The organism is Streptomyces sp. NPDC048636 (assembly GCF_040650655.1).
GTDB lineage: Bacteria > Actinomycetota > Actinomycetes > Streptomycetales > Streptomycetaceae > Streptomyces.
The window spans coordinates 112739-166424 of record NZ_JBEZHR010000017.1 but is presented as its reverse complement, the minus strand read 5'-3'; the positions used below and the strand labels follow the sequence as shown (position 1 = coordinate 166424).

Here is a 53686-nt window from a genome sequence, read left to right as displayed (position 1 = left end):
CGCGCCCATTCCGAGTCCGACAGATCCCCCCGCCCCATGTCCGTGGCAACGAGCCGGACCCGAAACGGTCACATGATCCGCCGGACAGGCTCTAGCCACCGCCGGTCCCCCTCGTTTCCCGGACGCCACTCCTCCCGAGCCCACACGGTGGGGCAGGATGGTGGGCGATCGGTGAGCGGGTGGTGGGCCATGATCAGTCTGCAACGGCTTCTCGACACCGTGGGACCAGCGGTGTCGTCGGGGATGTGTGCCCCCGAGCGGCTGTCCGTCACGGTCGGCGACGCGGTGATCGCCGAACCGGACCAGGAGCTCGAGCCACGGCCGGGGGATGTGGTGCTCGGGGTGAACCTCACCGACCGTGACGCCGCGCTGCGTCTGCTGACGCTGTGTGCCCGGCGGTCGGCCGCGGCCGTGCTACTCAAGGCGCCGGTGGCGCTGGACGGGGAAGTGGCCGCGGCGGCGGAAGAGGCGGGCGTGGCGCTGCTGCGGGTGTCCGCGGAGGCGGGCTGGGCCCAGGTGCTGTCGCTGCTGCGCGCGGCGCTCGACAGCGAGGGGCTTGCCGTGTCCGCCGCGGGGCTGGGAGTGGCGGAGGCGGGGGATCTGTTCGGGGTGGCGGACGCCATCGCCCGGATCATCGACGCCCCGGTGACCATCGAGGACCGCGGCTCACGGGTGCTGGCGTACTCCACCCGTCAGGAGCGCGGCGACGAGGCGCGGGTGGCCACCATCATGGGCCGCCATGTGCCCGAGGACGTCAACGCGCACTTCCGGCGGCACGGTGTGTTCCGCAGGATCGCCCAGGACACCACACCCATCTACGTTCCGGCCGTCGTCGAGGGCACCAAGCCGCGGCTGGTGGTGCCCGTGCACGCGGGAGGCGATGTGCTGGGCTCGATCTGGGCGATCGTGCCGGGTCCGGTCGAGCCCGAGCGGGCCGCGGCGTTCGCCGACGCCGCGGACGCGGCGGCCCTGCATCTGCTGCGCCGCCGTGCGGAGGCCGACCGGCGGCGGCTGGCGCTGGCGGACATGGTGGCGCGGGTGCTGCACGGACACGAGGGGGCCGCGGACGCCGCCCGGCTGCTCGGTCTGACCAGCGGCCCCTGGCGGGTGATCGCCGTGGGAGTGCTCGGTGAGGACGCCGACGAGGCCGAGCGGCAACGGCTGACCGTACGGGAACGGCTGTGCCGCTTCCCCGGCACCCGGCTGCGCTCCCCCGCGGCGGTGGTCGGCGATGTGGTCTACGGCATCGTCCACGCCGACGCGGTGCGTTCCACCTCCGGGACGCGTGCCGACTGGCTGGGCGAACTCGCCGAGCCCACCGGGGACACGGCAGCGCCGCTGGTGGCCATGGGCGGGCTCGCCACCACCGTCCCCGGGCTGACCGACTCCCGGGAACAGGCCGATGACACCCTCGGACTGCTCACGGCGGGGCTGGTCCCCGGCGGCTCGGCCGTCCACGACGAGGTATGGGCCACGGTGGTGCTGCGCCGCACCGCACGGTCCGCCACCGCCGCCCGCACCGCGGAGATCGGGCCGCTGCGGCAGTTGCTGGAGCACGACCGCGCGCACCACACCAGCCATGTGCCGACGCTGTACACCTGGCTGGAGGAGATGGGGGACGCGAAGGCGGCCGCGGCCCGGCTGCATATCCACCCGAACACCCTCCGGCACCGGATGCGCCGGCTGCGGGAGGTGGTGGACCTGCGGCTGGACAGCGCGGAGGTGCGCGCGGCGCTGCTGCTCCAGCTCACGGCCCGGCGCTACGGCAACGACCGCGCGGCGGCCACCGGGGGCGAGCCGCGGGCCACGGAGCACGACCCCGGCTGACGGTGCGGCCACCCCCGCGCTCCCGTTGTTCCCCCGGCACTCCGCGGCGCCGTTCGACAGTGGCGTTCGCACGATGACGGAGTGCTCTCCCCGGCGCCACCATGGCTTCACCCGCGGCCCGTCCCGGGCCCGGTGGAGTCTCCACGGAAGGACGACGGTGTGGCGATCGGCAGCCCCTACGAGGTCGGCGACCGCGAGGACGGGACCCGCGAGGCCGTGCCTCTCGCACAGGCGCGGATCGACCTCGCGGCCATCAGCGCCAATGTGGCGCGGCTGCGGGAGGCCGCCGGTTCCGCGGAGACCATGGCGGTGGTGAAGGCCGACGGCTACGGCCACGGCATCGTCCCCAGCGCCCGTGCGGCGCTTGCCGGTGGCGCCACCTGGCTCGGCGCCGCACGGATCCACGAGGCACTGACCCTGCGCGCCTCGGGCATCACCAGCAGGATCCGCGTCATGGCCTGGCTGCTGGCCCCCGGTGACGACTGGGCCGCCGCCCTCGCCGCGGACATCGAGCTGTCGGCCGGGGCGATCTGGGCGGTCGAGGCGGCGGAGGAGGCGGCGCGGGTGGCGGGCCGCCCCTGTCTGCTGCATCTGAAAGCGGACACCGGTATGGGCCGCGGCGGCGCCACGTCCGCCGACTGGCCCGCGCTGCTGGAGGCCGCCGCACGCGCCGAGGCGTCCGGACACATCCGGGTCGTGGGGATCTGGTCCCATCTCGCCGACGCCGACACCCCCGGCCACCCGGCGACCGACGTGCAGGTGGAGAACTTCCGCGCCGCGGTGGACACGGCGCGCAAGGCGGGGCTGCGCCCCGAGGTGCTGCACCTGGCCAACTCGGCCGCCACGCTGCGGCTTCCGCAGACCCACTTCGACCTGGTGCGCCCGGGAATCGCGGTGTTCGGGCTGAGCCCGGTACCGGAGTCCGCCGACGCCGCCGCCCTGGGGCTGCGGCCCGCGATGACACTCTCCGCCCGGCTGGTCTCCGTCAAACGTGTCGCCGCCGGGCACGGGGTGTCCTACGGCCACCGCTACCGCACACCCCGTCGGACCACTCTCGGTGTGGTGCCCCTGGGGTACGCCGACGGGGTGCCGCGCCATGCCTCCCGTACCGGTCCGGTGCTGGCCGCGGGCGAACGGCGCACGGTGGCCGGGACGGTGTGCATGGACCAATTCGTCATCGACCTCGGTGAGGGTCCGGCGGCGGTCGGCGACGAGGTGGTGCTGTTCGGCCCCGGCGACGGCGGTGAGCCCGGGGCGGAGGACTGGGCACGGGCCGCGGACACCATCGCGTACGAGATCGTCACCCGGGTCGGCGACCGGGTGCCCCGCGTCTACACCGGCGGCTGTGGACCGGCGCCCCGCCGCCCCGGGCCCCGCACGCCGTCCGCGTCCCGGCGGGGCCGCCGGTGAACGCGGGGTCGAGCCGCCCGCGGAGCTGAGCGGCCCACCCCCGGGGCGCGCTCCTACCCGGCCGTCTGCCGCCGGGTGGCGTCGAGCGTGCCGAGCAGTCCCAACGCCTGGGCACTGGGGCTGCCGGGTTCGGCGTGGTAGATGACCAGTTGCTGACCGGGCGCGTCACGGACGTCGAAGGACTGGTAGCTGAGGGTCAGCGGGCCGACCTCGGGGTGGTGGAGGTGTTTGGCCTCGTGTGTCTTGCCGCGCACCGCGTGGGAGTTCCACAGGGCGGTGAACTCGGCGCTGTGCCGGGTGAGGGTCTCGACGAGGGCGGTCAGCCGCGGGCCGTCGGCGGGATAGCCCTCCGCCACGCGCAGATTGGCCACCGTGGCCTGCGCGGTCCAGTCCCAGCGGGTGAAGAAGTGGGGGGCCGCGGGGTCGAGGAAGGTCATCCGGGCCAGGTTGTCCGCGGACTGGAAGGGCGAGTACAGCGCCTCGGCGAGGGCGTTGGCGACGAGGATGTCCAGGGTGCGGTTGACGACGAACGCGGGGGTGTGGGCGTAGCCGTCCAGCAGCCCCCGCAGCCCGGGGCTGACGGTGTCCGGCGCCGGGACGTGGCGGTCGTCGGGCGCGGTGCCGGTCAGCCGGTACAGATGCGCGCGGGCGTCGCTGTCCAGGTGCAGGGCGCGGCTGAGGGCGTCGAGGACCTGCGGTGAGGGGTGGCGTTCCCGCCCCTGTTCCAGCCGGGTGTAGTAGTCGGCGTTGACCCCGGCGAGGACGGCCACCTCCTCACGCCGCAGACCGGGAACCCTGCGGACGCCGTGGTACGCCATGCCGACGTCCTGTGGGCGCAGTCCCGCTCGGCGGGCGCGCAGGAAATCTCCGAGTGCGTTGTCGGGCATGCCCCCAAGGCTAGGCCGCCGGGCCGGGGCGCTGCCTGGGTGCGCCACACCCGGGCAGCGCACCTCCTGGTTGACCTGCGGCGATCTCCTCAGACTCGATCACGGGGCGGACCCGCCCCCCCACGATCGAGAGGATGGACAGCGATGACGACGGACACCACAAAGGTCGTTCTGGTCACGGGTGCGAGCAGTGGCATCGGGGAGGCGACGGCCCGCCGGCTGGTCGCCGACGGCCACCGGGTCTTCCTGGGGGCGCGGCGCACCGACCGGCTGGCCGCGCTGGTGGACGGATTGGCGGACGGCGGTGACCGGGCGGCGTTCCGGCGGCTTGATGTCACGGACGCCGCGGACGTACGGGGGTTCGTGGCCGCCGCGCGGGAGCGGTTCGGGCGGGTGGATGTGATGGTGAACAACGCCGGGGTGATGCCGCTCTCGCCGCTGGCGGAGCTGAAGGTCGACGAGTGGGACCGCATGATCGATGTGAATGTGCGGGGTGTGCTGCACGGGATCGCGGCGGCCCTGCCGGTGATGCGCGAACAGGGCGGCGGTCACCTCGTCAACATCGCGTCGGTGGGTGCGTACGAGGTGGTGCCCACCGCCGCGGTGTACTGCGCGACGAAGTTCGCGGTGCGCGCCCTGTCGGAGGGGCTGCGCCAGGAGTCGGCGGGGGATATCCGGGTGACCGTGGTGTCCCCGGGGGTGACCGAGTCGGAGCTCGCGGAATCCATCTCCGATCCTCGGGCCCGTGAGGAGATGAAGACCTACCGCTCGGTGGCCATCCCCGCGTCGGCCATCGCGGACGCCATCGCCTTCGCGGTGAACAGCCCGGCCGAGGTGGACATCAATGAGCTCGTGGTGCGTCCGGCCGCGAGCGCCCAGTGAGCGGTGCCACCGCCGCGGCGCCCCTCGATGAGGGGGCGCCGTACCCGCGCGGACCCCTTGGTAGCCACCCCCGGTCGAACTCCACTTGATTTCCGGTCAGATCGGAAATCTGCTGCACAATGCCAGGGGTCTTGTTGTGAGCGCCGCCGTCCATCTCCCGGTGGGATCGGGGTGGTTCGGGCTGCCTCGCCCTTCAGCCAGGGGGCTCCATGTGTGTCACGGATCCGATGACCTGCCACGACGGCGGGGACGACGGCTACGGAGAAAGTCCCGAAGAGGGTCCCGACGACTGCCCGGACAACGGATGCGCGGAGGGCTTCGGCTCCCCTCGCCCGCGCTCGGCGCGCGGGATCACGCGGAGCGCGCCGTGTGCCGGATCGCGTTCACCAGTCCGCCGACCAGGTTCGCCCGCTCGGCCATGGCGTCGACCACCAGATACTCATGGTCGGCATGGGCGCCACCGCCGACCGCTCCCAGGCCGTCGAGCGTCGGCACTCCGAGCGCGGCCGTGAAGTTGCCGTCGCTTCCGCCGCCGACGGCCATGCCCTCGATACCGGGAAGCAACCGCTTCGCCACGGCGAAGAGTTCGGCCGAGGCCGACTCGGGCATCGGGGGCCGCCCGACGCCCCCCTGAACCGTGATCTCGGCACCGTCGAGATGGGGCGCCAGTGCGGCGAACGCGGACTCCACCCGTTCCTTCTCCTCGGCCGTCTCGACCCGGACGTCGACGATGATGGTCGCCGCCGCGGGAACCACGTTGTCCAGGGTGCCCGCGGCGGCGACGGTCGGGGTGACCGTGGTCCCGATGTCGGGTCGGCCGAGCTCCGCGATGTCCAGTACCTGGTGTGCCGCTTCGATCAGGGCATTGACCCCGGCCGCGGGTTCGAGCCCCGCGTGCGAGGCCCGGCCCGCGACGGAGACCTCGAAGGTGCCACAGCCCTTGCGGCCGGTCTTCAGACCTCCGCCGTCGGCGGCGCCCTCCAGTACGAGTACGGCGCCACAGGCCAGGGCCCGTTCCTCGATGAGGGCGCGGGAGGAGCGGGAGCCGACCTCCTCGTCGGCGCTCACCAGGATCTCCACACCCGACCGGTCGTCGAGCGCCGCCAGGCCGTGGATGGCCTGGACGACACCGCCGAGCATGTCGAAGACCCCGGGGCCGGTGGCGTGCCCGTCCTCGACCGTGAACGGCCTGCGCTCCAGGGTGCCGAGCGGGAAGACGGTGTCGTGGTGGCCGAGGATCAGTACCTTCGGATCGCCACCGGCCGACCAGTGGACATGCGGTCCGCCTTCGGTCTCCACCAGTGCGGCCCGTCCGCCGAGACGGCCTTCGAGGAGAGTGGCGACCGTGGTGGCCGATGCCTTCAGGGCAGCGAGGTCGCGCGACGGGGACTCGACTTCGACAAGTGTCCTGAGGTCCTCGATCATCGCGTCCACACTCAACGGGACGGCCTTGTGCGTCGTCATACCGTGAGCGTAGCTGGCTTGTACGTACGCGCCCGCCGGGCCGCCCGGCATCCCTCGGGGCACACCCGGCGGCGCCGAACCGCCGTGCCACAATGCTCTGATGCAGACCTGGCCGCAGCGCGACATACCGGAACGGCCGTGCACTCTCGTCGTCTGCCGGGGCTGTTGCTGCGGCAGTGTGGCCAAGCACCCCCGTACCGACCACCAGGGTCAGTTGGACCGGCTGCGGGCGGCGGTCGACGCGGCACCGGAGCGGGTGGCGGTGCGGACGACCGACTGTCTGGGGCCGTGCGGTCAGGCCAATGTGGTGGTGGTCCAGCCGTCGCCCTCCGGACGCCGCGGCGGTGGACGGCCGACCTGGGTCGGCTGGGCCCTGGACGAGGAGAGCACCGACGATCTGCTCGCCTGGGCGGCCGCGGGCGGACCGGGTGTGGCCGAGCCACCGGCCACGCTGGAGCTCCAGTTCATCCCGCCTCCCGGCGAGGCGCGGGCGAGAGCGCGGGCGGCCGGGGCCGACGGCTGAGCGTCGGCCCCGGCCGGTGTGCGCCTCGGCGGGCGTGTGCCGGTGCCCTACAGCGGCCGGATGCCGTCCGGGCCGGGGCCGGGGTCAGCGGGCGGTGGCGAAGTCCTGGGTCCAGTAGTGGCCGGGCTGGGCGTGGCCGACGCCGATCTCCTTGAAGTCGCAGTTCAGGATGTTGGCCCTGTGGCCGGAGCTGTTCATCCAGCCCTCCATCACGCTCTCCGGCGAGCTGTAGCCGTAGGCCACGTTCTCGCCGTAGGCGCTCCAGGAGTATCCGGCCCGCTCGATGCGGTCGTCGGGGGACGAACCGTCGGAGCCAGTGTGCGACATGTCGTTGTGCTTCGCCATGTCCTCGCTGTGGGCCTGGGCGGCCTTGGTCAGCTTGGTGTCGACGTTCACCGACTTGCAGCCGACCTTGGCGCGCTCCTTGTTGACCAGCGCGACGATCTGGTCCTGGAGGCTGGAGGAGCCGGAGTCCTTGGTGGCGGTGGTCGACGCGGGAGCCGCGGAGGAGGACGGCGCGGCGGCCTTGGTGGTGGCGGCCTTGGTGGTGGCCTTGGCCGGGGCGGTGCGGGTGGGGGTGGCGGACGAGGGCGCCGCGGTGGAGGCGGGGGCGGACTTGGTGTGCCGCGGTGAGGCCGACCACGACGCGCTCGGAGTGCGCTCGGACCGGTCGCCGCGGTGCTCGCCCCGGTGGTCGCCCTTGTCCGAGTCGGTGTGCGGACGGTGGCCGGTGGTCGTGGTCCACTCACCCCGGGCCTCGGAGCCCTTGTCGTCCTGCCCGCCCAGACAGGCCATGGCAACGGAAGGCACACCCACGGCGGCGACGGCCACGGCCGCGACGGTTATCTTCCGGCGGTGCGACTTCTTGCTGCGGTGCTTGCTCATACATGACCTCACTCGGTGATCGCGGCACGCCCTCTCCCCCTGGTCCGGCGGGTTCGGCACGATGTCTCGCACGAGCCGCCGGGGCGCCTTGCGGGCCGCCATTCTTAGAGCCGCCGAAGGCACGGGGCAACAAGTGTTCGGTCCTATACGGCTTCGTAGTGGCACACGTGGCTTGCGCTGTCCCGCGATGCGTGCTGGTCCGGCTTCACAGATTCACCACAGGGCTGTCACACCGTCAGAACACCTGGCCTCTAGGCGAGTGCGCACCACGCCCCATCCGCCCGGATGGCATGGCGGACCGGAGCACACATGTCCACCAGAGCGGAAAAAACCTCTTATGTCGGCTAGGAGGTATCGCCCGCCACGTACCTTTTGAGCCGTGGGATCGATGTGACAGATCTCATGGTGTGGCGAGGTGTTCCACGGCTCGGCGGTCCGTGGCGCGGGCCTCGCACCACACCGGTCACCTGTCGGGAGGTGTTCACACCGGGCCGGGTGAATGGCCACCGCGAATTTGCCCCGGCCCAGGGGCGGTGTGCCAGAGTGGACGGCCGCCTCCCCCCGACCCACCCCCGTGCCTTCCCTCCTCCGTGGCTCCTCAGCCGTCCTTCCTTGTCCTTCCTCATGTCTTCGTGTGAGTAGCGATGCAGGCAACGACTGTTCTCCCCCGCCCCGCGGACCTGTTCGAGCAGGGCCTGGAACAGCGGCCGGGCTCCGCCCTGCTGCGTTTCGGCGCCGCGCGACAACGCCCGGCCGACCGGATCAGCTGGTCCGGCGACGGCGCCGCGGCCTGGCTGGACGACACCCGCGGCCATGTCTGGAGCGTCGGTGAACCGGTGGCCGCCGCCGCCCTCGTACTGCGCGCGGCGCAGGGCCATCCCGACCGGGTGCGCGAGTTCACCGGGCCACGGGGCACCGACACCCTGGTCGCCCGCCATCTGCCGATGGCCGATGTGGTCGAGTGGGTCTTCCGCTGGACGCAGGACGAGCCACCGGTGCAGCGTGGCGAGGAGCGGGTGGTCGAGCTCGGCGAGCGCCACCACGACGAGCTGCTGGCGTTCCTCAACGAGCACAGCCCGGCCCACTCCACCGGCCCCGGCTCCGCCGGTGTCAGCCTGTGGGCGGGGATCCGGGACGACGACGGGCGGCTGGTGGCGTGCGGCGCCCTGAGCAGTCTGCGGGACAGTGGAGCGCCGCTGATGGCATCCGTGGCCACCGACGCGCAGATGCGCGGCCAGGGGCTGGGCGCGGCACTGACCTCATGGCTGACCCGCTACGCGGTGCGCCGCCACGGGTACTGCACCCTGTGGCAGCTGGCCGACAACGCGCCCGCGGCCCGGCTGTACGACCGTCTCGGCTACCGCGACGAGGACCCCTGCGTGGCCGCGCGGATCCCGATGGGCTGAGGCCACCACGGAGCTGCGGAATCCCGTCCGACCGGGCATGGTGGAGGTCGATCGCCGGTACCGGCACGCGCCGTACCGGCGGGATCCGGACCGGAATCAGGGTGAGGTGGCGTGCGTGGCGGACAGTGGTGGCGGGGCCGGGGCGGTGCCCGTACGGCGGCGGGACGGCACACCCGGCGAGGCGCTGGTGTGGGAGCCGAGTGAGCGCTGGGTGCGGGGCACCAAGGACGGGATCACGGTGGTGGACAGCCGCCGTCCGCTCCTGGTGTGGGAGCCGGGGCGCCCGGTCCCGCTGTACGCGTTTCCGCGCGCGGACGTCCGGATGGACCTGCTGCGCGAGACCGCGCCGCCCGCCGCCCCACGGTATGCCGGGGTGACCCACTTCGACCTGGACACCGGCGAGGGGGCCGTGCCGGACGCGGCGTGGACGTATCCCGGTGAGGAGTTGGCCGGGTACCTCTCGTTCGCCTGGTTCGGACGGGAGGTGCTCGACCACTGGTACGAAGAGGAGGAGGAGATCTTCGTCCACCCCCGCGACCCCCACAAGCGCGTGGACGCGCTGCCGAGCACCCGTCATGTGCGGGTCTCGATCGAGGGGACGGTGGTGGCGGACTCGCACTCCCCGGTGCTGCTCTTCGAGACCCATCTGCCCGTCCGCTACTACCTCCCGCGCGAGGACGTCCGGCTGGATCTGCTCACCCCGGCCGAGCTGACCACCCGCTGCCCGTACAAGGGGGTGGCCACCGCGTACTGGTCCTGGGCGGGCGGTGGCGAGGTGCCCCCCGGCATCGCCTGGAGCTATCCCGCCCCGCTCCCGGCCGTGGACATCATCAGGGACCGGGTGGCGTTCTACAACGAGGCGGTCGACATCACGGTCGACGGTGAACGCCAGGAGCGCCCGGTCACCGGGTTCCTCACTCCTCCGAAGCGGTGAGCGGCGTCCCCTCCCCCGGCCCGGGCCCAGCCACCCCGAGCGCGCCCAGACCCGCCGGCAGCGGGCCGGTGTGCACCACACCCAGCCGCTGGGTGGCCCGGGTGAGCGCCACGTAGAGATCGCTCGTCCCGAACTCCGCCGGTTCGGCCACGATCACGGTGTCGAACTCCAGCCCCTTCGCCTGCCGCGGGTCGAGCAGGACCACCGGACGGGTCAGATCCGGGGTGCGTCCTGCGGAGGCGTCCGGGAGCGCGGCCACCAGGGCGTCGAGACGGTCGCGCGGCGCGATCACCGCGATCCGGCCCTCCTCCCGGGTCTCCCGCGCCACGGCCTCGGCCACCGCCCCGGGCAGATCGGCGGTGTGCCGGGCCCACGGGCGCACCCTGGTGGCGCGGACGGAGCTCGGCGGTGCGAAATCGGGGTCCGCGGACCGGGCTACCTCCGCCGCGATGGCCATGATCTCGGCCGGGGTGCGGTAGTTGACGGCGAGCCGGGTGTGCTCGAAGCGGTCCTCGACATACGGGGCGAGGATCTCCGACCAGGAGCCGCAGCCACCGGGCTCCGCGGTCTGCGCGGGGTCGCCCACCAGCGTCATCGAACGGGTCGGGCTGCGCCGCATCAGCAGCCGCCACGCCATCGCGGACAGCTCCTGCGCCTCGTCCACGATGATGTGGCCGAAGGCCCAGGTGCGGTCGGCGGCGGCGCGCTCGGCGGCGCTGCGGTGGTCGGCCTCCTCGTTCCGCTCCGCGAGCCGCTCGGCGTCGATCAGGTCATGGGCGGCGAGCACCTCCGCGTCCTCGTCCTCACGGTCCTCGAACTCCTGGGTGCGGGAGCCGTAGGAGAGGTCGAGCACACCCTGTGCGTAGGCGATGCGCTCCTGTCGTTCGCCCTCGGCCGCGGCGCGGGCGGCCGAGTCGTCCACGCCGAGCAGTTCGGCGGCCTCGTCGAGCAGCGGGACATCGGCGGCGGTCCAGTCGCCGCCGGTGCGGCGGATCGCCTCGGCGTCGGCCTCGGGGAGGTGGACCGGATCGCCGAGGAAGTCCGCGACGAGCCGCTCCGGGGTGAGCCGGGGCCACAGCTCCTCGATGGCGGCGTGCACCTCGGGGTTGGTGGCGATGGCCTTGCCGAGCTGGGCGATGTCGTCGGGGCCCAGCAGGTTCGGGCCGCCGAAGGGGTCGGCGCCGATCCGGTCGGTCAACTGGTCGGTCAGGTCGTCGATGACGGAGAAGGCGTAGTGCGGGCGGGCGAGGTTGTGCGGCAGCCGTGTCTCGCGGGCCCGGTGGCGCGCGTCGGACGCGATGTCCGCGTCGAGCACCAGCTCACCGTCCTCATGGGGGATGACGATGGCCGGATCGGGCAGGGCCTGCTTGTCCCGTACGAACCGGGCCAGCGCGTCGGCCATCGTGGCGCGCCCCTTGACCTCGGCGGCGGCCGGGGTGTCGAGGCCGGTGGCGGTCACCCCGGGGAACAGCTCGCCGAGCGTGGCGAGCATGACACCGGTCTCGCCGAGTGAGGGCAGCACCTCCCCGATGTAGCCGAGGAAGGCCGGGTTGGGGCCGACGATCAGCACCGCGCGGCGGGCCAGCAACTCCCGCTGCGCGTAGAGCAGATACGCGGCGCGGTGCAGGGCGACGGCGGTCTTCCCGGTGCCGGGGCCACCCTCGACGACCAGGACACCGGTGCGCGGGGCGCGGATGATCCGGTCCTGTTCGGCCTGGATGGTCTGCACGATGTCATGCATCCGGCCGGTACGGGCGGTGTCCAGGGCGGCGAGCAGTACGGCATCGGCGTCACTGCCCTCATGGCCGGTCCGTCTGCTGTCGGACAGATCCAGGATCTCGTCATGGAGGGCGGTGATCCGCCGGCCTTCGGTGGTGATGTGCCGTCTGCGCCGCAGCCCCATGGGGGTGTGTCCGGTGGCGAGGTAGAACGGGCGCGCCACATCGGCCCGCCAGTCGACGATCAGCGGGGTGCGCTCGGCGTCGTCGCGCCGCATGCCGATGCGCCCGATGTGGTGGTCACGGCCGTCGCGGAACATCAGCCGTCCGAAGCACAGCCCCCGCTCCCCCGCGTCGAACGCGGCGAGCAGACCGGACCGCTCGGCGACCAGCACATCCCGCTCCAGCCGTCCCTGGAAGGTGCTGCCGCCCATGGTCAGGGCCTCCGAAACGGATTTCTCCGCTTCGTCCCTCAACTCGGCGAGGCGTCCGTGGAGCACATCAAGAAACTCTTGTTCACGGCGCATTTCCTCATTTGACAATTCGACTCCCGCCGGGTAATATCCGTGACATCGGGCCTTACCATGCTGTGAATTCACCCAGACATGGAAACCCCCAATATACGCAGAGAAACACCCCGGTCGTCAAGGCGACCGGGGTGTTTCTCTTTACCTCCGCGCTTTCACCCGGGTATGTCGTCCGGCGGGCTCAGAGCTTCGGCCCTGCCGCCATCGCCGCCGCGCGACGGCGGCCCGCCCGGCTGATCAGCACCGCACAGACAATCATCAGCAGCCCCGCTCCGGCGGCACCGAGACCGATGGTCACCAAATCCGTCTCCAACGGCGGATGGTCGGTTTTCGATGTGCCGTCCGGCTCCGCGAAGAATTCCTTGCCCTTGTGCTTCACCGGAGCCGTTCCGTCGGCGGGCGGCTTCGCGGCGGACCGCACCGCCGCGGCGGCGTTGATCGGCCCATATCCGACCAGGGCGTTGCGTCCGCCGGGCGGATGGGTGGCGGTCTTGGTGAGCACCGCCCGCACCTGTGCCGGTGTCAGCTTGTTGTTGTGGGAGAGCATCAGGGCCACCACACCGGAGGTCAGCGCCGCGGCGGGCGAGGTGCCACTGCTGGTGGCCCAGCCACCGGTGTGCTTCGCGCTCACGATCTCCACACCCGGCGCCGCCACCGTGTTGTAGGTCCGTACGGTGGAGAAATCGGCGCGGCTGCCGCCCTTCTGGAGCGCGGCGACGGCGACCACACCCGGATAACCGGCGGGGTAGGAGGCTTCGTTGAAGGCGTCCCCCTCGTTGCCCGCGGAGGCGATCACCGGAATGCCCTTCTGCGCGGCCCGGGCCAGGGCGTTGACCTCGGTCTCGTCATAGCGGTCGCCCCACATCTCACCGCCGAGCGACATCGAGATCACATCGGCGCCGTGGTCGACCGCGTAGTCGATACCCTGCCCGACCGGGCTGGGACCCGACGGCCCCTCGTCGAAGTCGTGGTCATGCTTGTCGTCGAGCACCCGGACGGCGAGGATGTCCGCCTTCGGGGCGACCTTGAGCACATCCGAGGCCATCGCCGTACCGTGCCGACCCCAGCGCGGATCGCCGGCCGTGAGGCCGTCCCGGTAGAAGTCGGGGCCCGTGGTCACCTTGCCACGGAGCGCCGGGTGGTTCTCCATCACCCCGCTGTCCAGGACCGCGACCTTGATACCCTCGCCCTGGGCGATCCGCTGTGCCTCGGGCAGGCCGAGTGCCTGGGACTCCCAGCTGACCGGGGTGGGAACGGGAGCGGCCGACGCGGACGTGGCGGGCAACGTGGCCAGCAGCGTCCCGAGTACGGCCGCGGTCATCGCCGTAGCGATGCGCCGGACACTCATGTGGTCTCCTCCATCACCAGTGCACTGAGGTGCTCATCGATCGCGTCCGCCAGGTTGTCGGCGGCGCCGCTCCACGGAGCGCGGTCCTGCTTCGCGTCGATGCTGGAACCGCCCCACTTGCCGGGCAGCGGACCCGCCTTGCGGCCGTCGACCGCTCCGGCGGAGGCCACGACGGCGTAGGGAATGCTCAGTTCGGTGACCGACCTGCCCGCAGAACCGTTACTGCGGCTATCGCTCCAGCGGGCCGCGAGGGTGCCCGGCACCGCGTACGCCTTCACACCAGGCGAGGGATCGCGCTTCTCCTTCTCGCCGTCGAAGAACGTGCTCATCGCCGTCTTCGCGGCGTCGCCCTTGGGGAGGACGACAACGGCGGCGGTGGCCACGGTGTTGCCGGTCGGGTCGACATAGGTGGCGCGCAGTACCGCCTTGCAACCCAGCTTCTCGGCCTCGGTCGCGGTCCCGCCCCGCAACCCCTCGTCACAGCCGGTCTCTTCGGAGACGCCGATCCGGTGCCACTGGGCCCGGGTGCGGTCGGTGGACTTCGACTGGGCGTCCTCGCGGAGCGCGAGGGTCTCCGGGAGGAGCTTGTCCACCGGCTCGTTGCGCCACATCGCCGGACCGTACTCGGAGCGGTTGGAGGTGGTCTGGCTGTGGTTGGAGTAGGCGTGGACGGTCAGCGCCCCGCCGCCCAGCAGGGCCATCGCCCCGACGATGCCGAGGCCGACGGTGAGACAGGTGCGCCCGCCGCTCCTCTGGGCGGCCGGGGGCCGAGGAGGAACGGGCATACCACCGGGCGGCATTCCGGGTGCCCAGCCCTGCGGAGTGGCGGGCGGCTGGCCCGGCTGCCCCATCGGGCCCGGCTGGCCCATCGGGCCCGGCTGGCCCATCGGGCCCGGCTGGCCCATCGGGCCCGGCTGGCCGGGTGGGCCCTGCCAGCCCTGCGGTGCGTGGGACGGTGGCGGTGGTGGTGGCATGGGGGGTGGCGCGCCACCCTGCCCCTGGCCCTGCGGCCAAGCCCCCTGCGGTTGCTGACCATACGGCGGTTGCTGACCATACGGCCCGGCGTTGCCCGGATTCCCGGGTGGCCCAGGGTAGGACATGGCTCCCCTCCTCGGTGTCGGCGTCCAATGAGCGGGCGCAGAACAGCGGGAAGACAGCACGCCTCCAGCACACACGCCCCCGCACGTGCGAAGGAGACACTATCGACCGCCCCGGACGACGGGTCACGGGCCCCCTCCCCCGGCGACCGCGACACCCGGTCATCCGCCGCCGGGCCGCCCGTCGTCCGCCGGTGTCGAGGGCGGAATGGTCGGCGGACGGCCGGGGTCGGGGATCCGGTCGGTGAAGCCACCGGGCACCGAACGGCCTTGCTGCGCACGGAAGCGGACCGGGGCCGTACCCACCCGGCGGGCGAACAGCCGGCTGAAGTAGGCGGGATCGTCGTAGCCGACCCTGCGGGCGATGGCGGCCACCGGGAGTTCGGTGCCGACGAGGAGTTCCTTGGCGCGGCCCAGCCGGATCCCCAGGAGATAGTCCTTGGGGCTGCACCCCGCGCCACGCCGTACCGCCGTGCGCAGTTCGGCCGGGGTCATACCGTGCCGGGCGGCGTGTTCGGCCACCGACAGCGGCTGGAAGGCGTCACGGGCCAGCGCCTGGAGCACCGGATGGCCATCGGCGCCGGTGTCGGCGCGGACGCGGCGCAGGGCGACGAGGAGTTCATGGACCGCGGCCGCGGTCTCGACCTCCAGGAACGGATTGCCCTGCCGGGCGGCGCGGACGATCCGGCCGATGGCCGTACGGGCGGTGGCGGTGTCGGTGAGCGCGACCACGGGATCGTCCGGGTCGACATAGCCCAGTTCGGTGTAGGCGGCGGTGGCCGGTCCGGTGAAGTCCACGAACGCCTCGTCCCATCCGGTGTCCGGGTCCGGGGCGTAGTGGTGGGTGACACCGGGGGTGAGCCAGAGCAGCGCGGGCGCGGTGACGGTACGGCGGCGGCCGTCCGCACCGCGGAACCAGCCGCGGCCCGCGCTGATGACCACCGCCACATGGTGGTCGAGCGCCCGCGGACCGACGACGGGCAGGGCGCCGTGCTGGAGGCCGACGCCCAGACACACCAGACCGAGCCGGTGATGGGCCGGGCTGGGCGTGAAGTACCGCATCCAGGTGTGATACATCCGCGCTCCTCTCCTGCCGGTGGCGGTCAGCTGCGTCCAATCAATCGCCGATCTTTGTCCATGGACCGCCCGCCCGCCAGGGGGAAAGGGTGACCCGGTCGGAGCGGATGGACGAGAGCGGACGCAGGAGAGGCGGGCGGGGCTGTGCCGGAGTTCGTGGTCGGGGCCGAGGATTTCGAGCTGGACGGGCGGCCGGTCCGGCTGCTGTCGGGAGCGTTGCACTACTTCCGGGTGGCCGAGGGCCACTGGGAACACCGGCTGGCCATGGTGCGCGCGATGGGGCTGAACTGTGTGGAGACCTATGTGCCGTGGAATCTGCACGAGCCCTCGCCGGGCCGGTTCGAGGACGTGGCGGCGCTCGGGCGGTTCCTGGACGCGGTACGGGCGGCCGGACTGTGGGCGATCGTACGTCCGGGGCCGTACATCTGCGCGGAGTGGGAGAACGGCGGACTGCCGCACTGGCTGACCGGACTGGTGGACCGCCGGGTGCGCACCGCGGATCCGGAGTACCTGGCGGCGGTGGAGGGGTGGTTCGAGCGGCTGCTGGCCGAGGTCGTGCCACGCCAGATCACGGCCCCGGCAGCGTCGGGCTCCGCGTCCGGGAGCGGCGGCGGTCCGGTGCTCATGGTGCAGGTGGAGAACGAGTACGGCTCCTACGGTTCGGACCGGGGCTATCTGCTGCGGCTGGCCCGGATGCTGCGCCAACTGGGCGTGACCGTACCGCTGTTCACCTCCGACGGCCCGGAGGACCATATGCTCACCGGCGGGTCCGTGCCGGGCGTGCTGGCGACGGTCAACTTCGGGTCCGGGGCGCGGGACGCGTTCGCCGCGTTGCGCCGCCACCGGCCGTCGGGGCCACTGATGTGCATGGAGTTCTGGTGCGGCTGGTTCGGTCACTGGGGAGTGGAGAGCCCGCCGCGGGACCCGGCCGACGCCGCAGCCGCGCTGCGCGAGATTCTGGAGTGCGGTGGCTCGGTCAACGTCTACATGGCGCACGGCGGGACGAACACCGGTGGCTGGGCAGGCGCGAACCGCGCCGGAGCGGACCACCTCGGTGCGCTGCTGCCGGTGGTGACCTCCTACGACTACGACGCCCCGGTGGATGAACGGGGGCAGCCCACCGAGAAGTTCTGGCGGTTCCGGGAGGTGCTGGCGGAATACGCGGACGAACCGCTCCCGGAGCTGCCGCCCCCGCCCCCCGTTCTCACCCGGCCGGTGCGGATCGCCCTGTCACAGTGGGCGCCGCTGAGCGATGTGATCGGGACGCTGGGCGACGAGGAGGTGATCGCGCCGATGCCACCGACCTTCGAGGAGCTGGATGTGGACCGGGGTGTGGTCCGCTACCGCCTCGATGTGCCCGGGCCACGCGGCCCGTATCCGTTGCGGGTGACCGGGCTCCGGGACCGCGCGGTGTGCACGGTGGACGGACGGCGGCGAGGTGTGCTGGACGAGACGGACGCCGTCGTCGAGGGGGTGACCGGCCCGGCCGCGGTGGAGCTGTGGGTGGAGTCGCTGGGCCGGGTCGGCTACGGGCCGCGGCTGGCCGAGCCGAAGGGCATCACCGGCGGGGTGCTGCACGAGCGCCAGTATGTGCACGGGGTGCGGGCGCGGGCGCTGCGGCTCACCGCGGTGGCGGATGTGGACGCGGTGGCCCGGGTGCCCTTCCGGGAGCCCGGGGAGGAGGCGCCGGAGGGTCCGGACGGCTGGGGTGAGGGGCTGTACCGGGGGCACTTCACGGTGTCCGCCGTGGGGGACGCCACCCTCGGCCTTCCGGGCTGGACACGCGGTTTCGTCTGGATCAACGGCCACTGCCTGGGCCGCTACTGGTCGGTGGGGCCGCAGCGGACCCTCTACGTCCCCGGCCCACTGCTGCGGGCCGGGGACAACACGGTATTGGTGCTGGAGCTGGAGGGAGCCGGGGAGCGGGAGGTGTGGCTGCGCTGATGGCCACCGGACCGGTCACCGCCGCCTTCTCCGCGCGGCCCCGCCTCGGTTCGGACCGGCCCCGCCACGGTTCAGTCCAGCTCCTCCACGGTGAAGGAGTCGAGGGTGAACTCGGCGGTGCCACTGTCACCGGTCTTCCGCAGCCCCACCCACATCTCACCCTCCGCGGGCGCGGTGACGGTGTAGCTGTGGGTGGCCCGCCCGCTGGCGGCGGGCAGCGGGGCGCGCTCCAGCTCCCGCGCCCCGGGCTCGTCCACGGCCGTGATCCACGCGTACTGTCCGGCCGCCTCGTTGGCGTAGGTCAGGCTCACCCGGTAGCGCCGTCCGGGACGGAAGCGGGCGGTGTGCGGCACCGTGCGGTAGACCAGACCCTGGTTCTCACCACGTGACTTGAGCGACTGGCCGCCCTCGAGCACATCGTCGATGACCTTGCCGTTCCATCCGGCCTGGGTGAACGGGGCGTGCCGCTGGGCGATATGGGTCCGGGGGTCGGTCACACCGCCCGCGTCACCCTTCACGAACGGGCCCCAGCCCTGTGGCACCCGCTCGAAGTCCTCGTACACCAGGGTGCCGGACTTCTCGGTGGGCCGGGCCCGCACCACACGCAGCCGGTCGAAGCGGACCCGGGCCCGGCCCGCGGCCACGGCGAGGGTGAGGGTGACCGGTCCGCCGCCGTCGGGGACGGTGAAGTAGGTGAACATCCGCTGGAAACGGGTGCCGTGCTTACGGTCGGCTGCCATGTGGTTGGCGGCCGTCGAGGTCTCGGTCCAGTTCTCCGCGGTGACCCCGTCGGCGGTGCGCACCCGCAGCGCGGCCCGCCGCCGGTCACCCGGCTTCGCGCCCACTTCCACCTGTACGGAGGCCACATAGCCACCAGGGGCGAGCCGACCGAGCCGCTGGCCGACGGTGGCGGCCGCGCCCTCGCCGATGACCAGTTCGTAATCGCCCAGCTCGCTGCGTTCGACGGTGGCCGGGCCGGTGGTCCGCCAGCCGCGCAGCGAACCGGAGTGGAAACCGGGGTCGTACAGCGGGGTGCCCTCGCCCCAGCCGGGTGCCGCCTGGGCACGGGCCCGGGAGCGCAGCACCACGTAGGGGACACCGGGGTCGGCGCTAATGCTGACGCTGCCGCCGCGCACCGGCAGGGTGACGGGCTCGGCGCGCCCCTGGTCGGTCAGGCGGTACAGCACCACCGAGCGCTGCCCCGACCAGCCGCGCGGCAGCCGCCAACGGGTGCTGCCGCCCTCCGGGTTGTAGTGGTAGAGCTTGGCGGGGTCGGTGGCCTCGCGGGGTTCCCACGGCAGCAGATAGCCGCCACCGTCGTAGACCAGCCGTCCGTCGGTGGTGATGCGGCGGACACCCCCGGTGTCGCTGACCGAGGTACGGCCGGGCCCCTCGAAGGTGATCTCGTGGTCGCCCCAGGTGCGGATGGGGTACGCCTGGAGGTACTTGGCGGGCAGGCTGTGTGTCCAGATGAGCTGGTAGAAGGCGGTCCAGTCGGTTTTGCCCGTCCAGCCCTCGAAGTTGCCCATCCGGGGAATGCCGAGCAGGGTGGGCCACTTGTCGGCGAAGACGTCCTTCTGGTGGTTGCGGACGAAGCGGATGAGCCGGGAGTTGATACCGCGCGAGCCGTCCGGGCCGTAGTCGGTCTCCGTGGCCCAGTGCGACCACAGCGAGGAGCGCTCCAGGCCGTGGCCCCATTCGGTGGTGACGTGCCAGCCCTGGTCGCGCAGGGCCCGCTGGAGCCGGTCGGAGTTCCAGCCGGATTCGCGGAAGACGTCGATATAGAGGGCGCTGAGGGCGGGGTCGGTGTCGTTCCGCAGGTCCTGGAAGCGCCGGATGATGTCGCCGGAGACCAGATCGCGGCGGGCGTCGATGCGGTAGGACTGGTCGAGCCAGTCCCACTGCTTGTCGTCCTTGTCGACGAGCGTCTCGGAGAAGGCGTGCGCCACCGGATAGGACTCGGTGGCGTTGACGTGCACCGCGAAGTCGCTGTGCCAGCGGCGTCCGGCGCGCAGCAGGGTGTTGAGGTCGGACAGGCCCCCGGCGCGGGTGTTGTAGTTGCCCGCGTAGTCGGGGTGGGCGGAGTCATGGCCTTCCGACTGATAGCCCTTGAGCAGGGTGTACTGCCGCAGCCCGTCGGTGGCCAGCGCGATGCGCTTGACGTTGTCGAGGGTGTCGAGGAAGGGGTTGGTGGCCTGGCTGGCGAAGTTGAACGGGATATGCGGGACGACCCGCAGATGCTGTTCGTCGGCGCCGAGCGGGTTGACCATGATGTCGCGGAAGGCGATGGCGGCGTCCTGCCAGTCGACCACACCGTCGCCGTTGCGGTCCCGGGTGAGCACCACGGTGGCCCAGGGCAGTGGCTCGGTGGCGCCGTCGGCGGCGGTGTCGGCCCGGTGGGTCCACTCACCGCAGGTGAGCCTGGCGGTGAGCTGACCGTCCTCGCGCACGGTCTGCCGCCGCAGCCTGCCGTTCTCCCAGGTGGTGCCGGTGGCCGAAGTGGGCTTGTCCCATACGGTGTTGGTCTCGATGGCGGCGGCCAGCCGGTCGGTGCTGACGACGGCGTAGGCACAGCCGATCGGTTCGGCGTCGGTGGGGGTGTCGGTGGCGGGGCGGACGAAGGTGTCGCCGCTCTTCGCCTTGTCCAGGTCGATCCGGGCGGCCAGCAGCGTGGCACCCGGCTGGTCGGCGCGGACACTGAGGAACGCCAGCGCGGGGATGCGCAGGGTGCCCACGCGCAGCGCGTCGGAGTCCGTGATCCGGATGACCCGCCAGTCGACCTGCCATCCGCTGACCCGGATCCGGATGTCGACCTCGGCGTCCGGTCCTGAGGTGTCCGCACCGAAGGCGAGGGTGTAGGTGATGTGGTCCGCGCCGCTGGTGACGGCGGTGGTGCGGGGGGTGCGTTCGGTGCCGTCGATGAGCACCGAACGCACCGGCTCCCGCTGTCCGTGCAGTACCGCGCCGGTGTCGCGGTCGGTGTACGCGATGACGCGCGGGAAGTCCGCGTCCACCCGCACCTCGAGCCGCTGTGACCGCAGGGTGCGCTCGGTGGCGCGGGCGGGTGCGGTGTCACGGGCGTACGCGGTACCACCGCCCGCGCCGATGGCCGTTCCGATTCCGGCCAGGGTGGTGGTGACCACGACCGCTCTGCGGCCGGGACGCCCCTCCTCAGGCCGCCTCTCCTCTGTGTGAGTCAACGCGCCGGCTCCTCCGCCTCGCTGGTGGGAACAGTGCTCCACCCTGCGACCGCGGCCGGGCGGCCGCCCATGGACAAGTGCGCCCGGGTGTTGGACTAACGGGCCGGGACCGCGGCACCGGTCACCACAGACGGTCGATCTCCCCCGGGTACAGCTCGATCCGCGCGGAGCGGAAGTCGGCGCGGTGGCGCCGGGCGGCGGCGGAGAAGAAGTCCGCCATCGTGACCTTGTCGAAGGGGGGCCGGTCGCTCGGGAAGGGGGCCTCGGGTGTGCCTCCGACGAGCACCGTGCCGGGCAGCGGCTGCCATCCCGCGCCCGTGTAGAAGTCCCGCAGGTGCCGGTCACAGGTGAACACACCCAGGTCGAGTCCGGAGCCGGCCATGGCCCGGCGCGCGGCGGCGACCAGGCGCGCGCCATGGCCGAGGCCGCGTACCGCCCGCCGGGTGACCACGGTGCTCAGTCCCCCGGCCCGGTAGGAGCGGCCCGCGTGGGTGAGGGTCTTGGTGAGGATGTCCAGGGCGGCCAGCACGGTGCCGTCCGTGGGGTCGGCGGCTCCATCGTCCACGAGCAGCATCGACGTCGGCCGCAGCGCGGGGTCGTGGGTGGCCCGGGGTCCGCCCTCGGCCCCGGGGTCCGCCGGGGGCCACGCCTCCTGCTGGAGCTCCCACACCTGGGCGCGGAGCGGGGCCGGTGTCCCGGCTTCGGGGAAGGACAGGATCCGCATCCGCCGATTGTCGCCCATGGTGGTGGAGAGCCTTCCGCCCATGGTGGTTGGCCCATGGTGGTTAAGAGCCTTCTAAGAGCACGTTCTGCCAGGGTGGGGACTGACCTGTGCCCATCCGAAAGGCCCCGCGATGTCCGCTGCCGCGTCCTCCCCCTCCGGCCGGGGAAAGCCCACCGATCCCCGGACGGCGGCCGTGCTGGTCGTGGACGACGACCCGGAGGTGCGCGCCGCCCTCGTGGACGGGCTGGCCGTGGAGGGGTACCGGGTGCGGGTGGCCGGGGACGGTCTGGCGGCGCTCAGCGCGGTCGCCGCGGAGCCACCGGACGCCATCGTGCTGGACCTGGCCATGCCGGTCATGGACGGGCTGGCGGTGTGCCGCCGGCTGCGCGGGCTCGGCGACCGTACGCCCGTCCTGGTGCTCACCGCCCGGGACGGGATCAGCGAGCGGGTGGCGGGGCTGGACGCGGGGGCCGACGACTACCTGGTCAAGCCGTTCGCGCTGGATGAGCTGCTGGCCCGGCTGCGGGCGCTGCTGCGCCGTACCGCGCCCGCCGGGGCCCTCGACGAGGAGGTGTCCGGGGCGCTGTCCTTCGCCGATCTGACCGTCGATCCGCGGAGCCGCACCGGAGTGCGGGACGGTCGGCGGATGGAGTTCACCCGCACCGAGTGCGCGCTGCTGGAGGTGTTTCTGCGCCATCCGGGCCAGGTGCTGCCACGGGAGCTGATCCAGGAGCTGGTGTGGGGCACCGAGTTCGCCTCGGACTCCAACTCGCTGGCGGTGTACATCGGCTATCTGCGTCGCAAACTGGAGGCCGACGGCGCCCCGCGGCTGGTCCACACGGTGCACGGCACCGGCTACGAACTGGCCGAGCGATGAGCGCCGCCCGCCGGACCGGCGGCCGTCTGACCGGCCCTCTGCCGCTGCGCACCAGGATGGCGCTGATCACCTCGGCCGCGGTGGCACTGGTCACGGTCGGGGTGTGCGCGGCGGCGTATGTGGTCATCCGCTACGAGCTGGTGCGTCAGCTCGACCTCCAGCTCACCCAGCAGGCCACCCTGCTGGTCCAGGAGCGGCGGGACGAGGGCACCGGGACGCTGTACGGCGAGTGCCGCTGGCTGGCCGCCCCGGCCTGTGCGCAGGTGGTCACGCCGAAGACCGGCACACCGGGGCACCCGGGCGGCCGGGATCTGGTCATCCCGGTGACCGGAGCCACCCGCCAGGTGGCCGCGGGCTCCCGTGGCGCGTACTACAGCGAGGTCACCGTGCACGGTCATGGGATGCGGACGCTGACCACCCCGCTGCGCGGCGAGCGCGCGCTCCAGCTCGCCGTGCGCTCCGACACCGTGGCGCAGGGCGAACGCCAGGCCGCGCGGCTGCTCGTGGCCATCGGCGCGGCGGGGGCGCTGCTCGCCGCCGGGCTCGGCTATCTCGCCTCCCGCCGCGCGCTGGCGCCGGTCACCCGGCTCACCGCCACCGCCGAACGCATCGCCGCCACGCGCGACCCGGCCCATCGCATCGAGCTGCCGCCGGAGGAGGGGCGCCGCGGGGACGAGATCTCCCGGCTGGCCGGGAGCTTCAACACCATGCTCGGCGAACTCGAGGAGTCGGTGGCCGCCCAGCGCCGACTGGTGGCCGACGCCTCCCATGAGCTGCGCACCCCGCTGACCGCGCTGCGCACCAACGCCGAGCTGCTGGCCCGTGCCGACCGGCTCTCCCCCGCCCAGCGGGAGCGGGCCGCGACGGCGCTCGGCGGCCAGCTGCGCGAGGTCACCGGCCTGGTCAACGATCTGATCGAGCTCGCGCGGGACGAGGAGCCGCAGGCGCTGGTGGAGCCGGTACGGCTGGACCGGCTGGCCGCGCGGTGTGTGGCGGAGGCGCGCTCGCACTGGCCGCGCACCACCTTCAGCACGGAGCTGGCCGCCACCACCGTGGAGGGGGTGCCCGCGCGGCTGGCCCGGCTGCTGACCAATCTGCTGGACAACGCCGCCAAGTTCAGCCCGTCCGGCGCCGAGGTGGAGGTCCGGCTCACCCCCGGTGACCACGGCATCGACCTCACCGTACGCGACCACGGCCCCGGTATCGCCGCCGAGGATCTGCCGTACGTCTTCGACCGCTTCTACCGCTCCCGGCAGGCACGCGCGCTGCCCGGTTCGGGGCTGGGGCTGGCCATGGCCCGGCAGATCGCCCGGGCCCACGGCGCCGCGCTCACCGCGGAGGCGGCCGACGGCGGCGGTGCGCTCTTCCGGCTGCGCGTGCCGCGCCACCGGTCCGGGCCCACGGGTCCGGAGGAGTGAGAACAGCCCCCCGGAGCCATTCCCGTAAGGCTTCAAGGTCTCAAGGTTCCAAGGCTTCGGAGAAGCGTTCAGATCGGCCTTCTTAGAAGCCCTCTTATATCCGCTCGTTATCAACGTCTCATGAAACGCAAACACTTCACCCGGCCGCGGGTGATCGCCGCGGTATCGCTGGCGGGCGCGGTGTCCTGTCTCGCCCTCGCCTCGACCACCCTCGCCTCCACCACCCACGCCGGGAAGCAGGAGGCGCCACGGCCGGTCGTGGTCGGTGGCCATCGTGTGGAGGTCCCGCTGCGGGGCGGCACCGCCACCGTCGACACCACCTCTCTGCGGGTCACCGCCCGTACCGGCCAGGGGACCGTGGAGCTGTCCGCGCCCGCGGCCACCGCTCCCGGAAAGCCCGGCTCCGTGACCACCTCGCCGGGCACCGCCCGCTGGAGCTATCCGGACACCGGGCTGGACGTCACCGCCCGCGCCGGTGACAACGGCCGTCTGGTGCTGTCGGTCACGGCCACCGGCAGGGCCGACAAGAAGGCCGCCCGCACCCTGTCGTGGCCGGTCACCGGCACCGACCGGCGCGCCTCCGCCGTACAGCTGCCGCGCGGGGAGGGGCTGTCGCTGCCGGTTGCCGACCGCTTCTGGAACTCCTCCCGGGCCGAGCTGGTCGACACCGACATGGACATGGAGTCGTCCCTGTCGATGCCGCTGTGGGGCTACACCCTCGGCAACCGGCAGGGGGTGAGCTATCTCGTGCCCAGCGATATCGGCACCACGCTGCGCGTCACCTCCGACGGGGGCAGACTGCGCACCGCCGCCACCCACCGGTTCTCCCGCCCCGATGACACCATGCGGTACACCGTCGCCTTCTCCCTCACCGACGGCTCTCCGGTGGCCTCCGCCCGTGACTACCGCGCCTGGCTCGGCGAGCACGGACAGCTGAAGAGCCTGCGGCAGAAGATCCGGGAGACCCCGGCCACGCGGAAGCTGCTCGGTGCCTTCCACGCCTACCTGTGGGGCGATGCGCGCAAGGCCCCCTTCATGGGCAAGCTGCGCGGCCTCGGGGTGGACCGGATGTGGCTCGGCTACGACGCCGACGACCGGCCCATGGACGCCGCCGCCACCGCGGCCGCGAAGAAGGCGGGCTATCTCGTCGGCCCGTACGACTCGTTCGCCAACGGCCAGGACCCGGCCACCTCCGACGCGCCGACATCCACCTGGCCGGGCACGGTGTACCCGGACTTCTGTGTGCGGGACGCCGACGGCAAGCCCGTCCCCGGCTTCCACGACCGCGGCTGCTACCTCAGCTCCGAGGCGTTCGAGAAGGCCGAGCCGCGCCACCACTACCTCGCCGAGCGCACCCGCGAGATGACCAAGGCGGGCGCCGACAGCTACTTCCTCGACGTGGACGCGGCCGGTGAGCTGTTCCGCGACCACAGCACCGGCCACCCCATGACCAAGGCGGAGGACCGCGCCAACCGGCTGGCCCGGATGAAGCGGCTGTCCGACCGGGGCCTCGTCCTCGGCTCGGAGTCCGCCGGGGCCTGGTCCAACCGGGTGCTCGCCTTCGACCACGGCTCGGGCACCCCGGTGACGGACGGCCTGTGGAAGGCGCAGCGTGACAAGGAGAGCTGGGGCGGCTACGCCCCCGCCGACGCACCGGCCATCTTCTTCAAGCCAGCGGAGCTGCCCGCCGATGTGGCGAAGGCGATGTACGACCCGGTGTACCGGATACCGCTGTACGAGACCGCGCTGCACGACTCCCTGGTGAACACCGAGCGCTGGGAGCTGTCGTACGACAAGCTGCCGCGGCAGAAGACCGACCGCGCGCTGCTCGCCATGCTCTACAACACCCCGCTGAACTTCGTGCTCACCGGTGACTCGCTGGAGAAGAACGGCGGCGAACTGGTCACGCTCCAGAAGTACTTCGCCCCGCTGCACAAGGCGGCCGGTACCGAGCCGCTCACCGATTTCCGTGCGCTGACCGCCGATCGCACCGTCCAGCGCACCGTTTTCGGCCACGGCACCCTCACCGTCACCGCCAACTTCGGCAGTACCCCCCACAAGGGTCTGCCCGGTGGCTGTGTGGACGCCAAGCTCCGGGACGACAGCGCGCCCCGGCGGCTGTGCCCGGCCACCGGGTCCAACGGGTCGTAGGACAGGCCCGCGCCGGGATCACCGGCGGTAGAGCGTGATCGAGTGGCCGACCTCCTCGACCGGTGTGCTGCCGTCGAGGAGGTCGGCCAGCCGTCCGCGAGCCAGGGCGGCCGAGGAGTCCGACACCGCGAGCACCCCGTGCACCCGCCCCGGGTCCACCGTGCGCGGGTCGGACGCCTCGATGCCGTACGCGGACGGCAGCCCGGCGCCCTTGTAGACGAGCCAGACCCGCTCCCCCGGATAGCGCGTCCGGAGCCGGTCGGCCAGTCGCCCCAGGTCCTGTCCCCAGTCGACATTGGAGTCGTGCAGATAGTGGTGGGTCCGCGCCGGTCCGCCGAACACCTCGTTGGCGTACGGCAGATAGAAGGGGTACGTCCGCAGTGAGCTCACCCCGACCCAGGCCACCAGCGCCGCCGTGACGGCGTGCCGCCGACGCCCTCGCACGGCCACCACACAGCCCGCCGCCACGCCCAGGAACATCGGCAGGAAGACCGCGTAGCGTACGCCGAAGTCGCGGGCCCCGTCCATGGCCGCGAGCAGCAGCACGGCCGAGGGCAGGAGGAGGTAGGGCGCGGCGGGGCGGAGGCGGCGCACCGCCACCAGCGTCATGGCACCGGCCGCCCACAGCAGCAGCATGCCGAGCGGTGTCTTCACCAGCAGCGCCACGGGCAGGTAGTACCAGAGCGAGCCGAAGTAATGGCGGCCGAAGAGGAAGCCGTGGTAGCGCTGGTACTCGAAGCCGAACTGGATGCGCATCCCGTCCCGGAACGGCTCGGGGAACGGCATCCACTCGACGGCGAGTTCGCGCAGCCCCCGGAGGTCCGGCACCTGTGGCGGGGTGGTCCAGCGCAGCCGGGGATCCACGGCGAGATAGCTCGCCCACACCACGGCCAGCGCCACGAGCGCCACCCCGGCCGCCGCCGCGGCACCACGCACCAGCAGCCGTACCGTCCCGCGGACATCGAGCGGTCCGGGGTTCCCGGCCCGGCGGGCGCACCAGAACGAGACCATGGCCAGCGGCAGCAGCACGGGCACCGCGGCCAGCGCGCTCATCTTGGTGGCCACCGCCGCGCCGAGCGCCACCCCGGCCAGCGGAAGGTGGCGGAGCGGTCGTCGTCGGGCCCGCCACAGCAGCCAGACCGAGGTCAGCAGGAAGCCCGCCATGGGGACGTCGAGGGTGGCCAGGGAGCCATGGGCGATGACATCGGGCGAGAACGCGTACAGCGCGAGCGCCGTCAACGCGCCCGCGCGGCCCACGAGATCGCGGGTGAACGCCAGCACGACAAGACCGAAGAGCAGCGTCAGCGCGATCACCGGCAGCCGCGCCCAGAGCATCAGCCGCCAGGGGTCGTTGCCGGACTCGTACAGCAGATGCCGCCCCAACGCCGTCTGGTCACCGGAGAAGCCGGGGTCGAGACGGACATCGGTGAACAGTGTCCCGGCCCCGATGACCAGTTTGCCCAGCGGCGGGTGTTCGGGGTTGTACCGCAGGCTGTGCTCATGGACATTGACCACACCGGTGCCCACGTACACCGGCTCGTCGATGGTCGGGGTCTGCTGCACGGCCGTGGTCACCATCGCCACCGCCATCTGGACCAGCAGCGCCACCACGGCGAGCGCGAACAGCGGCCTCCGATGCCGTCCGAGGGTCCGCAGCACGGCCCGTGGCCGGAACCGGTCCGGCAGCCGGTGCCGGTCCGGTCGCCGTCCGGTGGCGGCCCGGGTCGTACCGTCGATGACACCTGCCCTCCGCATAGCGACAGACGCTAACGCGCCACCCCGCCCGGCCATGGCCCGCCATCAGAAACTGATCAGGAGTTGCGCACTTCGGAGCAGTGGCGGTGCTGATCGGCGGGACGGGACAACAGCGCCCGGTGGTGACAGTGGGCGCCGGGGTTGGTTCAATGCCGCAAGCGCTTTCCATCCGAATCCATACGAGCGTTGGAGCGTATCCCGTGCCTCTCTCCCGTCGTGATCTGCTGTCCCTGGCCCCCGCCGTGTCCCTGGCGGCACTCGCCCGGCCACCGCGCGCACGGGCGGCGGGACATCCCGGGGCCTCGGCCACCGAGGCGGCCGCCGACCACACCACGCTGATCGGCAACATGGTCGCCGTCCTCGCCGGCACCCCCGGCTCCAACGCCCGGCCCGAAGTCGCCGCCAAGCTCACGGCCATCGCCACCACCGCCCGCTCCCGGCTCACCGCGATGGACGGCGCCGGGGAGGGCGAGCTCTTCGAGGGGCTTCCGCTGGGCACCAGCGACCCCCATCTGATGACCTCGTACCAGTATCTCTACGAGATCGCCCTCGCCACCCGGGTCCCGGGCGGCCCGCCGTCCGCGCTCCAGGGCGATCCGGCCGTCCAGCGCCGGGTCATCGACGGTCTGGTGTGGCTTCATGAGCACTACTACGGCGACCAGTCGAAGGGCTACTACGGCAACTGGTTCACCTGGGAGATCGGTATCTCCTCCCACGTCAGCAGGATCCTTGCGCTGCTCCGCGACGAGGTCGCGGCCCACCGTCCGGACCTCGCCGCCACCTATGTCGCCTCGATGGACGCCTATCTGCGCAACGGCCGGGACGGTGACGTCGATCTGGACTCCCGTTTCCACACCGGCGCCAACCTCGCGGACATCACCACCAACCGGATGCTCCAGGGAGCGGTGCTGGGGGACGACGCCCGGGTGAGCAAGGCGGTCGCCGACCAGCTGACGGTGCTGGCCACGATCGACCCCTACCGGTTGCGGCACGGTGTCACCGACGGCTTCTACGCGGACGGTTCCTTCCTCCAGCACGCCTCGGTGGCCTACACCGGCTCCTACGGAAAAGGGCTGCTCACCCGAGTGGTGCAGACCGTCAAGATGCTGGACGGCACCGGCTATGTGAGCGGTGAAGACCTCGTGCGCACCGCGCACCGCTGGGTCGTGGACGGCTTCTCCCCGCTGATCTTCGAAGGCTGGATGATGGAGATCGTCAAGGGGCGCGGGGTGTCCCGCACCACCACCGGGTACACCGATGTCACCCAGGTCGTCGAGGCCGTCGTCGATCTGTCCGGCCACACCACCGGCGCGGACACCACGGCGCTCAAGGGCTATGTGGCGTTCGTCCGCGAGAAGGCCAACGCACCACTCGATCCGTCGGCGTTCGTCTCGCCGGTGAGCATCGCCCGCTACGCCGATATCCTCGCCGATCCGTCGGCCCCGCCGAAGGACCTCACACCGGCCGCACACCACATCGCCTTCAACGCCATGGACAAGACGGTCCACCGGCGCCCCGGCTACGCCTTCGCCCTGGCCCGGAGCTCGACCAGGATCAGCAAGTACGAGTACATGAGCGGCGAGAACCTGATGCCGTGGTTCCAGGGCGACGGTGCCCACTACCTCTATCTCTCCGGCCAGGACCAGACACAGGCGTTCGGCGTCGACTACTTCACCACGGTCTCGCCCTACCGCCTCGCGGGTGTCACCGCCCCGGTGGAGACCCGGCGCACCGTCCCCGAGCTGTACGGCACCCAGTGGTACGACAACCCCGAGCGCGGGTTCACCGCCTCGTCCGAAGCGCAGAACACCTATGTGTACTTCCCGTGCGGCACCGAGGCGTTCTCCGGTGGCGCCGCCCTCGGCGCGTACGGTACGGCCGGTCTTGTGCAGTCGGACGACGTGGCGTACGCGGCGAAGCGGGACGGCGAGCTGCCGGACGACTTCGCCGTGTACCGGAACGCGGACGCCACCAAGTCGTGGTTCATGTTCGACGACGAGATCGTCGTCCTCGCCGCCGGGGTGGGCGACTCCGCCGGGCGCGCGGTGACCACGACCGTCGACACCCGGATCGCCCCTCCCTCGGACACCGTCACCGTCACCGGGCAGCTCCGCGACGGCACTCCGTGGTCGGGCACCGGCACGGTGCCACTGGCCTGGCTGCGCTACGCCAACACCACCCGGTCCGCCGCCGTGGGCTATGTCTTCCTGGACGCGCCACGGCCCACCGTCACCCTCGACACCATCACCCGCAGCCGCCGGGCGGTGCGGCTGTCCAATCCGGACACCGCGGCGACCGCGCGGGTCTTCTCGGTCTCGGTGGAGCAGCGGGCCGGTGTGCCGCATCGCTCGATGGCCTATGCCCTGGTACCGCACGGCTCGGCGGAGCGGCTGCGGGCGTACGCGGACGGGCCGCTGTCGGTCCTGGTGAACACCACTCGCGCACAGGCCGTCCGCCACCGGGGGCTGGGGATCGTCGCCCTCAACGCGTTCACCCGGGGCACCCACCGCGCCGGGCTGCTGTCGGTCGACGGCCCGGGGTCGGTGCTCCTGCGCACGGCGCACGGCGGCGCACCGCACCACGGGGCGGTGTCACTGGCCGTGGCGGATCCGACCACCCTGCGGGACACGGTCTCGGTGCTGGTCCGGGGCCGCGGAATGCGGGCGGTCACGGCGGACGAGGGGGTCCGGGTCTCCCGGGTGCGCGGCGGCACCCGGATCGACGTCGCCACCCGGCACGCCTACGGACGCAGCTTCACCGCGGAGCTGCGCTGATCCCACCGGCCCGGCCACCCGGCCGACCGCGTGGCGGTGGCGGACGGCCGCACCGTGCTTGAGTATGTCCGGCTCCGGGACCACGCTGGAGGGTATGGACACGCGGGGCGCCCCTCCCAGCGGTGAGGCCGGACGGCCCGGCGCGGCCCCGGGCGGCCCACTGATGATGATCGACGCCGAGGGCGCCGTGGTGGCCTGGAGCGAGGCCGCCACCCGGCTGCTCGGCCATGGCCCGGCGCAGGTCGTCGGGGGTCCCGTGGCCGAGCTGCTGGACGCGGATCCGCCATGGCGGGCCGACCGCCCGCAGTGGCGGGGTGAGCTCGCGTTCCGCCACCGCGACGGCCATCGGGTGACGGTCCGGGTCCGGGCGCACCCGCTGGCGGGCGGCGATCACACACCGTTGTGGCTGCTGACGGTGGAGCCCCCGGCCGGGGAGGCGCCCCTCCCGGGCGGCGAGGCCCTGTCGGAGTGGCTGCTGACCAGCTCCCCGGTCGCCCTGGCCGTCTATGACAGCGATCTCCGGTTCGTCCGGCAGAACCCGGCGATGGAGCACATCGTCGGCGTCGGGGACGAGCACCGGCGCGGGCACGGCCTCTCGGCCGCGGTGACCGGGCCCGGCAGCGTCGAGTGGGAGGCGCGGATGCGGCGGGCGCTGGAGACCGGGCGGGCCGAGGAGGGCCATCTGTTGCAGGGGCGCACCCGGGCGGATCCGGAGCACGACCACTTCTTCGCCGTCTCCGCCACCCCGCTCCGCGACCGGGAGGGCCGGATCGTGGGGTTGTGCGCCACCTCGCGCGATGTCACCGAGCAGCATCGCGGCCGGGAGCGGCTGGCCCTGCTGAACGAGGCGAGCACCCGGATCGGCAGCACCCTCGATGTGGTGCGCACCGGGCAGGAGCTGGCCGAGCTGGCCGTCCCCGGCCTCGCCGACTTCGTGGGCGTCAACCTGCTGGAGTCGCTGCTGAGGGGTGAGGAGCCGCCGCCGGGACCGGTCACCGGGGCGGTGCTGCGGCGGGTGGCGAACGAGTCCGTGCTCGAGGGCGCGCCGGAGGCGGTGAGCGAGGTGGGCGAGGTGGCGTTCTACTCGGAGCACTCGCCACACGCGCGGGTGCTGGCGACGGGCAACTCGGAGCTGCACCGGGTGATGGACCGGGAGCTGCGCTCGTGGGCGACGCGGGAGGATCCCGAGCGGTTCGCCAAGGCCCGGCGGTACGGGTTCCATTCCTGGCTGGTGGTCCCGGTGATCGCACGCGGTACCACCCTGGGCGTGGTGGACTTCATCCGGTCCCGGACGCCCGAGCCGTTCGAAGCCGAGGATCTCTCCCTGGCCGAGGAGCTGGTGGCGCGCGCCGCGGTCTGTCTGGACAACGCCCGCCGCTACACCCATGAACGCGCCGCGGCGCTGGCGTTGCAGCGCAGTCTGCTGCCGCAGCAGCTGCCCGAGCAGTCCGCGGCCGAGGTGGCCAGCCGCTACCGTCCGGCGGCCGCCCGGTCGGGGGTCGGCGGCGACTGGTTCGATGTGATTCCGCTGTCCGGGGCGCGGGTGGCCCTGGTGGTCGGCGATGTGGTCGGCCACGGTCTCCAGGCCTCCGCCACGATGGGCCGGTTGCGTACCGCGCTGCGCACCCTCGCCGAAGTCGACCTGGCGCCGGAGGAGTTGCTCACCCAGCTGGACGACCTGGTGGCGCGACGGGACGACGCCCCGGAGCTGGAGTCGGACGAGCCCGAACCGGGTGACTTCGGCGCCACCTGCCTCTACGCCGTGTACGACCCGGTGTCCGGCCGGTGCAGTTTCGCCCGCGCCGGCCATCCGGCCCCCGCGGTGGTCCGGCCGGGCGGTCCGGCGGACTTCCTCGAACTGCCCGCGGGGCCTCCGCTGGGGCTCGGCGGGCTGCCGTTCGAGGCGCTGGACGTGGAGCTGCCGGAGGGCACCCTGCTCGCGTTCTACACCGACGGGCTGGTGCGCGACCGCGGCACGGACGCCGGGCTGGACTCCCTGCGGCAGGCCCTGACGCTCCCCGCCGAGGGGCTGGACGCGCTCTGCGACCGGGTCGTCGGGACCCTGCTCCCCGTCCGTCACGGCGATGACGCGGCACTGCTGCTGGCCCGGTTGCGGCGGCTGGACGCGGACCGGGTGGCGGCCTGGGACGTGCCCGCGGACCCCGCCGCGGTGGCCGAGGTACGGGCGGACGCGGTGCGCTGGCTGACGGAGCGGGGCCTGGAGGAGACGGCGGTCGTCACCGAACTGGTCGTCAGCGAGCTGGTCACCAACGCCGTTCGGTACGGCGCCGCACCCATCCGGCTCCGTCTCATCCTCGACCGGGTGCTGATCTGTGAGGTGTCCGACGGCACCAGCACCGCCCCGCACGCCCGCCGGGCCCGGGTGCTCGACGAGGGCGGCCGGGGCCTGCTGCTGGTCGCGCAGCTCACCCAGCGCTGGGGCACCCGGCACACCGCGAACGGCAAGGTCATCTGGTGCGAACAGGCCCTTCCGGCGCACTGATCGCGGAGAATCGTTTAGATTGTGCGCAGTGCGGGGGCGCAACAGCTGTATCAGCGACGGTTTTTGAGAAGGGCGCGGGCGTGACCGACTACGAGGCAACCTACGACTCCGCCGCACGGGTCTCCGGCCGGATCGACACCACCAAACCGCATACCGCCAGGATCTGGAACTACTGGCTGGGCGGCAAGGACTACTACGTCGTCGACCAGCAGGCGGGCGATCAGATCCGCCGACTGCACCCCGGGATCGGGGACTACGCCCTGGCCGACCGGGCGTTCCTGGGCCGTGCGGTGCGCTATCTGACCGCCGAGCGGGGGATCCGCCAGTTCCTGGACATCGGGACGGGGTTGCCCACCGCGGACAACACCCACGAGGTCGCGCAGCGGATCGCGCCCGAGTCCCGGGTCGTCTACGTCGACAACGACCCGCTGGTGCTCGCCCATGCGCGCACCCTGCTGACCAGCACGCCCGAGGGGATCACCGCCTATCTCGACGCGGATCTGCGGGACATCGACACCATCCTCGAACACGCCCGGAAGACCCTGGACTTCACCAAGCCCATCGCTCTGATGCTGCTCGGTGTGGTGATCTTCGTCGGTGATGACGAGGACCCGTACGGCATCGTCCGCCGCCTGGTGGACGCCCTGCCCTCCGGCAGCCATCTGGTGCTGTCCCACACCATTTCCAGCCCCTCGATGCCGGATGTGGACGAGGCGGTCGCGTTCTGGAACGAGAACGGGATCCCCAAGCTGACCCAGCGCTCCCCGGACCGGGTCGCCCGGTTCTTCGACGGTACGGAGCTGCTGGAACCGGGCGTGGTCTCGTGTTCGCGGTGGCGTCTCGAGGACACCTCCGGGGCGGAGCCCGACGAGGTGGCGATGTTCGGCGGGGTCGGCCGGAAGCCGTGAGGCGCCGGACGACGGGCGGTGCGGCTACAGGTCGTCGCAGAGGCTCCGGGCCTTGTCGAGGTCCTTCCTCACCGCCGCGGTGAACTCGAACTCCCGCAAATGGCGGTCCTGTGAGCGGCGGATGGCCTCGGCGAGCGGCTTGTAGCGCGTATCGCCCGCGGCGGCCGAGGCGGCGAGGGTGCCCGCGGCGGCATAGCGGTTGAGGGCGATGACGCCGTCCTCGCCCTTGGCGCCGTACTTCGCCGGGTCGAATCCGTCGAGCGCCCCGCAGGCGGCGTGGGCGTCGCCCGTCGGCCCGGATCCGGGGGTGTCACCGTCGTCGCCGCCGAGCGCCCAGGCGGCGCCCACTCCCCCGGCACCCAGCAGTAGCCCCACCGCGAGCGCGGCGACCAGCGGTCCGGCGGGGCGGTGGGACGGTGGCGCGGACGGTGTGGCGGCGGTCGGTGGGGTGGGTGCCGAGTCCGGTGGCTGTGGCTGCATGGCGCACAACATAGCGGCAACTCCGAACGGTCGGGCAGGCGCCCCGCCCCCGGACGGTCCGGGGGCCGGGGCGGCGCTCAGGGACCGAGTTCCACGGCGATGGCGCCCCGCAGCAGATCGCGGGCGCGCTCCAGGGTGAGGGAACCGCTGAGCCACCGCTTGCTGACTCCCTCGACCAGTGCGGTGAGGCGGTCGGCGGCGTCCTCGGCGGACACTTCGGGCGGGACGGTGCCCTGCCGTTGACCGCGGTGGATGAGGTCGCTCGCGTAGTCCGTCCACCGGTCGGTGGTGGTGCGCAACTGCTGACGCAGCTCGGGCTGGAAGACGGCCGTGGCACGCAATTCGCCCCAGGCGGTGCTGTTCTCGATGACGAACGGTTCGTCCTGGAGCTCGAGCAGCAGCATCTCCTCGAGATGGCCGCGGGGGTCGGTCTCCGGGTCGGCGGCGGGGTCGGTATAGCGCTCGGCCCGGGTGTTGATGAACTCCAGGGTGCTGGCCAGCAGTCCCGCACGGTCCCGGAAGTGGTAATAGATCAGCGAGGTCGACACTCCGGCCTCCTCGGCCAGCTCCTCGACCCGCAGCCCCCGGATCCCGCGCTGGGCGATCGATCGGGCGGCGGCTTCCAGGATGGCGGTACGGCGGCCGGACATGGTCGCTCCCCTTCGTCTCCGGTCTGTTCCGGTGCCCATGTTACCTTCGATTCCTGACTGAAATTTCAGTCAGGAATCTCGAAAGATTCGACCGGAACGCGGAGGCACACCATGAGGGGATCCCAGCGGCGGACCGTATTGCGGAGCGGAGCCGCGGCGGTGCTGACCGGCGCCGCGTCAGCCGCCTGCTCACCCGGGCCGGGCGAGCCCGCCACGACCGAGGGACGTGAGGACATGTCCGCGCGGGAGGCCGCACGGCAGGCCGCGCGCACACCGGCCGGGCGCCGGATGCCGGCCGAGACCGTACGGCACCGCCGCACCTATATGGCGTGGCCGTCGCTGGACTCGGTCTGGGAGGACATGGCCGAGGACGTCCAGCGCGATATCGCCGGGATCGCCCGGGCCGTCGCCGACTTCGAGCCCGTGACCCTGCTCGCCGCCCCGGAGGAGGCGAAGGCGGCGCGCCGGGCGTGCGGGGCGGGCGTGGAGGTGATCCCGGTGCCCGTCGACGATCTGTGGATACGGGACAGCGGGCCCACGTTCGTCCTCGGCCGGGACGGGCTGACGGGGATCGACCTCCGGTTCAACGGCTGGGGCGGCAAACAGCGGCATCGGCGGGACGCCCGGGTCGCCCGCGCCGTCACCACCCACGCCCGGGGCACCCGCCTCGACGCCCGGCTGACCGGAGAGGGCGGCGCGCTGGAGGTGGATGGCCACGGCACCCTGATGGCCACCGAGAGCTCCCTGGTCAACGACAACCGCAACCCCGGTGTGAGCAGGGACCGGATCGAGGCACGGCTCAAGGAACTGCTGGGGGTCGGCAAGGTCATCTGGTTCAAGGGGGTGAAGGGGAAGGACATCACCGACTGCCATGTCGACGCCCTCGCCCGGTTCGCCGGGGACGGGGTGGTGCTGCTCAGCCGTCCGCGCGCGGACGGCGGGCCGACCGTGTGGAGCCGGGTGTACCACCAGGCCCGGAGCGTGCTGGAGGAGTCCACCGATGCCCTCGGCCGCCGGCTGAAAGTGGTCGACCTGCCCGAGCCCGACCGGGCCGTCATCGGCCGCCGCGGCGCGGACTTCCTCGGCTGCTACGCCAACTACTTCATCGTCAACGGCGGGGTGATCGTGCCCCGGTTCGGCGACCGCAGGGCCGACCGCGAGGCGGTCGCGATCATCGGCGATCTCCATCCGGAGCGGAAGGTGGTGCAGGTGGAGATCCCGGCGGTGGCCGAGGGCGGTGGCGGTATCCACTGCGCCACCCAGCAGCAGCCCGACGTCTGACCGTATGCCAGCCGCCCTTTCCCCGGCCCGCGGTGTGCCGTTCCGGACAACCCCCGGACGACACTGAACGGCTCGTGGAGCACGCTCGTACTGTCGTGTCGTGGACGAGTGCGTGACGCCCGGCCCCGCGCCCGGCTGGGCGTCGCGCGGACTGCTGACCCTGGTGAGGGCGATGGCACCGCATCCGGCCGCGGTGGTGGACCGGCGCTGGGACCTGCTGGCGTGGAACGAGGCCTACGCGGCGCTGTTCACCGACCCCGCATGGCTCCTGCCCGAGCAGCGCAATCTGCTGTGGCTGCTGTTCCGCTGGCCTCCGTCCCGTGTCCTGATGGCCGACTGGGAGGGAGAGGCCCGCGCACTGCTGGCCCAGTTCCAGGACCGGGCGGCGGGCAGTCCGGGGGATCCCAGGATCGTGGCCCTGGTCGGAGAGTTGATGGCCGATCCGCACGCGGCGCGGTGGTACGGGCGGCCGGTGGTGACCGCTCCGCCGCCCCCGCTGCGCCGCTTCCACCACCCGGTCGCCGGTGAGCTGCGGCTGCGGCCGGTGACGCTGGCGGTGGTCGACGAGCCCGGCCACCGCCTCCTGGCCCATGTGCCCGACGATCCGGTGTCCCAGGAGGCGCTGCGGCAGCTGTGTCCCACCGCGCAGGGCTGAGCGCGGCCTCAGCGCATCTGCCGCCGCACCAGCTCATAGAGCTTGCCGTCCGGGATCGCCATCAGCTCGGCCGGGGCGCCCTGTTCGACGATCCGCCCGTCCTCCATCACCAGCACCCGGTCGGCGTCCATGACGGTCGACAGCCGGTGCGCGATGACCAGGCGGCTGGCGTGGAGGCGGCGGGTGCTGTCGATGACCACCCGCTGGGTCGCGTTGTCCAGGGCGCTGGTGGCCTCGTCGAAGAAGAGGACGCGCGGACGGCGGATCAGAGCCTGGGCGATCATCAGCCGCTGCCGCTGGCCACCGGAGATGGCGCCGCTGCCGGAGATCATGGTGTGCAGACCCATCGGCATCCGGCGGATGTCCTCGGCCAGACCGGCCAGTTCGGCGGCGGCCATGGCCTCCTCGGGGGTGTACGGCTCGGCGCCGCGGATGCAGTCGAGCACGGTGCCGTTGAGGGGCTGGCCGTTCTGAAGGACCACCCCGCACTGGCGGCGTACGGCGGCCTGGTCGAGGGCTGCCAGGTCCTGGCCGTCGTAGAGCACACTGCCGGACACCGGCCGTTCGAAACCGATGAGCAGCCGCAGCAGTGTGGACTTGCCACAGCCGCTGGGGCCGACCACGGCCACGAACTCCCCGGGCCGGATCTCCAGCGAGACATCGTCGAGGACCAGCGGGCCGTCGTCGGCGTACCGGAAGGTGAGGTTGCGGGCGCGCAGATCGCCGGTGAGCACCCCGGGCTGGGCACTGCCGCCGCGAACCTCCGGCGGTTCGTCCAGGATCGGTTTGACCTGCTCGAACATCGGCAGTACCGCCACCACCGAGACCAGCGCGTTGGTGAGCTGGGTGACCGAGGTGAGCAGCATGGTGACGGAGGTGTTGAAGGTCAGGAACGCCCCCGCCGACATGCTCCCCCGTGCCGGACCGGCCAGCAGCATGAACACGATGAGCGAGCACAGCGGCAGGTAGACCGCGTCGAGCACCTGGGTGAGATTCTTGATCCGCCCGGTGCGCTGATGGAGTTCACGGGAGTGGGCGAAGCCCCGGGCCCAGGCCGCGTAGGCGAAGTTCTCGGCCGCGGCCACCCGCAGTTTGGGCAGCCCGCGCAGGGTCTGGAACGCCTGGTTGTTGAGCTTGTTCTCGCTCTCCACCAGCCGTCGCTGCCAGCGCACCTGCCATAGGCCCATCCCGAGGAAGACCGCGGAGATGACCAGCAGCATGGCCAGCACGGCGAGCGCCAGCTTCGCGCTGAAGTACAGCAGCAGCGCGAGGTTCATCGCACCGACGGTGCCCGCCTGGAGGACCACCGGCGCGATACCGGACAGCACCCGGCGCATGGTGCTGATGCCCATCGCCGCGCTGGCCAGTTCACCGGTGGAGCGTTCGGCGAAGAACCGGGTCGGCAGCCGCAGCAGCCGGTCCCAGACCGCGGGCTGGAGGGTGCTCTCCAGACGTCCCTCCAGCCGCAGCAGGGTCAGGTTCTGGAGCAGCATGAAGGCGGCCGAGACGACGCTCGCCACCATCAGGGCCAGCGAGATCTGGACGATGGGGCTCTTCTCGGCGCGGGGGACGAAACCGCCGAGCACCTGTCCGGTGGCCACCGGCACCAGGGCCCCCAGCGCCACCGTCACCAGTCCGCCGACCACGAGGTTGCGCAGATCGGGCGCCACCCCGCGGGCGCTGAACCGCGCCAGCCGCCACGCCGTCATCGGGCGGTCGGGCAGCGGGCGGTAGAACATCACGGCACGCGATTCGAATTCGTCGGCGTTGCCCTCGCCGATCCGCAGCCGCAGCCCGGAGGCGGGGTTGACCGCCTCGTAACGGCCGCGCCGCCACAGCAGTGCCACCGGGGCGCCGGACAGCGCGCGGTAGCCCACCAGCGGTCCGGCGTCCTCGCGCCACCAGTCGCCCTCCAGCCGGATGGCGCGGGTGCGGATCCGGGAGGCGACCGCGATGCGCTCCACCGGGCTGGTGCGGTCCCCGTCGGCGGCGGCGCCCCGGGGCGGATCGGCCAGGGTGATCCCGGCGGCCTCGGCCACCGTGCGGCACACCGCGTGGACGGTGTCGTCGGCGGTGTCCTCCGCCGTCCGCGACGAGCCCTGCCGGGGGTTCCCGATGGAGGCGATCAGCGCCTGGTCCGCACGCGAGCGGACCGCCTCACCGGCCCGGATCCCGGCCGCCGTGCGATCGGCGTGGGTGCGCTCCAGGGCGTCGATCCAGCGGTCCACGGCGGTGCCCAGCCGGTACTGCTGATTGACCATCCGCTGCCACAGCGCACCGTCGATCAGCAGGTCACCGGCGGCCTGGGTGCTGTACTCGGCGCCGTAGCGGACACTTCCGGGGGGCACCGGGAGCCAGAGCAGGTCCTCGTCGGCCGCCTCGCCCTCGCCCGCGGGGCCGCCACCGTCCAGCGGGGCCTGGAACAGTACGCCCAGACTGCGGCTGACCCCGAGCGCGACGGCGTGTTCCAGCGGGGTGGCCGGGACATCGCCGTACGGTTCGTCGGCCCAGCCGGTGGCGTACCCGTCGTAACTCTCGGGCCGGTACAGCTCGCGCAGCGGGATCCGGCGCACCGCGCAGTCCTGTGAGGGCCTGCCGACCAGGGTGTGGCGCGGGCCCTCGACCGGGCCGGGGAGCGCCGCGCCCGGCTCGAGGCGCCCGAGGAAGTGCCAGTGTCCCTCCTCGGCGGCGTCGACCGCGAAGAGGTCCAACGCACCGCCGGTGACGAGCCAGAGCACCTGCGGGCCTTCCAGCGGGAGGCTGCGCAGTCCGGTGCGGTCGACGGGGGTGCCGAGCGCGCCCAGCGCCTGGATCACCGCGTCGCCGCCGTCCGCGGCCACGGCGGCGGCCGGGTGAACGGAGGTCATCTCAGTGCTCCTTCATCAGCTGCGCGTACGGTCCCCCGGCCGCGGCGAGGTCCTCGTGGCGGCCGCGTTCCACCACCGTGCCCTGGTTCAGGACGAGGATCTCGTCGCTGTCGCGCACGGTGCTGAGCCGGTGGGCGATCACCACACACGCGCAGCCCCGGCGGCGCAGGTTGTCCATGACGGCCCGTTCGGTCCGCGCGTCCAGCGCACTGGTGACCTCGTCCAGCACCAGCACGCTGGGGCGGCGGACCAGGGCGCGGGCGATCTCCAGCCGCTGCCGCTGTCCGCCGGAGAAGTTGCGGCCGTCCTGCTCCACCCGGCCGTGGATGCCTTCGGGGCGGCGGGCGATGACGTCGTCGTAGAGCGCGGCGTCCTTCAGGGCCGCCACCACCGCCTCGTCCGGGATGGAGGGGTCCCACAGCGCCACATTGTCCCGCACGGTTCCCTCGAAGAGGAACACGTCCTGGTCGACGAAGGACACCGAGGCGGCGAGCGCGCCGCGCGGGATCTCCTCCAGCCGCTGTCCGTCGACCCGGATGGCCCCCTCCCACGGGCTGTAGAGGCCGGAGACGAGCCGGGACACGGTGGACTTGCCGCTGCCGGAGCCGCCGACCAGTGCCACCTGCCGACCGGGGCCGACCGAGAGCGAGATGCCGCGCAGCAGCGGTTCGTCCAGCGGGTTGTAGCCGAAGGTGACGTTCTCCAGCGTCACATGGCCGGTGAGCCTGCGGGTGTCGGGCTCCGGCTGGTCGCGGGTGTAGAGGGTGTCCAGCGGGAAGTTCTCCACGTCCTTCAGCCGGGCCACGTCCGCGGAGAAGTCCTGGATCCGCCCGGCCACACCGTTGAGCCGGGTGATGGGCGCGGTGAAACGGGCCACCAGTGCCTGGAAGGCCACCAGCAGTCCGACCGACACATGGCCCTCGACGGCGCGCAGTCCGCCGATCCACAGGATGAGCGCGCTGTTGAGGGTGGCGAGGGTGGGCGCCACCACGGCCAGGGCCGCGCTGGGCACCCCCAGCCGCTGCTGTTCCTCGAGGGTGATGGCGTGCTGGCCCGCCCAGCGGCGGAAGTATCCGTTCTCGCCGCCGGTGGCCTTCATCGTCTCGATGAGCTGGAGCCCGGTGTACGAGGTGGTGGTCAGCCGGGCGGTGTCGGCGCGCAGCTTCTGGGTCCGGGTGGCGCGCAGCCGGATCACCACACGCATGGCGACCACGTTGAGCAGCGCCAGCCCTACGCCTACCAGGGTGAGCTGGGGGTCGTAGGTCCACAGCAGCAGCGCGTAGAGCACCACCACGACACCGTCGACCGCGGCGGCGGCCAGGTCACGGGCGAGGGTTTCCGCCACCGTGTCGTTGGAGCGCAGCCGTTGGACGAGGTCGGCCGGACTGCGCTGGGCGAAGAACGTGACGGGCAGCCGCAGCAGATGGCGCAGGAATCGGGCGCTGCTGAGGGTGGAGGAGATGATCCGGCCGCGCAGCAGATTGGCCTGCTGCACTCCGGTGAGCACGGCGGTCAGCAGCACCGCCACGGCCATCGAGGCGAACAGCGGCCCCAGACTGGACGTCTCCCCGCCGATCAGGAAGGTGTCGATGAAGGTGCGGCTGAGCGCCGGGACCGCGGCGCCCACCACCACCAGCAGCAGACTGGCCAGCAGGGAGGCCAGCAGGGTGCCCGTGGTGCCCCGCATCCGGGCGGGCAGGGCGCCCAGCACCCCGGGGCGGCGTCCGCCGCGGCGGAAGGACTCCTCGGGTTCGAGGACCAGGACCACTCCGGTGAAGCTGGTGTCGAACTCCTCGGCGGGGATGAACCGGCGCCCCTTGTCGGGGTCGTTGATGTACACCCCGCGCTTGCCGAACCGGCGCCCCGGGCCGTCGTAGACGACGTAGTGGTTGAACTCCCAGAACAGGATCGCCGGTGCCCGCACCTCGGCCAGGCTCTCCGGCTCCATCTGCATGCCCTTGGCGCTCATCCCGTAACTGCGCGCCGCTCGCAGCAGATTGCTCGCCCGCGAGCCGTCCCGGGAGACTCCGCAGGCGATCCGCAGCTCCTCCAGCGGCACATGGCGTCCGTAGTGTCCGAGCACCATGGCGAGCGAGGCGGCGCCGCACTCCAGCGCCTCCATCTGGAGCACGGTCGGGGTGCGCACGGTGCGGCGGCGGGGCCGCTTGGGCCCGGCCGCGCGCCGCGGGGCGCGGCGCCGTCCCCGGGTGGGCTCGGGGCGCCGGCGCCCACTGCTTCCGGCGGGCGCCGGGCGGGGCGGTCCGCCGTCGTGGGTGGTGGTCACGGGAGCAGCCATTCGATCGGGTGCCGGTCGGCGAGGTGGACCGTACCGGTGGCCAGGGTCATGGAGTCGGGGGTGAACGGCGGTCCCTCCGGGGAGGACCAGCGGTAGCCGGAGCGGGTGGCGGCGGAGCGGTCGAGCCGGACCAGCACCGCCACCGGCGGGCCGTGCCGGGAGAACTCCTCGCCGAGCTGCTCGCTGCCGAGCTGGGAGCCGATCTGCTGGCGGGACCGGGCGGTGCGGCCGACCGCCCGGACGTGGCCGCGCAGACTGCCGTAGGTCTGGCTGGGCACCGACTGCACACCGAGGTCGACGGGGGCGCCGACCGGGACCGACGCGGCCCGTCCTGCGGGTACGTAGAGGGTGGCGGTCAGCGGGTCGCCGGAGTGGCGGACCCGTTCGATGGAGGCGACGTCGGCGCCGGTGGTGAGGACGGAGCCGATGGAGACGACCAGGGTGGTGAGCCGTCCCGCGGCGAGGCTGCGGACGACGCTGCTGCCGCGCGGGGTGCGGATCTTCAGCAGTGGCGCGCCCGCGCGCAGCGTGCCGCCCTCCTTGGCGAGTACGGCGGTGACCTGCCCGGCCACCGGGCTCTGGAGGACGTAACTGCCCTGGCCATGGCTGAGGATGCCGGGGGCGGCCAGGGTGCTGGACACCGTGCCGGTCACGGACCAGACGGCGGCCGCGGCCATGACGACGAGTGTGACCGCCAGGGCGAGCCACCCTTGCGGGCGGGCGTAGCGCACCGGCAGATCGATGTCCTCTGCCGACTGCGCTTTGGAAAGGGCCTGCTGGCGGAACTGCACGAGAGTCTTTCCTCAACCGCGGGAACGGATGGAGTGCGCGGCTTCGCCTGGTGGCGCCGCGGCGGTCCGGCGGGAGGGCACCCATGGACCGCCGAATGCCCCGGACCAGGCGGGCCCGGGGCAGGAGGCCGGTCGTACGGCGGGGCCGTACGACCGGTGGTGCCACGCTCGGCGGCACCGCGAGGCGAGGTGAGATCGCCTCAGAGGTGAGATCGCCTCAGGGGATGAGGGTCGACTCAGAGGGCACCGACGGTGCCGACGATGCCGGAGGAGTTCAGGCCGGTGAGACCGTCCACCGTGCCGGTGGTGGTGCCCACGACGCCCGTGACCGGGGCGGTGACGGCGTCGACGGTGCCGAGGGTGTCGGTGACCGTCGCACCCAGCCCGCCGGCCACGTTGTCCAGCTCAGCGTCGGAGATCTCCTGGGTCGCGACCTTGGGTGCGTTGTTCATTATTGCGTCTCCCTTGGATAAATATCTCGAATGAGCTTTCAGCGGCCCGCGGTTGCCGAATGACTCGGCGCCCGCAGAACAATCACAGGATTCCGGGGACCGGGATCCTGAGAACGCCTCAGCGCGAAAGGATGTAACCACGCCTACTCGGTGGGCTGCGAATCAGACATCACGCGGAACCGCGCATTCCGTCACGTTCCGATCACCGGGTGGACACAATTGGCCACGCGATGCGCGGCGCTCCTTCACACCACCGTCACGCCTATCCCGCGCACTCGCGCCGACCTCCCCGGACAACCCCGCGATCACGGGCGAAGCCCCCATCCGCGACATCGATCCGACGCCCGATCCGGGTGGTGCGCACGGCGTCTGTGGAATAGGTGTGCCGATCGCTTGAAGACTGGACGACCCGTACACGCATTCCCCATCCGGGCCCCAAGGGGAAGGCGACATGTGTGACGGCGTGCCGATAACACGGCCGAATTCCCCCCATCCCGCTGATCGGTGTGCGTTATGACAACTGCACCATCGGGTGGCTGCCGCGTCGAAAGGCCGGGAATTTCCACGGAATGGACATTGGGCGCATGAGTACGACAGAGGCCATGACTTCGGGCGGGGCGCGAGGACGCGCCCCGCCACGGGTCGGCCCGTCCTCAGTTCACCGTCGAAGTGTTGTCCGCAAGGGAGTTGACCACATCCACGGCGGTCAGCGGACGCACCGCCGAGGCTTCCAGCCCGGCCGGGTGGAGCGCGTACACCGGGCAGCCCCCGGGCAGCGGGAGGTCCCCGCGGACCAGGAACGCCGCCCCGATCCGGGAGGGATCCCGCTCGGTGCCGTCCGACGGGTCGTGGTCCGGTGTGCCGATACGTCCCCGCGAAGGCCAGTGTGTCCTCGCCGTCACGACGGCGCTACACGGTGATCGATCCGTCGGAGTGGCGCAGCAGCACGGTGGTGGCCCTCGCGGCGGCCTGCCGGCCGGCGAGTTCACCGGGACCGACCCGGGCGCCGGAGGCGAACAGCCCGGGTGAGGCTCCTGCCGAGCACGGCCAGCAGCTTGACGTGCCGGTGGACGGCGTGGCGGGTGCCGGATACGGGGTGCCGGATACGCTCTGGACCACATCGAGCCAGGGCATGGTGCGCCCGGGGGTGTCCAGGACCAGCGGTACCGAACTCCGGGCGGTGGACGTCAGGTCGAAGCGCCGGGGTGCGAGGCCGGGAACGGGGACCCGGGACGGGCCTGTCGGTGCCCGCCGTCACCATGGTGCGTATGGCCACTCACGAGAACACCGCGCCCGACGCCCTGCACACACTGGCCCGCACCCATCTGCCCCCGGACATGGCCGACCGCTGGACGGGGCTGCTGCGCCCGGCCGCCCACCTCCGGGCGGCCGGTCCGGGCGACCCCGTGGTCGGTCAGCTCGGCGGTCTGCCCCGGCTGCCCGAGTCCATCGAATGGCCCGTCTGGGAAGGCTATGGCCCGCTGTCGTTCGTGGCCGTGGTCGACTGCGCCGCGCTGCCCGTGGACGAGTTGGACATCCCCCTGCGCCCGGAAGGCCGGCTGGCCTTCTTCTCTTTCGAGGACGAGGAGGGCGAGGCCGTGGTGGACACCTGCGATCCGGACACCTGGGCGGGTGCGCGGCTGCTGCATCTGCCGTCCGAGGCCGCCGACTTGCCCGAGCGGCCCGCGCCCGAAGGGCTCACCCCGTACCGGGCCGTGCCACTGACCGCCAAGGTGGCGCCGAGCGCGCCGGACTCCGAATCGCTCGTGCTGAACGCCGAGTTCGGGCTCGGCGCGCTGTCCGTCAAGGAGCTCTTCGCCCATCCGGTGCGGTGTGCCACATTCATGGAGGCGCTGTGGGACCACCAGGGCACCGTCGCGCACCAGATCGGTGGGCACGCCCAGAACGTGCAGGGCCCCGTGGAGGTCTGGGCCGCCAAGGCCGTCCTGGGCGACGAGGTCGACTGGGAGGATCCGCGGATCGAGGAGGAGGCGGCGCGATGGGTGCTGCTGGCCCAGTTCGACTCCGACGAGGACACCGGGATGATGTGGGCCGACGGCGGTGTCCTGTACTGGCTGATCCGGCCCGAGGACCTCGCCGCGGGCCGTTTCGAGGCGGCGATGTTCACCTGGCAGTCCGGTTGACCCTCCGCCGGGCCGACCGGTGGCGGGCCCGCTGTCGTGCGCCCTCGGCGGGGTGCCACGGGGCGAAGCGTTACGCTGGGGCCGCCTTACCGGACACGGGGTGCCCCTGCGGGGGCTGAGATCACACCCGTCGAACCTGAACCAGTTAGCACTGGCGGAGGGATGTCATCGATGTCATTGCCACATGCGCCCGGCGGCCCGGCCACCACCGGCCCGGCTTCCGTACACGACGGCCGGATGCCCACCGCACCCGGCGATCTGCGGGTCGAGGCCCATGGCATCGCGCCCGTACCCGAGGGCCACCGCTACGGCGGGCCGGGGCGGCTGTTCACCGTGTGGTTCGCCCCGAACCTGACCATGACCGGTGTGTTCACCGGCACCATCGGCATCGCCTTGGGCCTCGACTTCGCCACCGCGCTGACCGCCGTGGTCCTGGGCACCCTGCTGGGCGCCGTACCCACCGCGTATCTCGGCACCTGGGGCAGTCTCACCGGGGCCGGACAGCTGCCACTGGCGCGGCTGGCCTTCGGCCGGGCCGTCGCGGTGCCCGGTGTCCTCCAGTGGCTTTCCTCGGTCGCCTGGGACGCGCTCATCGGGCTCTTCGGCGGGGACGCGCTGGCCCGGCTGTGCGGCTGGCCGTTCTGGCTGGGGGTGCTGGTGATGATGGCCGCCCAGGGAGCGCTCGGAGTGCTGGGCTACGAGGCCATCCACCGGATGCAGACGGTGATGACGTTCGTGCTCGCCGCCGCGTTCCTCGCACTGGCCGTGAAACTGACCGACGGCACACACCCGACCGCCACCGGCGCGGCCCACGGCGCCGACCGTGCCGGTGCCTTCATCCTGACCAGCACGATCGCGCTGAGTCTCGCGCTGTCGTGGGCGCCGTACGCCAGTGACTTCAGCCGCTATCTGCCGCGCGCGACGTCACGGGTGCGGATGTTCTGGTGCACCCTTCTCGGGGTCACCCTCTCCTTCGTGGCGGTGCAGGCGCTCGGCCTGTGGGGCGCCTCGGTGCTCACCGACCAGACGGCCCGGGGCGTGGACGAGGCGCTGGGCGGTGGCACACCGGGCGCACTCGGGCTGCTGGCCGTGGCACTGGCCGCGCTGTGCAGCAACGCCATGAACGACTACAGCGGCTCACTGGCCCTCCAGACCGTCGGGGTGCGGATTCCGCGTCCGCTGGCGGCCGCCCTGGCCGCCGTACTCGGCTTCCCGCTGGTGCTGTGGATGCACGCCGCGGACACCACCGCCCGATTCCAGAACGTGCTGCTGTTCGTCGGCTACTGGATCCCCGGTTTCGTCGCCGTCGTGGCCGTCGACTGGTTCGCCCGGGCCCGGGCCCGCGAGGGCGCCCCCGTCGACCTGGCCACCGAGAGCGCCCGGCCGCAGCCCTGGTGGCCCGCGCTGCTGGCGTTCGCGGCCGCCTTCGCCGCGGCGGTACCGTTCATGGACACCACCCTGTACACGGGTCCGGTGGCGGAGGCGCTGCACGGCGCCGATCTCGCCTATTACACGGCCTTCCTCGCGGCACTCCTGGTCTACGCACCGATCAGACTGCGCCGCCACGCGCCCGCCCGGGCACCGCGCCGCACCGGCCCGGTGCCGGAGTGAGGCCCGGCGCCGCCCCTGTCCTCCGCCGCCGTCCCGACCCCGTTCCGGAGCGTTCCGCCATGGCCCCTTCCGACCTCCCCGAGCACACCGCCTTCGCCGCGCACGCCCTCGCCCGGGTGCGGGACACCACCCCGCTGGTGCAGTGTCTGACCAACGCGGTCGTCACCGGCTTCACCGCCAACGCGCTGCTGGCCCTGGGCGCCTCCCCCGCGATGGTGGACATCCCCGAGGAGGCCGGGCCGTTCGCCGGGATCGCCTCGGGTGTACTGGTCAACCTGGGCACCCCGCACGCCGAGCAGCGCACCGCCATGGCCGAGGCGGCGCGGGCGGCCGCGGCGGCCGGAACGCCATGGGTGCTGGACCCGGTGGCGGTCGGCGCGCTACCGGTGCGCACCGGGTTGGCGCGGCGGCTGCTGGAGCTGCGGCCCACCGTGATCCGCGGCAACGCCTCGGAGATCATCGCCCTGGCGGACGGCGGCGACGGCGGCCGCGGGGTGGACTCCGCGCACGAGGTGGCGGCGGCGCGGCAGGCCGCGGAGGCGCTGGCGCGCACCACCGGCGGGGTGGTCGCGGTGTCGGGTCCGGTGGACGTGGTCACCGACGGCACCCGCCACGTCCGGATCGGCAACGGGGACGCGCTGCTGACCCGGGTCACCGGCGGCGGCTGTGCGCTGGGCGCGGTGATGGCGGCGTTCGCGGCGGTGGACGAGGACCGGTTCGCCACCACGGTGGCGGCCGTGGCCGCGTACACCGTGGCAGCCGAGCGCGCGGCGCGGGAGGCATCGGGCCCGGGGAGTTTCGCGGTGGCGTTCCTGGACGCCCTCGCCGCGCTGGAGCCGTCGGAGCTCGCGCGGCGGGCGGCGATCTCATGAGCGACGGCCCGATGTCGTCACGCGGGGCACGGCCGGTGGATCTGTCGGTGTATCTGGTCACCGACACCGCCCAGTGCGCCGCCCGCGGCCGGAGCGTGGCCGAGACCGTGGCCCGTGCGGTGGCCGGTGGGGTCACCGCGGTGCAGGTACGGGAGAAGACCGCGGACGGCGGGGACTTCCTGCGCACGGTGCTGGAGGTGGCCGCGGTCCTTCCCGAGTCGGTGGCGCTGATCGTCAACGACCGGGTGGATGTGTTTCTGGCCGCGCGGTCCGCCGGAGCGCGGGTGACCGGTGTCCATGTGGGGCAGTCGGATCTGCCCGCCGCCGCCGTACGGGAGTTGATCGGCGAGGGGCCGGTGCTCGGGCTCAGCGCGGCCACGCCCGAGGGGTTGCGGGCGGCGGCGGAGAGCACCGCACGCGTCGACCATGTGGGCATCGGCGCCCTGCACACGACCCGTACCAAGGCGGACTCGCCACCCGCCCTCGGCCACGACGGCTTCGCCCGGCTCGTCGCGCTCACTCCGCTTCCCGCCGTCGCCATCGGCGGTGTCACCCCCGCCGATCTGCCGCGGCTGCGGGCGGCCGGTGCGGTGGGCGCGGCCGTGGTCTCAGGGGTGTGCGCGGCCGAGGACCCCCGTTCGGCCGCGGCGGCCTACGCCCGTGCGTGGGCGCGACGCGGACAGACATGAGCGGGCGCCTCTCCTGACGCCCCGGATCTGCCCCCCGGAGCGCCGGACAGTGCGCCCGCCGGAGGTCTCGGGGCTGCCGCCGCCGTGTCGCCCACGGCGTGCACGGCGGCCGCCACCCGCCGGAACCCGGAGCACCGCCCGTACCGCCCAGCAGCGGGCACCGCACCACGCCATGAGCAGTCGGAGTCATGAGGTGCCGGTGCGTGTCAGAGCAGGCCGACGATGCGTGGTGGCGCGAAGAGATGGCGTGCCCGGTGCTCGAGGACCAGCACCTCCGGCAGCTGCCGCCGCAGGTCCGACATGCACTTCTCGCATGCCTCGTCGGCCTCGGGGAGGAATTCCTCGTGCTCGACGGCGATATGCCGGGCCAGCCGGATCTGCGTCGTCACCACGCTGTCGCTCGGATCGCAGTCCACCCCCGGCCCGAATTCCTCCAGCGCCGCCTCCACGACCTCGGGGGCCAGCTTCATCGCCTTGTACAGCTCGACGCATTCCCCGCAGCCCCACATCCAGGAGGGAGGGAGCGGCCATTCGTCGTCGGGGTGCTCGTTCCCGGCATCCATGCGGCTCACAGTAGCGACATTCGGGAGGCGCCGAGGGCATAACGGCCAGATCCGTCTGTTCCATCGGGAATCAGCCGATGGTGCCCCCGCGGATCCGGTCCGCCATGAGCGAACCCGGGTGTGTGGCACGGGAGATGAAGGGACGTCAGGGCACGGCCGGCGAGCTCGACGCGGTATCTGACAGGATGACCGGGTGGGAGGCGTGGACAACACCGGTCGTCCGTCCGACGGTTTCGACGTGGCCACCGGCGACGGAGGGATCCCGGACGACAGCGGCCGGGAAGCGGCGGTACGCATCGCCTTCGAGGGGCTGTTGCAGATCCGGCGGTTGATGAACACCGGGGCCACCGACCCCGCGGCGGTACCCGCCGCCTGGGAGGCGCACCAGCCGGTGCGCGCCGTGTCGCTCGCGCTCGAGGCCGCCGGTGTCCGCCCGTCGGCGGTGGACACCGAGGGACACCGCCTCGCCACCGGCTACTGCGTGAGCGCGGCGGACCGCCCCGGGGTGGTACGGGTGGAGTGGCTGGGCCCCTCGGGCAGCGGTGCCGGGTACGCCGCCCAGGAGGCGCTGCGGGAGTGTGCCGCGGTCCTGGGGCGGCTGGGCTGGGAGGCGCTGGAGTACCGGGGGCCGAGGGGCCGCCGTTTCCTCGAGGTCGAGGTCGCGCGCTGACCAGCGCGGTCCGGGGAGGTGCCCCACCGTGGTTTGCGTGGCCACGGCCGCGGTCGCACGCTGGACACATGGCCGAGCGTCCGCCCGTCCCCGTACCCGTAAGCGACCCAGTCCGCGTTCCCGTGCCCGTCCTTCCGGTCGCCCCGCGCGGTGGGCGGCCCGTGCCGGGGAGCCGTCCATGACCACACCACGAGATCTGCTGATCGTCGCCATGGATACGGTGTCCGGGCACAGCGTCGACCGTGGCGATCTCTCGCTCGCGCTGGCGGGCGCCGAGGCCATCGACCTCCTGGGCGCCCGGGCCATCGGGCTGGACGGCGAACGCATCGTGCCGGGCCCGCCGCTGCCCCTGGCCGACCGGATGCTGGACCGGGCCGCCTCGGCCCTCACCCGGGAGCCGCCGTACGAGCCCGTCGGCGAGTGGCTGTGGCGCCGGGGCCGCGGACTGCCGGGGGCCTATCTGGACACCCTGGAGGCGGACGGGGAGGCGGTCCGGGAGCGGCACCGCCGGTGGATGGTCTTCCACACCAGTGAGCTGGCGCTCGTCGACTCCTCCGCGCGCCGCCGCGCGACCCACCGGCTGCGCTCGGACGAGCCCGTCCTCGCCACGCTCGCGACGGCGATCGGCATCCACGACCCGAGCACACCGGACTCACCCGCCGTGACCCGGGTGGACGACGTGGCGACGGCCACGGTGCTCACCGCGGTGGACGACGCGCTGGGCGAACTGGCGGTGGAACGGCAGCGCCGGGCCGAGCGGCGCGACGCCGCCACCGCCGACAATGTGCGACGCGGCTACTGACGCGCTCCCTGGGGACACCCCGGGCACTACGGGAGCACCGCCGGGACCCCACGGGGACACCGGTGGGACACGCCGGGGACACCACCGGGACATGCCGGACACCCCTGGATGACACCCTCACCGTCGTTGTGGTCCAGACCTACAGCGTGCCAGGGGGCGCACTCCAACACGCGTGCGCCGTAAGCCTCTTCAGAAGTCTTTTTCACCACCGATCCCTCTGCTAACTTCCCCAGGCCAGGCCCGGGATACGGCACATCGGGGAATCGGGCCGGCAAGGACGAGGGAGTCGGAACGTGTCCCAGCTCGACGCTTGTGAACCACTCGGCGCTTATGAACCATCGGTGCGCCTCACCGGCAGTTCCCGGTCCGACGCCGACCTCATACGGCTGATCGCCGGCAGCCGCCCGCTCGAGGACATCTCCGACGGGCTCGAGGACGAGCCCTCCCCCGCGCTCATGGCGGCAGCCGCCGAGGAGTTCCGGCGCCGCCACCTCGTGGCCGTCCGGTCCTATGCCCGCATCTGCTGCCGCGACGGCCTTGTCGCCGAGGAACTCGCCGACGAGGTCTTCGAACAGGCCCACCACACCGTCCGGACCTCGCGGGAGCCGCGCGAGGCATGGCGCCACCACCTGCTGATCCTCGGCTACCGCACGGCCGCCGCCTGGGCCGCCACCCGTCGGCGCACCGATGTGGCCCCGGACTTCGCCGCCTGGCTGGACACCGCCCTCGCGGGATTAAGCGATCCGGCACCCACCGCACGGCTGCTGGAGAACCGGTCGCTGATGCTGCGTGGCTTCCGCAACCTCCCGGGGCGCACCCAGGCCGTCCTGTGGCACACGGTCGTCGACGAGGACACCGGCGCGGAGACGGCGCTGCTGCTGGGGGTGGATCCGGAGCGGCTGCCCTCGCTGCGCAAGCGCGCGCTGCGGTCCTACCGTGACGCGTACTTCTGGGCGTACGCGGCCCAGGCGGCCGAGGACGACTGCGGGCGGTTCTGCGGGCTGCTGGACGCCGCGGCACGCCGCGCCGGGGTACATCAGAGCGGTGACCTCGAAGGGCATCTGGCCGACTGCTCGCAGTGTTCCCGGGTGCTGAACGTGCTGGTGGGGCTGGGTGAGCGGCCGGCGCAGGTGCTCGCCGAGGGGCTGCTGCCCTGGGGTGGGCTCGCCTATCTCGCCGACCATGCCGCCACCGCCACCGCCTCCGGCGGGCGCACCACCGCGAAAGGGCGTGCCGGAGCGGATGGCCCACCGCGCCGCGCGGCCACCGTGCGGGTCGCCGAGGGCTCCGGAGCCGGTGGCGACGTGGTGGCCGCCACGCCCCTGACCGGCCCGAACCCCCCGGACGGCCGGACCGGCCCGGGCTCCCCGGGCGGGCCCGGTGGTGCGATATCGGCCTGGCGGCTCCCCCTCGCGAAGACCCTGACCGCCACCCTGGCCGCCTCCGCCGTGGCGGCCACGGTCACCCTCCTGCTGGTGTCCCCCGACGGCACCACGGACTCCGGGGCGCGGCAGGACGTCCCCGTGTCGCTCGCCCCACCCGCCACCGGAGAGGTGTCCCCCTCCCGGCCCGCGCCGGACACCACCCCGACGTCCGGGCCGTCCCACACCTCGGGCGCGCGCCGGACGACCCCTCCGGCGTCCCACGCACGGCACACCACCTCCCCCGCACGGCCCGCGCCGGACCACGTCCCGGCCACCTCGTTCATCCCGGCGGACGCCTTCGACGCGGCGTCCCTGGGCGACGCGAAGGTCCGCCCCGCCACGGGTGACACCGGCGCCGGGGTTGCCAACGGCCGCCAGGTGGCTACGTTGGCCGACGGCGCGTACCTGCGCTACGACAACGTGGACTTCGGGGACGGATCGACCCAGTGCCAGGTCCGGATCGCCTCCGCCGCCCCGGCCGGGGTGAGCGGACTGGTCGCCATCCACCTCGACACCCCCTCCGGCTCCCCCGTCGGCGCCGCCGCCGTGACCAACACCGGTGGCAAGACCGCATGGCGCACGGTTCCGGCGAACATCAGCCGCACCACCGGGGTGCACACCGTCTACCTCCGGTTTTCCTCCGATACCACCGGCCGTCCACCCTTCGTCGGGCTGCACTGGGTCACCTTCCCGGTGCGCTAGCCGTCCCGGCGGCCGTGCCGTACGGCACGGTACGGCGCCGGACGGGCATGCTGGAACCATGCCCCTTCGGCCGCTGACGTCCCTCCGTCGTTCCTGGCAGCCGGGCCATACGACGGTGGTGCTGCCGCTCGGGCTGATCGCCGCGGTGTTCGTGGTGGACATCCTGTCGCCGTCACATATCCACCTCGGTCCGCTGCTGGTCGCGGCGCCCGCGATCACGGTGGCGTTCGCCGGTGCCCGGCTGACCGCCCTGATCGGGGCGCTCGCGGTGGCCGCCCAGGTGGCGATCGGGGTGGGGCGGGGGGTGATGGCCTCCGCCAACATCCAGGCGCAGATCGGTGCGCTCCTGGTGGTCTCCACCCTGCTCGTGGGGTTCTGCCTGGTGCGGGACCGGCGGGAGCGGAAACTGCACAAGATGACCTCGGTGGCCGAGGCGGCCCAGCATGTCCTGCTGCGACCGCTGCCCTCGCGCAGCGGACCGCTGGAAATCGCCCATCT

Annotated in this window: 42 protein-coding genes and 1 riboswitch (1 of these 43 only partly in view); of the genes, 23 read left to right on the top strand and 19 right to left on the bottom strand. The window is 72.7% G+C overall.

All coding sequences use genetic code 11. From position 1 onward, the window contains the following. The first annotated feature begins 189 nt into the window (after positions 1-189). On the top strand, positions 190-1827 hold the full coding sequence (locus AB0C66_RS32085; protein ID WP_362446628.1) for a helix-turn-helix domain-containing protein: 1638 nt from the start codon (positions 190-192) through the stop codon (positions 1825-1827). Between the two features lie 165 nt (positions 1828-1992). Further along, positions 1993-3237 (top strand): alanine racemase, encoded by a 1245-nt coding sequence (gene alr, locus AB0C66_RS32080; RefSeq protein ID WP_362446655.1) that lies wholly within the window; start codon positions 1993-1995, stop codon positions 3235-3237. 53 nt (positions 3238-3290) lie between these two features. On the opposite strand, the gene AB0C66_RS32075 is transcribed toward alr, so the two are convergent. Next, positions 3291-4124 (bottom strand): helix-turn-helix transcriptional regulator, encoded by an 834-nt coding sequence (locus AB0C66_RS32075; protein ID WP_362446625.1) that lies wholly within the window; start codon positions 4122-4124, stop codon positions 3291-3293. Between the two features lie 144 nt (positions 4125-4268). Here AB0C66_RS32075 and AB0C66_RS32070 point away from each other — a divergent pair, with 144 nt between their 5' ends. Continuing rightward, a complete protein-coding gene (locus AB0C66_RS32070; RefSeq protein WP_362446622.1) occupies positions 4269-5006 on the top strand; it encodes an SDR family oxidoreductase in 738 nt (245 codons plus the stop codon). Between the two features lie 351 nt (positions 5007-5357). On the opposite strand, the gene AB0C66_RS32065 is transcribed toward AB0C66_RS32070, so the two are convergent. Next, entirely contained in the window at positions 5358-6470 is a 1113-nt protein-coding gene (locus AB0C66_RS32065; protein WP_362446619.1) for a M20 family metallopeptidase, read from the bottom strand. A 100-nt stretch (positions 6471-6570) separates the two neighbouring features. On the opposite strand from AB0C66_RS32065, the gene AB0C66_RS32060 reads away from it, so the two are divergent. Continuing rightward, positions 6571-6993, top strand: coding sequence for a (2Fe-2S) ferredoxin domain-containing protein (locus AB0C66_RS32060; protein WP_362446616.1), 423 nt, complete (start codon positions 6571-6573; stop codon positions 6991-6993). A gap of 84 nt (positions 6994-7077) precedes the next feature. Here AB0C66_RS32060 and AB0C66_RS32055 read toward each other — a convergent pair whose 3' ends face one another. Continuing rightward, positions 7078-7878, bottom strand: coding sequence for a CAP domain-containing protein (locus AB0C66_RS32055; RefSeq protein WP_362446613.1), 801 nt, complete (start codon positions 7876-7878; stop codon positions 7078-7080). A 644-nt stretch (positions 7879-8522) separates the two neighbouring features. On the opposite strand from AB0C66_RS32055, the gene AB0C66_RS32050 reads away from it, so the two are divergent. After that, positions 8523-9284 carry a GNAT family N-acetyltransferase gene (locus tag AB0C66_RS32050; RefSeq protein WP_362446610.1) on the top strand — a complete coding sequence of 254 codons (762 nt, stop codon included), beginning with the start codon at positions 8523-8525 and terminating at the stop codon, positions 9282-9284. Positions 9285-9429: 145 nt separating this feature from the next. After that, positions 9430-10218 (top strand): DUF427 domain-containing protein, encoded by a 789-nt coding sequence (locus AB0C66_RS32045; protein ID WP_362446652.1) that lies wholly within the window; start codon positions 9430-9432, stop codon positions 10216-10218. Here the strand turns inward: AB0C66_RS32045 and AB0C66_RS32040 are convergent. The 4 genes from AB0C66_RS32040 to AB0C66_RS32025 form a co-directional block, all read right to left on the bottom strand. Continuing rightward, entirely contained in the window at positions 10199-12463 is a 2265-nt protein-coding gene (locus AB0C66_RS32040) for an ATP-binding domain-containing protein (RefSeq protein ID WP_362446607.1), read from the bottom strand. The genes AB0C66_RS32045 and AB0C66_RS32040 overlap by 20 nt on opposite strands. A gap of 181 nt (positions 12464-12644) precedes the next feature. After that, positions 12645-13811 carry a S8 family serine peptidase gene (locus AB0C66_RS32035; RefSeq protein WP_362446604.1) on the bottom strand — a complete coding sequence of 389 codons (1167 nt, stop codon included), beginning with the start codon at positions 13809-13811 and terminating at the stop codon, positions 12645-12647. Beyond that, positions 13808-14596, bottom strand: coding sequence for a hypothetical protein (locus AB0C66_RS32030; protein ID WP_362446601.1), 789 nt, complete (start codon positions 14594-14596; stop codon positions 13808-13810). The genes AB0C66_RS32035 and AB0C66_RS32030 overlap by 4 nt, the downstream gene beginning before the upstream one ends. Before the next feature lie 474 nt (positions 14597-15070). Continuing rightward, positions 15071-15985 carry an AraC family transcriptional regulator gene (locus tag AB0C66_RS32025; RefSeq protein WP_362446598.1) on the bottom strand — a complete coding sequence of 305 codons (915 nt, stop codon included), beginning with the start codon at positions 15983-15985 and terminating at the stop codon, positions 15071-15073. A gap of 144 nt (positions 15986-16129) precedes the next feature. Between AB0C66_RS32025 and AB0C66_RS32020 the strand changes: the two genes are divergently transcribed. After that, positions 16130-17929 carry a beta-galactosidase gene (locus tag AB0C66_RS32020; RefSeq protein ID WP_362446596.1) on the top strand — a complete coding sequence of 600 codons (1800 nt, stop codon included), beginning with the start codon at positions 16130-16132 and terminating at the stop codon, positions 17927-17929. 71 nt (positions 17930-18000) lie between these two features. Here the strand turns inward: AB0C66_RS32020 and AB0C66_RS32015 are convergent, their stop codons facing one another. Then, a complete protein-coding gene (locus AB0C66_RS32015) occupies positions 18001-21129 on the bottom strand; it encodes an endo-alpha-N-acetylgalactosaminidase family protein (RefSeq protein WP_362446593.1) in 3129 nt (1042 codons plus the stop codon). Positions 21130-21250: 121 nt separating this feature from the next. After that, complete coding sequence (locus tag AB0C66_RS32010) at positions 21251-21895, bottom strand: GNAT family N-acetyltransferase (protein WP_362446590.1); 645 nt, start codon at positions 21893-21895, stop codon at positions 21251-21253. Between the two features lie 88 nt (positions 21896-21983). Here AB0C66_RS32010 and AB0C66_RS32005 point away from each other — a divergent pair, with 88 nt between their 5' ends. From AB0C66_RS32005 to AB0C66_RS31995, 3 genes are all read left to right on the top strand, one after another. Beyond that, positions 21984-22730, top strand: a complete 747-nt coding sequence (locus AB0C66_RS32005; protein WP_362446587.1) for a response regulator transcription factor — start codon at positions 21984-21986, stop codon at positions 22728-22730. Then, entirely contained in the window at positions 22727-24148 is a 1422-nt protein-coding gene (locus AB0C66_RS32000) for a HAMP domain-containing sensor histidine kinase (protein ID WP_362446584.1), read from the top strand. Before AB0C66_RS32005 ends, AB0C66_RS32000 begins: the two co-directional genes overlap by 4 nt. A gap of 120 nt (positions 24149-24268) precedes the next feature. Beyond that, positions 24269-26299, top strand: a complete 2031-nt coding sequence (locus AB0C66_RS31995) for a glycoside hydrolase (protein WP_362446582.1) — start codon at positions 24269-24271, stop codon at positions 26297-26299. 18 nt (positions 26300-26317) lie between these two features. Here the strand turns inward: AB0C66_RS31995 and AB0C66_RS31990 are convergent, their stop codons facing one another. Then, positions 26318-27889: a phospholipid carrier-dependent glycosyltransferase gene (locus tag AB0C66_RS31990; protein WP_362446649.1), complete on the bottom strand. Its 1572-nt coding sequence runs from the start codon at positions 27887-27889 to the stop codon at positions 26318-26320. Between the two features lie 365 nt (positions 27890-28254). Here AB0C66_RS31990 and AB0C66_RS31985 point away from each other — a divergent pair, with 365 nt between their 5' ends. The 3 genes from AB0C66_RS31985 to AB0C66_RS31975 all read left to right on the top strand — a co-directional run bounded on the left by AB0C66_RS31985 (position 28255) and on the right by AB0C66_RS31975 (position 34239). Beyond that, positions 28255-30828, top strand: a complete 2574-nt coding sequence (locus AB0C66_RS31985) for a polysaccharide lyase family 8 super-sandwich domain-containing protein (protein ID WP_362446579.1) — start codon at positions 28255-28257, stop codon at positions 30826-30828. A 94-nt stretch (positions 30829-30922) separates the two neighbouring features. Beyond that, the gene (locus AB0C66_RS31980) at positions 30923-33331 is read left to right on the top strand and encodes a SpoIIE family protein phosphatase (RefSeq protein ID WP_362446576.1); all 2409 of its coding nucleotides are present in this window, start codon (positions 30923-30925) and stop codon (positions 33329-33331) included. A gap of 80 nt (positions 33332-33411) precedes the next feature. After that, positions 33412-34239 carry an SAM-dependent methyltransferase gene (locus tag AB0C66_RS31975; protein ID WP_362446573.1) on the top strand — a complete coding sequence of 276 codons (828 nt, stop codon included), beginning with the start codon at positions 33412-33414 and terminating at the stop codon, positions 34237-34239. Positions 34240-34263: 24 nt separating this feature from the next. Here AB0C66_RS31975 and AB0C66_RS31970 read toward each other — a convergent pair whose 3' ends face one another. Next, positions 34264-34719: a hypothetical protein gene (locus tag AB0C66_RS31970; protein ID WP_362446570.1), complete on the bottom strand. Its 456-nt coding sequence runs from the start codon at positions 34717-34719 to the stop codon at positions 34264-34266. 77 nt (positions 34720-34796) lie between these two features. After that, positions 34797-35369 (bottom strand): TetR/AcrR family transcriptional regulator, encoded by a 573-nt coding sequence (locus AB0C66_RS31965; protein ID WP_362446567.1) that lies wholly within the window; start codon positions 35367-35369, stop codon positions 34797-34799. 111 nt (positions 35370-35480) lie between these two features. Here AB0C66_RS31965 and AB0C66_RS31960 point away from each other — a divergent pair, with 111 nt between their 5' ends. Further along, positions 35481-36650 (top strand): agmatine deiminase family protein, encoded by a 1170-nt coding sequence (locus AB0C66_RS31960; RefSeq protein ID WP_362446564.1) that lies wholly within the window; start codon positions 35481-35483, stop codon positions 36648-36650. 100 nt (positions 36651-36750) lie between these two features. Then, entirely contained in the window at positions 36751-37305 is a 555-nt protein-coding gene (locus AB0C66_RS31955) for a hypothetical protein (RefSeq protein ID WP_362446561.1), read from the top strand. Positions 37306-37313: 8 nt separating this feature from the next. On the opposite strand, the gene AB0C66_RS31950 is transcribed toward AB0C66_RS31955, so the two are convergent. The 6 genes from AB0C66_RS31950 to AB0C66_RS31925 form a co-directional block, all read right to left on the bottom strand. Continuing rightward, the gene (locus AB0C66_RS31950) at positions 37314-40172 is read right to left on the bottom strand and encodes an NHLP bacteriocin export ABC transporter permease/ATPase subunit (protein WP_362446558.1); all 2859 of its coding nucleotides are present in this window, start codon (positions 40170-40172) and stop codon (positions 37314-37316) included. A 1-nt stretch (position 40173) separates the two neighbouring features. Then, positions 40174-42303, bottom strand: coding sequence for an NHLP family bacteriocin export ABC transporter peptidase/permease/ATPase subunit (locus AB0C66_RS31945; protein ID WP_362446646.1), 2130 nt, complete (start codon positions 42301-42303; stop codon positions 40174-40176). Between the two features lie 149 nt (positions 42304-42452). Beyond that, a complete protein-coding gene (locus AB0C66_RS31940; protein WP_362446555.1) occupies positions 42453-43259 on the bottom strand; it encodes an HlyD family efflux transporter periplasmic adaptor subunit in 807 nt (268 codons plus the stop codon). Between the two features lie 236 nt (positions 43260-43495). Continuing rightward, positions 43496-43711: a type A2 lanthipeptide gene (locus tag AB0C66_RS31935; RefSeq protein ID WP_362446552.1), complete on the bottom strand. Its 216-nt coding sequence runs from the start codon at positions 43709-43711 to the stop codon at positions 43496-43498. 653 nt (positions 43712-44364) lie between these two features. Next, positions 44365-44613 carry a hypothetical protein gene (locus tag AB0C66_RS31930; RefSeq protein ID WP_362446549.1) on the bottom strand — a complete coding sequence of 83 codons (249 nt, stop codon included), beginning with the start codon at positions 44611-44613 and terminating at the stop codon, positions 44365-44367. A 7-nt stretch (positions 44614-44620) separates the two neighbouring features. After that, positions 44621-44845 carry a hypothetical protein gene (locus AB0C66_RS31925; RefSeq protein WP_362446546.1) on the bottom strand — a complete coding sequence of 75 codons (225 nt, stop codon included), beginning with the start codon at positions 44843-44845 and terminating at the stop codon, positions 44621-44623. A 134-nt stretch (positions 44846-44979) separates the two neighbouring features. Here AB0C66_RS31925 and AB0C66_RS31920 point away from each other — a divergent pair, with 134 nt between their 5' ends. From AB0C66_RS31920 to thiE, 4 genes are all read left to right on the top strand, one after another. Continuing rightward, positions 44980-45855 (top strand): YwqG family protein, encoded by an 876-nt coding sequence (locus AB0C66_RS31920; protein ID WP_362446543.1) that lies wholly within the window; start codon positions 44980-44982, stop codon positions 45853-45855. Positions 45856-45941: 86 nt separating this feature from the next. Next, positions 45942-46035: riboswitch (TPP riboswitch) on the top strand. Beyond that, positions 46027-47466, top strand: a complete 1440-nt coding sequence (locus tag AB0C66_RS31915) for a cytosine permease (RefSeq protein ID WP_362446540.1) — start codon at positions 46027-46029, stop codon at positions 47464-47466. Its footprint overlaps the riboswitch before it by 9 nt. 59 nt (positions 47467-47525) lie before the next feature. After that, complete coding sequence (gene thiM / locus AB0C66_RS31910; protein WP_362446537.1) at positions 47526-48338, top strand: hydroxyethylthiazole kinase; 813 nt, start codon at positions 47526-47528, stop codon at positions 48336-48338. Positions 48339-48349: 11 nt separating this feature from the next. After that, entirely contained in the window at positions 48350-49027 is a 678-nt protein-coding gene (thiE, locus tag AB0C66_RS31905) for a thiamine phosphate synthase (RefSeq protein WP_362446534.1), read from the top strand. A 206-nt stretch (positions 49028-49233) separates the two neighbouring features. Here the strand turns inward: thiE and AB0C66_RS31900 are convergent, their stop codons facing one another. Next, positions 49234-49590, bottom strand: coding sequence for a hypothetical protein (locus tag AB0C66_RS31900; RefSeq protein WP_362446531.1), 357 nt, complete (start codon positions 49588-49590; stop codon positions 49234-49236). Between the two features lie 193 nt (positions 49591-49783). Between AB0C66_RS31900 and AB0C66_RS31895 the strand changes: the two genes are divergently transcribed. The 4 genes from AB0C66_RS31895 to AB0C66_RS31880 all read left to right on the top strand — a co-directional run. Then, complete coding sequence (locus AB0C66_RS31895) at positions 49784-50260, top strand: hypothetical protein (RefSeq protein ID WP_362446528.1); 477 nt, start codon at positions 49784-49786, stop codon at positions 50258-50260. A 178-nt stretch (positions 50261-50438) separates the two neighbouring features. Continuing rightward, positions 50439-51062, top strand: coding sequence for a GPP34 family phosphoprotein (locus tag AB0C66_RS31890; RefSeq protein ID WP_362446526.1), 624 nt, complete (start codon positions 50439-50441; stop codon positions 51060-51062). 293 nt (positions 51063-51355) lie between these two features. Further along, positions 51356-53188 carry a carbohydrate-binding protein gene (locus tag AB0C66_RS31885; RefSeq protein WP_362446523.1) on the top strand — a complete coding sequence of 611 codons (1833 nt, stop codon included), beginning with the start codon at positions 51356-51358 and terminating at the stop codon, positions 53186-53188. A gap of 58 nt (positions 53189-53246) precedes the next feature. Next, a protein-coding gene (locus AB0C66_RS31880) for a PP2C family protein-serine/threonine phosphatase (protein ID WP_362446520.1) crosses the window boundary here: on the top strand, positions 53247-53686 show its 5' portion. It continues 667 nt past the right edge of the window; 440 of the gene's 1107 nt are visible here — the first part of the coding sequence; its start codon is at positions 53247-53249; the stop codon falls past the right edge of the window.

Coding starts and splice junctions, on each gene's coding strand:
- AB0C66_RS32085 (WP_362446628.1), top strand. CDS start 190: ATGATCAGTCTGCAACGGCTTCTCGACACCGTGGGACCAGCGGTGTCG.
- AB0C66_RS32075 (WP_362446625.1), bottom strand. CDS start 4,124: ATGCCCGACAACGCACTCGGAGATTTCCTGCGCGCCCGCCGAGCGGGA.
- AB0C66_RS32070 (WP_362446622.1), top strand. CDS start 4,269: ATGACGACGGACACCACAAAGGTCGTTCTGGTCACGGGTGCGAGCAGT.
- AB0C66_RS32065 (WP_362446619.1), bottom strand. CDS start 6,470: ATGACGACGCACAAGGCCGTCCCGTTGAGTGTGGACGCGATGATCGAG.
- AB0C66_RS32060 (WP_362446616.1), top strand. CDS start 6,571: ATGCAGACCTGGCCGCAGCGCGACATACCGGAACGGCCGTGCACTCTC.
- AB0C66_RS32055 (WP_362446613.1), bottom strand. CDS start 7,878: ATGAGCAAGCACCGCAGCAAGAAGTCGCACCGCCGGAAGATAACCGTC.
- AB0C66_RS32050 (WP_362446610.1), top strand. CDS start 8,523: ATGCAGGCAACGACTGTTCTCCCCCGCCCCGCGGACCTGTTCGAGCAG.
- AB0C66_RS32040 (WP_362446607.1), bottom strand. CDS start 12,463: ATGCGCCGTGAACAAGAGTTTCTTGATGTGCTCCACGGACGCCTCGCC.
- AB0C66_RS32035 (WP_362446604.1), bottom strand. CDS start 13,811: ATGAGTGTCCGGCGCATCGCTACGGCGATGACCGCGGCCGTACTCGGG.
- AB0C66_RS32030 (WP_362446601.1), bottom strand. CDS start 14,596: ATGCCCGTTCCTCCTCGGCCCCCGGCCGCCCAGAGGAGCGGCGGGCGC.
- AB0C66_RS32025 (WP_362446598.1), bottom strand. CDS start 15,985: ATGTATCACACCTGGATGCGGTACTTCACGCCCAGCCCGGCCCATCAC.
- AB0C66_RS32010 (WP_362446590.1), bottom strand. CDS start 21,895: ATGGGCGGAAGGCTCTCCACCACCATGGGCGACAATCGGCGGATGCGG.
- AB0C66_RS32005 (WP_362446587.1), top strand. CDS start 21,984: ATGTCCGCTGCCGCGTCCTCCCCCTCCGGCCGGGGAAAGCCCACCGAT.
- AB0C66_RS32000 (WP_362446584.1), top strand. CDS start 22,727: ATGAGCGCCGCCCGCCGGACCGGCGGCCGTCTGACCGGCCCTCTGCCG.
- AB0C66_RS31995 (WP_362446582.1), top strand. CDS start 24,269: ATGAAACGCAAACACTTCACCCGGCCGCGGGTGATCGCCGCGGTATCG.
- AB0C66_RS31990 (WP_362446649.1), bottom strand. CDS start 27,889: ATGGCGGTGGCGATGGTGACCACGGCCGTGCAGCAGACCCCGACCATC.
- AB0C66_RS31980 (WP_362446576.1), top strand. CDS start 30,923: ATGGACACGCGGGGCGCCCCTCCCAGCGGTGAGGCCGGACGGCCCGGC.
- AB0C66_RS31970 (WP_362446570.1), bottom strand. CDS start 34,719: ATGCAGCCACAGCCACCGGACTCGGCACCCACCCCACCGACCGCCGCC.
- AB0C66_RS31965 (WP_362446567.1), bottom strand. CDS start 35,369: ATGTCCGGCCGCCGTACCGCCATCCTGGAAGCCGCCGCCCGATCGATC.
- AB0C66_RS31960 (WP_362446564.1), top strand. CDS start 35,481: ATGAGGGGATCCCAGCGGCGGACCGTATTGCGGAGCGGAGCCGCGGCG.
- AB0C66_RS31950 (WP_362446558.1), bottom strand. CDS start 40,172: ATGACCTCCGTTCACCCGGCCGCCGCCGTGGCCGCGGACGGCGGCGAC.
- AB0C66_RS31935 (WP_362446552.1), bottom strand. CDS start 43,711: ATGAACAACGCACCCAAGGTCGCGACCCAGGAGATCTCCGACGCTGAG.
- AB0C66_RS31925 (WP_362446546.1), bottom strand. CDS start 44,845: ATGCCCTGGCTCGATGTGGTCCAGAGCGTATCCGGCACCCCGTATCCG.
- AB0C66_RS31920 (WP_362446543.1), top strand. CDS start 44,980: ATGGCCACTCACGAGAACACCGCGCCCGACGCCCTGCACACACTGGCC.
- AB0C66_RS31915 (WP_362446540.1), top strand. CDS start 46,027: ATGTCATTGCCACATGCGCCCGGCGGCCCGGCCACCACCGGCCCGGCT.
- thiM (WP_362446537.1), top strand. CDS start 47,526: ATGGCCCCTTCCGACCTCCCCGAGCACACCGCCTTCGCCGCGCACGCC.
- thiE (WP_362446534.1), top strand. CDS start 48,350: ATGTCGTCACGCGGGGCACGGCCGGTGGATCTGTCGGTGTATCTGGTC.
- AB0C66_RS31900 (WP_362446531.1), bottom strand. CDS start 49,590: ATGGATGCCGGGAACGAGCACCCCGACGACGAATGGCCGCTCCCTCCC.
- AB0C66_RS31890 (WP_362446526.1), top strand. CDS start 50,439: ATGACCACACCACGAGATCTGCTGATCGTCGCCATGGATACGGTGTCC.